The sequence below is a fragment of the Actinotignum urinale DSM 15805 genome, from assembly GCF_000420445.1.
Lineage (GTDB): Bacteria > Actinomycetota > Actinomycetes > Actinomycetales > Actinomycetaceae > Actinotignum > Actinotignum urinale.
Map to the genome: position 1 here is coordinate 57,672 of NZ_ATUY01000006.1, position 57,671 is coordinate 115,342.

The 57,671-nt window shown below is 51.4% G+C and carries 47 protein-coding genes and 5 tRNA genes (2 of these 52 cut by a window edge); 27 read left to right on the forward strand and 25 right to left on the reverse strand.

Annotated features, from left to right (window positions below; all coding sequences use genetic code 11):
* The 3 genes from pstS to G445_RS0105450 form a co-directional block, all read right to left on the reverse strand.
* Positions 1 to 444, reverse strand: the 5' portion of a protein-coding gene (gene pstS / locus G445_RS0105440) for a phosphate ABC transporter substrate-binding protein PstS (RefSeq protein WP_022866541.1). 651 nt of this gene lie to the left of the window's left edge; 444 of the gene's 1,095 nt are visible here — the first part of the coding sequence; its start codon is at positions 442 to 444; its stop codon lies off the left edge, out of view.
* A gap of 235 nt (positions 445 to 679) precedes the next feature.
* Positions 680 to 1,681 (reverse strand): GNAT family N-acetyltransferase, encoded by a 1,002-nt coding sequence (locus tag G445_RS10875; protein WP_026420975.1) that lies wholly within the window; start codon positions 1,679 to 1,681, stop codon positions 680 to 682.
* 10 nt (positions 1,682 to 1,691) lie between these two features.
* Positions 1,692 to 2,321, reverse strand: a complete 630-nt coding sequence (locus G445_RS0105450) for a hypothetical protein (RefSeq protein WP_022866543.1) — start codon at positions 2,319 to 2,321, stop codon at positions 1,692 to 1,694.
* Positions 2,322 to 2,402: 81 nt separating this feature from the next.
* On the opposite strand from G445_RS0105450, the gene G445_RS0105455 reads away from it, so the two are divergent.
* The 5 genes from G445_RS0105455 (at position 2,403) to G445_RS10880 (ending at position 9,015) form a co-directional block, all read left to right on the forward strand.
* Positions 2,403 to 2,474: transfer RNA gene (locus G445_RS0105455), tRNA-Lys, on the forward strand.
* A 128-nt stretch (positions 2,475 to 2,602) separates the two neighbouring features.
* Positions 2,603 to 4,339, forward strand: a complete 1,737-nt coding sequence (locus G445_RS0105460; RefSeq protein WP_022866544.1) for an ABC transporter ATP-binding protein — start codon at positions 2,603 to 2,605, stop codon at positions 4,337 to 4,339.
* Positions 4,330 to 6,234, forward strand: coding sequence for an ABC transporter ATP-binding protein (locus G445_RS09900; RefSeq protein WP_022866545.1), 1,905 nt, complete (start codon positions 4,330 to 4,332; stop codon positions 6,232 to 6,234). The genes G445_RS0105460 and G445_RS09900 overlap by 10 nt, the downstream gene beginning before the upstream one ends.
* 258 nt (positions 6,235 to 6,492) lie before the next feature.
* Entirely contained in the window at positions 6,493 to 7,317 is an 825-nt protein-coding gene (locus G445_RS09905) for an HNH endonuclease family protein (RefSeq protein ID WP_084676497.1), read from the forward strand.
* 162 nt (positions 7,318 to 7,479) lie between these two features.
* Positions 7,480 to 9,015 carry an AI-2E family transporter gene (locus G445_RS10880; RefSeq protein ID WP_306718315.1) on the forward strand — a complete coding sequence of 512 codons (1,536 nt, stop codon included), beginning with the start codon at positions 7,480 to 7,482 and terminating at the stop codon, positions 9,013 to 9,015.
* Between the two features lie 91 nt (positions 9,016 to 9,106).
* Here the strand turns inward: G445_RS10880 and G445_RS09915 are convergent, their stop codons facing one another.
* The 5 genes from G445_RS09915 to G445_RS10885 form a co-directional block, all read right to left on the reverse strand.
* Positions 9,107 to 10,021 carry an EamA family transporter gene (locus G445_RS09915; RefSeq protein ID WP_022866548.1) on the reverse strand — a complete coding sequence of 305 codons (915 nt, stop codon included), beginning with the start codon at positions 10,019 to 10,021 and terminating at the stop codon, positions 9,107 to 9,109.
* Between the two features lie 184 nt (positions 10,022 to 10,205).
* A complete protein-coding gene (locus G445_RS0105485) occupies positions 10,206 to 11,132 on the reverse strand; it encodes an AEC family transporter (RefSeq protein ID WP_022866549.1) in 927 nt (308 codons plus the stop codon).
* Positions 11,133 to 11,330: 198 nt separating this feature from the next.
* Positions 11,331 to 12,098, reverse strand: coding sequence for a hypothetical protein (locus G445_RS0105490; RefSeq protein ID WP_022866550.1), 768 nt, complete (start codon positions 12,096 to 12,098; stop codon positions 11,331 to 11,333).
* Between the two features lie 206 nt (positions 12,099 to 12,304).
* Positions 12,305 to 12,709 (reverse strand): peptide-methionine (R)-S-oxide reductase MsrB, encoded by a 405-nt coding sequence (gene msrB, locus G445_RS0105495; protein ID WP_022866551.1) that lies wholly within the window; start codon positions 12,707 to 12,709, stop codon positions 12,305 to 12,307.
* Between the two features lie 173 nt (positions 12,710 to 12,882).
* Positions 12,883 to 14,724 carry a mechanosensitive ion channel family protein gene (locus tag G445_RS10885; RefSeq protein ID WP_022866552.1) on the reverse strand — a complete coding sequence of 614 codons (1,842 nt, stop codon included), beginning with the start codon at positions 14,722 to 14,724 and terminating at the stop codon, positions 12,883 to 12,885.
* A gap of 250 nt (positions 14,725 to 14,974) precedes the next feature.
* Here G445_RS10885 and G445_RS0105505 point away from each other — a divergent pair.
* From G445_RS0105505 to G445_RS0105545, 9 genes are all read left to right on the forward strand, one after another.
* A tRNA-Glu gene (locus G445_RS0105505) sits at positions 14,975 to 15,047 on the forward strand.
* A gap of 48 nt (positions 15,048 to 15,095) precedes the next feature.
* Positions 15,096 to 15,169, forward strand: a tRNA-Asp gene (locus G445_RS0105510).
* A 35-nt stretch (positions 15,170 to 15,204) separates the two neighbouring features.
* Positions 15,205 to 15,277: transfer RNA gene (locus G445_RS0105515), tRNA-Phe, on the forward strand.
* 187 nt (positions 15,278 to 15,464) lie between these two features.
* Positions 15,465 to 16,436, forward strand: a complete 972-nt coding sequence (gene uriH / locus G445_RS09925; RefSeq protein WP_022866553.1) for a uridine-preferring nucleoside hydrolase UriH — start codon at positions 15,465 to 15,467, stop codon at positions 16,434 to 16,436.
* Between the two features lie 4 nt (positions 16,437 to 16,440).
* On the forward strand, positions 16,441 to 17,859 hold the full coding sequence (gene uriT / locus G445_RS0105525; RefSeq protein ID WP_022866554.1) for a uridine transporter UriT: 1,419 nt from the start codon (positions 16,441 to 16,443) through the stop codon (positions 17,857 to 17,859).
* A gap of 239 nt (positions 17,860 to 18,098) precedes the next feature.
* Positions 18,099 to 19,085 (forward strand): ribokinase, encoded by a 987-nt coding sequence (locus tag G445_RS09930; RefSeq protein ID WP_022866555.1) that lies wholly within the window; start codon positions 18,099 to 18,101, stop codon positions 19,083 to 19,085.
* Between the two features lie 90 nt (positions 19,086 to 19,175).
* Complete coding sequence (locus G445_RS0105535; protein ID WP_026420976.1) at positions 19,176 to 19,673, forward strand: phage holin family protein; 498 nt, start codon at positions 19,176 to 19,178, stop codon at positions 19,671 to 19,673.
* Positions 19,670 to 20,164, forward strand: coding sequence for a DUF3618 domain-containing protein (locus G445_RS0105540; protein ID WP_022866557.1), 495 nt, complete (start codon positions 19,670 to 19,672; stop codon positions 20,162 to 20,164). The genes G445_RS0105535 and G445_RS0105540 overlap by 4 nt, the downstream gene beginning before the upstream one ends.
* Before the next feature lie 150 nt (positions 20,165 to 20,314).
* Positions 20,315 to 20,554, forward strand: a complete 240-nt coding sequence (locus tag G445_RS0105545) for a DUF3073 domain-containing protein (RefSeq protein WP_022866558.1) — start codon at positions 20,315 to 20,317, stop codon at positions 20,552 to 20,554.
* A gap of 275 nt (positions 20,555 to 20,829) precedes the next feature.
* Here G445_RS0105545 and G445_RS0105550 read toward each other — a convergent pair whose 3' ends face one another.
* The 5 genes from G445_RS0105550 to G445_RS0105570 all read right to left on the reverse strand — a co-directional run bounded on the left by G445_RS0105550 (position 20,830) and on the right by G445_RS0105570 (position 25,631).
* Positions 20,830 to 21,225 (reverse strand): sterol carrier family protein, encoded by a 396-nt coding sequence (locus G445_RS0105550; protein ID WP_022866559.1) that lies wholly within the window; start codon positions 21,223 to 21,225, stop codon positions 20,830 to 20,832.
* A gap of 314 nt (positions 21,226 to 21,539) precedes the next feature.
* Positions 21,540 to 22,892: an NADP-specific glutamate dehydrogenase gene (gene gdhA / locus G445_RS0105555; RefSeq protein WP_022866560.1), complete on the reverse strand. Its 1,353-nt coding sequence runs from the start codon at positions 22,890 to 22,892 to the stop codon at positions 21,540 to 21,542.
* A gap of 124 nt (positions 22,893 to 23,016) precedes the next feature.
* A complete protein-coding gene (locus tag G445_RS0105560; RefSeq protein ID WP_022866561.1) occupies positions 23,017 to 23,973 on the reverse strand; it encodes a phosphoribosylaminoimidazolesuccinocarboxamide synthase in 957 nt (318 codons plus the stop codon).
* Between the two features lie 174 nt (positions 23,974 to 24,147).
* On the reverse strand, positions 24,148 to 24,279 hold the full coding sequence (locus G445_RS11920) for a hypothetical protein (protein ID WP_306718316.1): 132 nt from the start codon (positions 24,277 to 24,279) through the stop codon (positions 24,148 to 24,150).
* A 53-nt stretch (positions 24,280 to 24,332) separates the two neighbouring features.
* Positions 24,333 to 25,631: an adenylosuccinate synthase gene (locus tag G445_RS0105570; RefSeq protein WP_022866563.1), complete on the reverse strand. Its 1,299-nt coding sequence runs from the start codon at positions 25,629 to 25,631 to the stop codon at positions 24,333 to 24,335.
* A 523-nt stretch (positions 25,632 to 26,154) separates the two neighbouring features.
* On the opposite strand from G445_RS0105570, the gene G445_RS0105575 reads away from it, so the two are divergent.
* Together G445_RS0105575 and G445_RS0105580 are read left to right on the forward strand one after the other, a co-directional pair.
* On the forward strand, positions 26,155 to 28,521 hold the full coding sequence (locus G445_RS0105575) for a glycogen/starch/alpha-glucan phosphorylase (protein WP_022866564.1): 2,367 nt from the start codon (positions 26,155 to 26,157) through the stop codon (positions 28,519 to 28,521).
* A gap of 265 nt (positions 28,522 to 28,786) precedes the next feature.
* Entirely contained in the window at positions 28,787 to 29,194 is a 408-nt protein-coding gene (locus G445_RS0105580) for a cupin domain-containing protein (RefSeq protein ID WP_022866565.1), read from the forward strand.
* A 46-nt stretch (positions 29,195 to 29,240) separates the two neighbouring features.
* Here the strand turns inward: G445_RS0105580 and G445_RS0105585 are convergent, their stop codons facing one another.
* Positions 29,241 to 30,341 carry a TRAP transporter TatT component family protein gene (locus tag G445_RS0105585; protein ID WP_022866566.1) on the reverse strand — a complete coding sequence of 367 codons (1,101 nt, stop codon included), beginning with the start codon at positions 30,339 to 30,341 and terminating at the stop codon, positions 29,241 to 29,243.
* 299 nt (positions 30,342 to 30,640) lie between these two features.
* Entirely contained in the window at positions 30,641 to 31,084 is a 444-nt protein-coding gene (locus tag G445_RS0105590; RefSeq protein WP_022866567.1) for a tetratricopeptide repeat protein, read from the reverse strand.
* A gap of 535 nt (positions 31,085 to 31,619) precedes the next feature.
* On the opposite strand from G445_RS0105590, the gene G445_RS0105595 reads away from it, so the two are divergent.
* Complete coding sequence (locus G445_RS0105595) at positions 31,620 to 32,573, forward strand: nucleoside hydrolase (RefSeq protein ID WP_022866568.1); 954 nt, start codon at positions 31,620 to 31,622, stop codon at positions 32,571 to 32,573.
* Positions 32,574 to 32,587: 14 nt separating this feature from the next.
* Positions 32,588 to 34,021 carry an MFS transporter gene (locus tag G445_RS09935; protein WP_022866569.1) on the forward strand — a complete coding sequence of 478 codons (1,434 nt, stop codon included), beginning with the start codon at positions 32,588 to 32,590 and terminating at the stop codon, positions 34,019 to 34,021.
* A 367-nt stretch (positions 34,022 to 34,388) separates the two neighbouring features.
* On the opposite strand, the gene G445_RS0105605 is transcribed toward G445_RS09935, so the two are convergent.
* Entirely contained in the window at positions 34,389 to 35,576 is a 1,188-nt protein-coding gene (locus G445_RS0105605) for a hypothetical protein (RefSeq protein WP_022866570.1), read from the reverse strand.
* 30 nt (positions 35,577 to 35,606) lie between these two features.
* Between G445_RS0105605 and G445_RS0105610 the strand changes: the two genes are divergently transcribed.
* Entirely contained in the window at positions 35,607 to 36,500 is an 894-nt protein-coding gene (locus tag G445_RS0105610; RefSeq protein ID WP_022866571.1) for an NAD(P)-dependent oxidoreductase, read from the forward strand.
* Positions 36,501 to 36,955: 455 nt separating this feature from the next.
* Here G445_RS0105610 and fbaA read toward each other — a convergent pair whose 3' ends face one another.
* Positions 36,956 to 37,978 carry a class II fructose-bisphosphate aldolase gene (gene fbaA, locus G445_RS0105615; RefSeq protein ID WP_022866572.1) on the reverse strand — a complete coding sequence of 341 codons (1,023 nt, stop codon included), beginning with the start codon at positions 37,976 to 37,978 and terminating at the stop codon, positions 36,956 to 36,958.
* A 394-nt stretch (positions 37,979 to 38,372) separates the two neighbouring features.
* Here fbaA and G445_RS0105620 point away from each other — a divergent pair, with 394 nt between their 5' ends.
* The 4 genes from G445_RS0105620 to G445_RS09945 all read left to right on the forward strand — a co-directional run bounded on the left by G445_RS0105620 (position 38,373) and on the right by G445_RS09945 (position 43,676).
* Positions 38,373 to 39,215: an SIR2 family NAD-dependent protein deacylase gene (locus G445_RS0105620; RefSeq protein WP_022866573.1), complete on the forward strand. Its 843-nt coding sequence runs from the start codon at positions 38,373 to 38,375 to the stop codon at positions 39,213 to 39,215.
* Positions 39,216 to 39,361: 146 nt separating this feature from the next.
* On the forward strand, positions 39,362 to 41,830 hold the full coding sequence (locus G445_RS09940) for an HAD-IC family P-type ATPase (protein WP_022866574.1): 2,469 nt from the start codon (positions 39,362 to 39,364) through the stop codon (positions 41,828 to 41,830).
* 291 nt (positions 41,831 to 42,121) lie between these two features.
* Positions 42,122 to 42,454, forward strand: a complete 333-nt coding sequence (locus G445_RS0105630; protein WP_022866575.1) for a heavy metal-binding domain-containing protein — start codon at positions 42,122 to 42,124, stop codon at positions 42,452 to 42,454.
* 253 nt (positions 42,455 to 42,707) lie between these two features.
* Positions 42,708 to 43,676 carry a cation diffusion facilitator family transporter gene (locus G445_RS09945; protein ID WP_022866576.1) on the forward strand — a complete coding sequence of 323 codons (969 nt, stop codon included), beginning with the start codon at positions 42,708 to 42,710 and terminating at the stop codon, positions 43,674 to 43,676.
* A gap of 183 nt (positions 43,677 to 43,859) precedes the next feature.
* Here G445_RS09945 and G445_RS0105640 read toward each other — a convergent pair.
* Positions 43,860 to 43,948, reverse strand: a tRNA-Ser gene (locus G445_RS0105640).
* 10 nt (positions 43,949 to 43,958) lie between these two features.
* Positions 43,959 to 44,429: a tRNA adenosine(34) deaminase TadA gene (tadA, locus tag G445_RS0105645; RefSeq protein WP_022866577.1), complete on the reverse strand. Its 471-nt coding sequence runs from the start codon at positions 44,427 to 44,429 to the stop codon at positions 43,959 to 43,961.
* Between the two features lie 319 nt (positions 44,430 to 44,748).
* Between tadA and upp the strand changes: the two genes are divergently transcribed.
* From upp to G445_RS09950, 3 genes are all read left to right on the forward strand, one after another.
* On the forward strand, positions 44,749 to 45,387 hold the full coding sequence (gene upp / locus G445_RS0105650; protein WP_022866578.1) for a uracil phosphoribosyltransferase: 639 nt from the start codon (positions 44,749 to 44,751) through the stop codon (positions 45,385 to 45,387).
* A 545-nt stretch (positions 45,388 to 45,932) separates the two neighbouring features.
* Complete coding sequence (locus tag G445_RS0105660; RefSeq protein ID WP_022866580.1) at positions 45,933 to 46,676, forward strand: alpha/beta hydrolase; 744 nt, start codon at positions 45,933 to 45,935, stop codon at positions 46,674 to 46,676.
* 286 nt (positions 46,677 to 46,962) lie between these two features.
* Positions 46,963 to 48,270, forward strand: coding sequence for a variant leucine-rich repeat-containing protein (locus tag G445_RS09950; RefSeq protein ID WP_022866581.1), 1,308 nt, complete (start codon positions 46,963 to 46,965; stop codon positions 48,268 to 48,270).
* A 161-nt stretch (positions 48,271 to 48,431) separates the two neighbouring features.
* Here G445_RS09950 and G445_RS0105670 read toward each other — a convergent pair whose 3' ends face one another.
* Positions 48,432 to 49,268, reverse strand: coding sequence for an undecaprenyl-diphosphate phosphatase (locus tag G445_RS0105670; protein WP_026420979.1), 837 nt, complete (start codon positions 49,266 to 49,268; stop codon positions 48,432 to 48,434).
* 257 nt (positions 49,269 to 49,525) lie between these two features.
* On the opposite strand from G445_RS0105670, the gene putP reads away from it, so the two are divergent.
* Positions 49,526 to 51,091, forward strand: a complete 1,566-nt coding sequence (gene putP / locus G445_RS09955; RefSeq protein WP_022866583.1) for a sodium/proline symporter PutP — start codon at positions 49,526 to 49,528, stop codon at positions 51,089 to 51,091.
* An 83-nt stretch (positions 51,092 to 51,174) separates the two neighbouring features.
* Here putP and G445_RS0105680 read toward each other — a convergent pair whose 3' ends face one another.
* The 5 genes from G445_RS0105680 to G445_RS0105705 all read right to left on the reverse strand — a co-directional run.
* On the reverse strand, positions 51,175 to 52,128 hold the full coding sequence (locus G445_RS0105680) for a class C sortase (RefSeq protein ID WP_084676503.1): 954 nt from the start codon (positions 52,126 to 52,128) through the stop codon (positions 51,175 to 51,177).
* An 85-nt stretch (positions 52,129 to 52,213) separates the two neighbouring features.
* Complete coding sequence (locus G445_RS0105685; protein ID WP_026420981.1) at positions 52,214 to 53,740, reverse strand: SpaH/EbpB family LPXTG-anchored major pilin; 1,527 nt, start codon at positions 53,738 to 53,740, stop codon at positions 52,214 to 52,216.
* A 96-nt stretch (positions 53,741 to 53,836) separates the two neighbouring features.
* Positions 53,837 to 55,864, reverse strand: coding sequence for an LPXTG cell wall anchor domain-containing protein (locus G445_RS0105690; RefSeq protein ID WP_022866586.1), 2,028 nt, complete (start codon positions 55,862 to 55,864; stop codon positions 53,837 to 53,839).
* A gap of 1,154 nt (positions 55,865 to 57,018) precedes the next feature.
* Positions 57,019 to 57,648, reverse strand: a complete 630-nt coding sequence (locus tag G445_RS0105700) for an ABC-2 transporter permease (RefSeq protein WP_022866587.1) — start codon at positions 57,646 to 57,648, stop codon at positions 57,019 to 57,021.
* Positions 57,645 to 57,671 carry the final stretch of an ABC transporter ATP-binding protein gene (locus tag G445_RS0105705; RefSeq protein ID WP_022866588.1) on the reverse strand. The gene runs 819 nt beyond the window's last position, so the window shows 27 of its 846 coding nt (coding positions 820–846); the start codon falls outside the window, past its right edge; it ends in the stop codon at positions 57,645 to 57,647. The genes G445_RS0105700 and G445_RS0105705 overlap by 4 nt, the downstream gene beginning before the upstream one ends.

Genomic DNA, 57,671 nt, shown 5'->3' on the forward strand with positions numbered 1-57,671 from the left:
GGCGATGGTTTCGCCGGTGAGGTTAAGTTCCTTCACACCTTCAATATTCACCGCAATGGCAATAGGAGAAATGTAAACGGGAAGTTCTACTGCCTTTTCCGTCTTGCAAACATTGGCAACCTGCTTCAATTCTTCAGCCTTCATCGCGCTATCGCTTCCGGCGTACTGGCTCTTACCTGCCAGGAATTCTGCACGTCCGTTACCGGAACCGTTTGCGGTGTAGTTGATGGTAATATCCGGGTTGGCGCTCTTGAAGTTATCACGCCATGCCTGCTGAGCATTCTGCTGTGATGAAGCGCCTGAGCCGTCGATGCTTCCCTTTGCTTCACTCTTCGGGGCGGCCTTTGTACCACCCGCATCGCTTGCAGATCCACCACATGCGGAGACTACGAGGGAGATTGCTGCGAGGCCTGCTGCGAAAGCGCCAAATTTTTTGTTCGTCACGGTGCATTTCCTTTATATCTAGAGAACGCCACTTCCAGCGTTACCTGACGTCAAGGCTATGGGGGCGGGGTTACGTGACTTCCCCTAAAGGGTTAACAACAGGTTAATAGTGCTGTTCTTTATCTCACATGCGTGATTTTTCGTTATTTTCAAAGGATTTTTCAGGGTTTGTGGTGTGCGTTGTTGCGCATACTTCACGTTTTTCACTACATGCCTTGCGTATTGTGTTGACGTGTTAGCGCCGCGCGTACATCACGTGTTCTTCTACAACCTTATAGCTCGCCGTCCGGTACAGTCCTACTGCCGCCTCGTTGGATGCGTCCACGTAGAGTTTCGCAATTTTATATCGACGACGGACCATGGCATCTTGTGCATATTTCATCAATGTTTTCCCTACACCACGGCCTTGAGCGCGCGGATGAACACCAAGCACATATATTTCTATGGTGTCATTTTCGAGGGGTTTCATCCACAAATATGCGAGCATTTCCGCGCTGTCGTTTGTGGCGTTCACGTCTGTGGCAGTTTCGCCCGACTCGCCTTCGTCTATCGCGCTCTCGCCTTCTACACTCTCGCCAGCCTCGCTTTTGCGCATAACGTCGTTGTCGCACACCTTTTTTTCACGCGCCACAAACAGAAGGCTCGAATCAAACCAGGGTTCGGCCATGCGTTGCCGAAAATCTTCCACGCTCAAATTTCCTTGATCCGGTAAATCCGCAAATGCTTGGGCATTAAGCCTTACAAGATCTTCAAGGTCGCCCTCGTCAAACGCGCGGATAGCCACGCCCTCAACGCCAGGCGTTTCGCCCGAGTTAACATCCAAACTTTTTTCCATCACATAAAGACGGCGCCCTGGCTCTAACTCTAGATTTGTGGCTAATTTCTGGGCATACTCTAGGTTTCCATGCGCCCACACACCCTGCGGAACTTCAGGAAGAAGCGTTGTGAGAAGACGTTTCCCAAAGCCACGGTTTCGCGACCTTGGACGAACAGCGAGTTCCCCATAACCCCCACGTCCAGCAACTGCCACCCCTATCACCTTGCCTACCCCGCAGGCGTATTCCACCATAATCCAGAGCCGTGTTCCGGGAGTGTTATGGGAAAGATCAAGCAGGTTCTGTTCATCAAAAGGAGCGAAACCGTCATGTTTTGTGCAGGCTTCAGCCAAGGCAACTATATCGTCGTACATCTCAGAACTTACTGAGGTGAGGGGAAGGATGGAAACGTCGGGACTCATCCACATGGCGTTAATTCAATACTCCACGGGCGCTACGTTTCGATGCTTCGAGCAACTCGCGCGAGGTTTGGAGAAGGGCTTCATCTCGGCGAGTAACAGCCGTTGCTAGGGGGTGATCATCCTCCCCAATCCACTCGGGGCTGACCTGCCCAATAATATTCAAGATGTGTGCGCTATCGAGAAGAACCTTCGCTACGGGATGCTCGCCCCATTCCCCTGAAAAAATCGAGCCCCAACAGGTATGAAGGTCCTCAAGAGAATACGTGTCCGCAAGTTTCTCATCCACATTGACCCCGCGAGCCACCAACACTTCGCGTGCACGATTGAATCGCGCGAAGGCATCTTCAGGGAAACGACGCAACCACTCATAGAAAAGGAATCCCCTCCACAAAGTCCCCGCGAGGGATTCTTCAGGGGAACGCACCCAGCTTTCGGCAATAACATCAACGCCTTCCGTGTGAACAAGCTCCACAATGCGCTCGCGTTCCTGCGGGGAACCGGCGAACGGAGAAGGACCCGGGAGGAGTGCCCATGCGGAAAGATTGGCCAACTCCGCGTTGTAGGCAACATCCTGATCGCCAGGAATTGTTTCCATCAGGTCCTCGCTTAACTGCGCTGGACGTCGAAATTGCGGTGCCATCATTCCTCCTCAATTGTGTTCCTCACAACATATTACGCCATAGGCACCCTTTTTCAGAGATTTCGGGCTAAACTACTTTGCGGGCCTCTAGCTCAACGGCAGAGCATCGGACTTTTAATCCGCTGGTTGTGGGTTCGAATCCCACGGGGCCTACTGGTGAAAATCCGCGATTCTTAGCTATAATGCAAAGGACGCGGATTTTTTGTTACCCGCGTCATCTTTGAGTTGAGAGCTTGCACCGAACCGCTTTCTCGATATTATTCCACAAGCATTGGAAACAGATGTTATTCAGGCTCCTACGTTCAGTCACCCGCACCTTTTGGCCACTGGCGTTAGGCGTTGTCGTGTTCCAAATCGGGCAAACCCTTGCCCAGCTCTACATCCCCACTCTCAACGCACACATTATCGATAGAGGTGTCGCCACCGGAAACACCTCCTATATTTGGCGCACCGGCGCTCTCATGCTCGCCCTTTCCATCGCCCAGGCGGTACTCAATATTCTCGGGATGATATGCGCAGCTAGCCTCGCCATGCGTACGGGGCGGCACCTGCGCGCACGCCTCTTTGCCCGCGTCACCGACTTCAGTGAAAAAGAAATCTCCCACTTCACTCCCGGATCTCTCATTACTCGATGCACAAACGACGTCCAAAACGTCCAACTCATGTTCAGCATGGCGTCAACCGCCTTCATTTCCGCCCCCATTTTGTGCATTGGCGGAATTATTATGGCGCTCAACCAGCGTGCCGGAATCGGGTGGATTATGGCAGTATCCGTTCCCCTACTCCTTATTATTAGCGGCGGCATTATTTCGCGCATGGTTCCCCTCTTCCGCAGCTACCAGGATCGCCTCGACGCAGTTAACCGCATTTTCCACGAACAACTCACCGGCATCCGTGTCCTTCGCGCTTTTGTCCGAGAAGATACGGAACGCGCCCGCTTCAGTCAAGCAAATCGCGATATTACATCGGTTTCCTTCAAAGTTGGGCAACTCTTCGTCATGATTTTCCCGCTTGTTATCGTTGTCCTCAACATCACCGTCGTCGGCGTGTACTGGTTTGGCGCCTTCCAGATCGAGGCGGGCACAACAAATATAGGTACCCTCATTGCCTATATGACCTACCTCATGATGATTCTGTCCGGCATTATCCAAATGAGTTTCGTCTCCTTACTCCTCCCCCGCTCCTCAGTTTCTGCCGAGCGCATCGGAGAAGTTCTTGATACGACGACGAGTATCAGCGCCCCAACCTCCCCAAAAACTCAGCTTTTGCGGCGTGGCGAAGTGGAATTCAAGGACGTCATCTACTCGTACCCAGGGGCACAGTCCCCGGTGATTAGCGATTTTTCACTCCGCGTTGCTCCCGGCACGACCCTTGCGATTCTCGGGGCAACAGGTTCAGGAAAAAGCACACTCATTCATATGATTACGCGCTTGATTGACGCAACCGAAGGAAGCGTATCCGTTGGTGGTGTTGACGTGCGAGAACTTGACCCCGAAGTCCTTTCCGCCACCATCGGTTTTGTCCCCCAACAGTCCTATCTTTTCGCAGGAACCGTGCGAAGCAATCTTCTTTTTGGACGCAAGGACGCAAGCGACGAAGAGATGTGGGAGGCGCTACGAATCGCACAAGCCGAAGATTTTGTGCGCGAAATGGAAGGCGGGCTGGACGCGCCGATTTCTCAGGGCGGAACGAATGTTTCTGGCGGTCAACGCCAACGCCTATCGATTGCTCGCGCCATTATCCACCAGCCCGATATTTTCCTTTTCGACGATTCCTTCTCCGCCTTGGACACCGAAACTGAGGCGCGGTTACGTGAGGGTTTGGCCGGGCATGCGCCTGGAGCGTCGAAAATCGTCGTCGCATCTCGTGCTTCAACTGTTCGGGAGGCCGATCACATTATTGTTGTGGAATCCGGGCGTATTGTGGGCGAAGGTCGGCACGCGACGCTCATGGAGACCTGCCCGGAATACCGCGATATTGTTGATTCCCAGTTGGGGGTGGATGCATCATGTCGATGAGTTCCATGCGACTTCAAAAGCCCACCCATTTTTGGGAGTCGTTCCGGCGTATGCTCGGCATTTTTGTGCCGTGGAAATGGCGGATTGTGGTGGCAACGATTGGTGGCGGAATCTGGGCGGCCACAAATATTTCAGCGCCCCTCCTGTTGGGTGCGATAACGAACACGATTTTTGAAGGCGTTTTTTCGCGGAATATTCCTGCGGGGATGTCGAAGGCGCAAAGCGTTGCGCTACTGCGCGAAAGCGGGCACGAAAATATCGCCTCCATGGTTGACGCAATGGATATTGTGCCCGGGCAAGGTATTGATTTTCACCGGCTCGGCTGGCTTGCCGTGGCGCTTATCGTGCTGTATCTGTTCGGCAATTTCGTGAACTATGCGGTTGGTATAACGATGAATCGCGTGATTGCGCGAGGCATGTTCCATCTTCGCGAGCGCGCCGAAAAGAAAATCCACACTCTTCCGCTGTCCTCGATTGACGGCCAGAAGCGTGGCGACGTCATGTCCAGGGTCACGAACGACATCGACAATATGACAACCTCTCTACAGCAAACACTGTCCAGTTTGATCACGAATATTTTGTGGGGCCTGGGTTTGATGGTGATGATGCTGGCCGTGTCCTGGAAGTTGGCGCTGGTTGTCATGTTGATGTTACCGTGCAGTTTCCTCATGGTTGGCCTGATTGGGCCTCGCTCCCAAAAGGCGTATGTGAAGCAGTGGCAGGCAACAGGTACGCTCAACGGGCGCATTGAGGAAAGTTTTTCTGCCCACGCCCTGGTTCACGCTTACGGGCAGAAAGATTCCCAGATGGCTCATTTCCGTCAGGAAAATGAGGAGATGTATTCAGCGTCTTTGCGCGCTCAGATTCTGGGCGGTTTAATGATGCCGATTATGATGTTCACCGGTTTGCTCACGTTTGTGGGTGTTGCGGTTCTTGGCGGTGTGCAGGTGGCTTCCGGGCAGTTGCGCTTGGGCACGGTTCAGGCGTTCATCCAGTTTTCGCAGCAGTTTAATCAGCCGATGAACACGATTTCCATGTCGATTACGGTGTTGCAATCCGCGGTTGCGAGTGCGGAACGTGTTTTTGAGATTTTGTTATCCGACGACGAAACGCCTGATTCGCCTGACGCTCCAGAACTTGTTCCTGGGCCTGGGCGTATTGTGTTTGAGAATGTTGATTTTTCTTATCGAGAAAACCAGCCCCTCATTGAAGATTTGAATCTTGAGGCTAAGCCCGGGCAGACCGTTGCTATTGTTGGCCCGACGGGTGCCGGTAAAACAACTCTGGTGAACCTCATTATGCGTTTTTACGATATTGACGGTGGCAGGATTTTATTGGATGGGCAGGATATTGCCGAGTTGCGACGTAAAGACGTGCGTGGCCAGATTGGTATGGTGCTACAAGATCCGTGGCTGTTCCAGGGAACGATTCGGGAAAATATTCGTTACGGACGTGCTGATGCGATGGATGAGGATGTTGTGGCGGCCGCGAAGGCGACGTTTGTGGATCGTTTCGTTGCCAGCCTCCCGGATGGTTACGACACGGTTATAGAGGAGAATGCCGCGAATGTGAGTGCCGGGGAACGCCAGTTGATTACGATTGCGCGCGCGTTTATTTCAAAGCCGGCGATTCTCATTTTGGATGAAGCGACGAGCAATGTGGATACTCGTACTGAAGTGTTGGTGCAACGCGCCATGGCTGCGTTACGTGAAGGGCGCACGAGTTTCATTATTGCCCACAGGCTTTCCACGATTCGCGATGCGGACGTCATCCTTGTTATGGAAAAGGGTCGAATTGTGGAGCAGGGGAAGCACGAGGATTTGCTCGGCAAACAGGGCGCCTATTGGAAGCTCTACCAGGCGCAGTTCGCCGGGCTCACCGAAGAGGACTCATAACAACACTCGCGGAAGGCCACAACACAACCTTTATCCTGCATTCGCAATTTTTCCTATTTTGCACCGCGCACACTCCCTCCCTGCACAAATTCACGACCTTCGCCCATTATGCACGCACGAACCAAACTCCCTCCCTAGATTTCCAATATGCACACGACAATGTGGACAGAGTTATCCATAGGTTTTTGCGAATGGGCTTTGTCCACAATCGCATGTGGAAGCTCGGCATTTTTCGTCGTCGTAGAATAAACTCAAGATATGCGCAGGCACTCTTCAAGAAACTTTACGCGGTATGGCTCTGAAACCCGCTCCTACGGGTTGGAGAACCCTGAAGGGGACGGGACTAGTAAGTGGGGTCGTAGGGGGCATATTACCTACGTCATCTCGGCCATTCTCCTTCTCATAGGCGCTCCCCTTGTTTACCTGGCTTACCTAGATAACCCTCAGTTATTTCATTGGGGTTCGCATGCAATTGTGCAACCGGAAGACGCGCAACCAGGAACAGCTCTTTCTTTGCTTGCGGATATTCCGGTGAAGGGGCGCGCACCGAAAACCGGTTACGCACGCGAAAATTTCGGTACGCCATGGGCGGATGAGGATCGCAACGGGTGCGATACACGTAACGATATTTTGCGTCGCGACTTGAAAAATGTGACGACAAAGCCCGGAACACGAGATTGCGTTGTCACATCAGGTACACTCCAGAGCCCCTACACGAATGAAACCATTAATTTTAAGCGTGGCCCGAAAACCAGCACAAAGGTTCAAATCGATCATGTTGTTGCCTTGTCCGATGCCTGGCAAAAAGGTGCGCAACAGTTGGATCCGGTTCTTCGCCAAAAATTTGCTAATGACCCGATGAATCTTTTAGCTGTGGACGGACCATCCAATCAGCAGAAGGGCGACGGAGACGCGGCAACATGGCTTCCCAAAAATAAGGCTTTCCGATGCCAATATGTGGCGCGCCAAATCGGGGTGAAGCACAATTACCATCTGTGGGTAACAAAAGCCGAGCGCGAGGCAATGGTTAAAGTACTGAGTGCTTGCCCCACGCAAAAAGTTCCCGGAAGGAGCGCTATCTAACAACTGCACGGGCAAACTATATCCCGTCGTCCTTTCGCGGGCAGGCCACACCTCCGTCGTCCTTTCAGCACATTTTTCCTTAACCCTCACGAAAATAGGTAACCAAGCACACGTAGGGCAACAACGTGGCAGTTTATGCGCAAAACCATCACGCTCGTTAAAATGAAGTCTATGAAGGAAACTGTTGCCGACATGTCCATGTTTAAACGCATGAAGAAGCGTGCGCTCTCCATCGCGACTCAGCATAAAGAGGTCGAACGCAAAGCACGTGAAGCTACCTTGAAATTTGAAAAAGATGCGGAAAGAAAAGCACAAGCATACGGAGCAGATGACCAAGAAACACAAATACATTATGTAAAAACGGCACCTCGCGGAGTGCAACCTACACTCTATCGCTGGGGTGTCGCGGCATGGTCCATTATCGGTATTGCTGTAACAATCGGCGGTATTTTCTATGCTATTGACGTTCTGCGGTGGGTCTTTGTTGGGCTCTTCATCGCTTTCATTCTCACCTCGCTCCTTCAACCTGCCGTGAATTTTCTTAACCGAATAATGCCACGAGGATTAGCCACGGCAACCACTCTTATCGGTTTTATTTTCGGATTTTTTGCTCTTATTTTCTGGATTATTGGTTCTGTTGCGAGCCAATGGGGTATTCTCAGTAGCCAAATTTCGGAGGGTCTCGACGGCCTGTTCGACTGGATTGCTAACGGCCCACTCCCCGTCAATATTACGGTGGAAGAATTGCGTCACGGCGTGATGGATGGTTTGGAACGAGCAAGCAAATTTTTGCAAGACAATGCGGGCTGGGTTGCCTCCACAGCCCTCTCCCAAGCATCCTCAGTATTCCTGATAGGAACCATTTTGGTTCTCGCCCTTTTCTGCGCCATTTTTTTCCTTGCTTCGGGGAAGAAAATGTGGCTGTGGGCTCTTAATCTTCTGCCCGCCAAACACCGTAGGCGCGTTCACGCCGCGGCAACAGCCGGCTGGTATTCTTTCTCAGGTTATGCACGTGGAACGATTTTCGTCGCTGTTTCTGATGGTTTCCTCGCAGGCGTTCTGCTCTTTATTTGCCAGGTTCCACTCGCAGCACCTCTAGCCGTTCTCGTCACTATGGGCGCTTTTATCCCCATGTTTGGTGCCCCTATCACCATGATTATTGCCGCGCTTGTTGCCCTTGCAACAAAGGGGCCAACAACAGCATTGATTATTATGATCGGCGTTGCGCTTATTGCGCAGTTTGAGGGCAATGTTTTGCAACCCTTGGTTATGGGACACCAGGTCTCCCTCAACCCCGTTGTGATTGCTGTTGGCGTGACGGCCGGTACGTTCGCTGCGGGACTACTCGGAGCAGTTGTCGTTATTCCACTCCTCTCCATTTGCTGGGAAGTCTATAAAGTTTTGAGGCCGACCCCGGATCGCGCGCTCCTCGATTTGCCAACGCTGACATTGAAAGATTTAGCGGGCACAGCAGTCGCAAAGAATATGGTGGACGTTGATAATTCGGATTTGAACACCTCCGCTGAGAACGAACCTTCGGCAGTGTCCGCGCGTTCGGCATCTCATCCAGAAACGGGGGAAACACTCGACGCTGTCCCGACTGGGGACGATTCACCGTATATCGTCGTACCACCACCGACGAGACGTGCCGACCCGAAAAATCCTCGCCCGGAATTAGAAGATTCCATTAACGACTAGCGAGCCCTCACTTTACGTTACGCCCATTGCAACCCGCGCCCTTTGAGCATGAGGGCTCTAGGAAACCTTTTCGTCGCCCATCCGTAACGAATCAGGATTCTTGAGGGAATGCTTTTTCGTCGTCCTTTTCTTTATGCGGGAAAGACGTAATGGCCACAGCGTTACATACGAGCAACAATCCGAGGGCCTCACCAATTGTTGGAATATGTCCGAGCACAAAGAATCCGGCAATCATTGATGTTGCAGGAAGAAGTGAAGCATATAGGGCAAACAGCGGAGCCGTGAGCCCACGCATAATAATAAGCTGTAGCACAAACGGGAACACGGAACTCGATAGTGCGACGATAACGATACTTCCGATAATGTCCCATCCGGCAACCATATGGGGAATCGCGGGTGCTCCCAGCGGGGAATAACATACGGCGGCAATCATTAAACCAAGCGTCAAATGGTCAATCCCGTGTCCGGTAACCGCGACTTTCCGGCCCAAAACCATATACACAATCCACCACGTTCCGGCGAGTACAGCGAATCCCATTCCTGCCGGGACGCCCGCTTTTGCCATATCCACTCCGCCCCACGAAATAGAAAATACGCCGACGAGCGCTAGCAGAATCGCGACGCGAACTCGCCACCCTTTGCCTGCAATAACAGCCATAATCACGGGGCCTATATATTCGAGTGCGACGGCGCTTCCCATGGGGATTCTGGCGAGGGCTTCATAGAAGGAGATGTTCATTGCGCCTAAAGATAGCCCAAATGCGGCCGTGAGCCCCAGGAGTTTCCATGAATATTCTCGAAGCATAGCAACGATGTGGGGTGCCCGGAACGCGAAAAGTATGATGGCGGAAATGGTGAAACGCCCCCATGCTACACCAAGAACAGGCACCCGATCATACAGGGTGACACCCAATCCTGAACCGGAATATTCAACGATTCCGTCGAGGAGGAAAAGGAGTGGCGCCCAGTTGTGTTGCCATGTGCGGCGTGGTGCGTTTTCCATCATGTGCTTTCTTTATTGCGGGTAGTGTTTCCACGGTTAGGCATTTGTTTGCATCGTATATAGTCTTACGCTTTGCGTATATTTTTACATTGTGCGAACAGTCTTGCACTTTCGGAACATTTTTCGCGTCGCGAACGGTGCGCAAGCAATCTTTAGAATTTGGCGGGCGTCGCGGACGTTACATTATTTATGCTGTGTGGAATACCACAGCGATTCCTAGGATAACTGCGAGGCTGACGAAGGTCGTAATAATGACGGCGTCTCTGGCTAGCCCCACATTTGCGTGGTATCTGTGTGCGAAAACGAAAACGTTGTTGGCGGTGGGGAATGCGCCAACAATCATGAGGCTCATGAGTTCTTTGCCAGTCACCCCCATGGGCATTGCGGAAAGCCACACGAGTAGCGGACCTCCGATGCACCGCATCACTATTCCTAGGAGCAGTGTGGCTGCGTCGTGCCCCCATTTCGGGATATGTGATCCGCGCAGGGAGATTCCCATGGCGAGGAGAATAATGGGGACGTTTGCTTTACCCATCATGTCGAGGGGGCTTTCAATAACTGCGGGTATGGGTATTTTCACTATTGATACGACGAGTCCCGCGAGCACGGCGATAAGTAGCGGGTTCGTCATCATTCGCGCAAGCGCCTTCATTATCCCGCCAGAATTTCTTCCGGTTTGCCAGTCGAGGACGGCGAAGAAGAAGGGAAGAAGGACAACGATTTGGAACAGAAGAATGGGTGCCACCGCGGTGGCGTCTCCCGTAATGGCAACAAGGAATGCAATACCAAGGTTTCCGATATTCGTGTAGCAGGCGGTGAGCATCCCCACGGTGAGTTCCGTTCCCCGAATATTCAGCAGGTAACGTCCAATAAGGGCATAGAGTAGGGCGGCGCCCACGGCGGAGATAATATTTGTGGTGCCGACAGCGGAAAAGACTGCCGCGGGATCCCCGTGGCTCACCATAACAAAAATGAGCGCGGGAAGGGTGCTGGCGAAGGCAAGTTGTGTAAGGACGCGATCTGTTCCCTTGGGCACAACATTTGTTCGTGCAAGAATATAGCCGACCAGAATAATCGCTATAATGCCCCAGAAATTTAACAGTATCGTGCTCATAGCGTCTTTGTGCTTCGTAAAATTTAGCCTTTTTATTCAGTTCCGTTTCAATATTTTAGGCTTATTTTAAGGAAGTTTCGAGGTTGGCCACGTGCTGGCATCTCCCGCACGTGTTACGGTTTCTTTCTTTTTTCGGGTTTATTCAACGACGATATTCGCCCGTATCGCTCAGAAACGTTTCACCACAAACCCACAGACTTATTCAACGACGATATTCGCTCGTATCGCGCGGTGGTCGGAAATGGGCAGGAGTGTGTTTTCTGCGTGCGCTATCTTTGCGTTGTATGCAAGAATTTCGTTGTTTTGACTTTCGGGGTGAAGCGCAGGATACGTGAGGGCTTGTGCGCGTTGAGGGTAAGGAAGGTTTGCTTCTCCAAGAAAGACTCGGGGTGCGCCCTGTTGGCCTTGCCCTCTGGCAAATCTTTCGAAACTTTTGTGGAGGAAACGTTGTTGTACAGCGCGAACTTCGGGTGTTGGGGATAATTGCGCTGTTGCGACAAGAACAGTTTGGCCACCCACATTGACGTTAGCGAATATGGCGGTTCGGTGTGTTTCGCCGAGATTAAGGCGAGTTCGCAGTGTTCGTAGCCAGCTTTCTTCAGGGTGGTGGCTCGGTATGTCAATGACGGAACAATCCATTATGGGGTAGACGGACGCTAAGGCTATGCCTGTTCCGCGAGCAATGTTATGTGCGGTTGCTTTCTTTCTTAGACACCCGTGTTTGCTGGGCGCAAATATGCTTGATCTATAGTTTCCAGCCGCAATAATTCGCGAGTACAGTAGCCCTTCTTTCGCGTTATCGTTGATGTCTTGGAATGCGATAATGTGGGGTGAAATGCGGGAAATCTGCTGTGCGGTTTTCTCTATACAGTGTTTTTTCCACGTTAGAGCATCCATCCCTTCCCTCGGTGCTTCCCAGGGCTTTCCGCCACTTAGGTTTGCGCTCATGACGTGAAGGACTGCCATTATTTTCCCCTTTTTTCACTGTTGTGCAGATGTTCCATCATATCTGTTTGATTGTGTGGCGTCTGCATTTTCAGCGCAGAACTAACCCGGTTGTTCGCTCTCTTGACACAGCCTTTTCGGCTAACTTCTGTTCATCCTATCCTCTTCACGATTGCCACGCGAATAGAATAACGCCCTCTCCAATCCATGCCAGCATTTTCGACGGCCTAGCCTTTACGCGGACTAAAGCTGAGCGCTACCGAGTTCATACAATATCTTTGCCCTGTTGGGGTCTGCGGGGCGTCAGGAAAAACGTGCCCTAGGTGTGAATCGCAACGTTTGCATCGGACTTCAACTCGGGGATACCCGAGTTTGTAATCGACGTCTGTTATCACGGCGTCGCTGTTCATGGGGTCGTAAAAACTTGGCCATCCGCATCCGGCATCGAATTTCGTTTCCGACGCAAAAAGGATGTTTCCGCATGCTTTACATGAATAAACGCCCTGCCTATTTTCGTCAAGGAGTTCGCCCGTAAAGGGGCGTTCTGTTCCTGCTTGGCGTAGCACCGTAAATTCTGCTGGCGTGAGCACGCGAGCCCATTCTTCATCTGTTTGTGGAAGCATATTATCCATCATTTTCCCTCCGCTATCGATTATTCACTACCTCTATTTTTTTCATTTGCGCATTTGCGCATTTCCGCTTCTGCACATTTGCGACTTTCCGCTTCTGGTTTGCTGCCAGGTTTCGTAGGTGTTTATCCAACGATCCAGCCTCTTTCATGACAAACCGAACCGCTCGCCTTGCTCTAGTCTCGGCTTTCCTTCACGTCAATACTTTGTGTTTTCTTGTCGTTTTCTTCTTTTACCTGTTCTTCGCCTTCACGTTCGGGGCCTGCGAATTCGTGGCCAAGTTTCTCCGCTTCTTCGGATCCGGTAAAGATAGAAGATTCGTGCCCGGGTTTAACAGCGTTGGTTTCCGCAGTGTCCCTTAACTGTTCCTTAAACCTTTCTTCGATGCTGACTCGATGCGGTACATTCGCGTTGTCTTCTTTGGAAGCCGTTATAGGCGTGTTTTTCACCGCCCCAGTAATATGTTTTTCTTCTTTTATATCTTTAGACGTTTCTTTTCGTTTATTTTTTCCTCTTCGATTAAATAACGTAGAAGCAATATCTTTTTTCGACCATGCTTTCTTCTTTTTCCCGGTAGCCTTTTTTACTTGCTGCTTCTTTTTGGCAACATATTTCGCTACCGATTCAGCTCCCATAACTGATGTGGGTGTCAAATCAGCCGTCCGTGGCCCCCTATTTCCCCCTAATGCTTCGCGCGCTTCTTCTCTCTCCCGTTCTTCTTGCAATTCTTGAGCTTTTTTGTGCATAAGGTACACGTCACTAAAGGTATCATCCACGGTTGCCGGCCCACTACTTTCCGCAATTTGTCCATAGTTGCGCGTATGGATAAAGAATCCCACGGGCTGCTCTTGCATCCACGCAATCATTCTTTCGCGAACCATATTCCGCAAATCCATCAGCTCTCCGGGTGTTGCCGCGGAAACAACGGCATTTATTTTCAACCCGAAATGTTCCGAAGAATCTGCGACGACGAGGGTTCCCGTTCGCCCATCCCACAAGTCACTATCGGCAAGAATTCGTTCAAGCTCCTTACGCATTGCCGGGATATTTGCCCGCCAATCCACCCTGAATTCCACAGTTCCCATCAGTTCCGCAGTTTTTCGCGTCCAATTTTCGAAGGGTGTGGACACCATTTTGTGTGAGGGAACAATAAGCCTGCGCCCATCCCACACCTTCAACACAACATAGGAGAGGGTGATTTCTTCAACCGTAGACATTTGTTTATCCCACATCACAATATCCGCGAGCCGTATGGAATCTGAGGTTGCCAGCTGAAGCCCGGCAAAAATATTTCCCAACGAGTTTTGTGCCGCAATACCAACAACCAGGGAGACAATACCGGCTGAGGCAAAGAGCGAGGCGCCCGCAGCCCGCGCGGCCGGGAAAGTTATGAGCATGGCCGCAACACCGACCACACAAATGACAGCATTGACCACCCGTCGTAAAACCTGAATTTGGGTTTGGGCGCGTTTCTTACGCCCCTCCGCAACCTGAGAAATAATGGCGATATATCCCGACGCCACGCCGTTAATCGCGCCGCAAATCAACCACGTAATCCCGCCTATACAACAGATAAGCAGGAAGTGTTGCATCCCCGGCCCCCAGGTAGGCTGGTTTTCTTGCGAAAAACGGGCAAGGTACTGAACCAGCCCCATCCGCCCACAAAACGTGGCAAGCGTAAAATACAGGGGACGTTTAATCCCTTGAATGGCTCCAAGAATCGTCTGACTCTTCCTGAAAATCGCCTTACTTAAAGTAATAATAATGATGCCGACAATCCAACCGACCGCCGCACTCGCAACAGAAACAAGGAGGAGTTGCGCAATATCAACGGTGGCTGCAACCGCGTTCTCCGCAGCCTCCTTCACATCATCCAAGTTTTTGATACTCGGATCAGAGCTTGGATTCGCAGATGGCGCCCCAGAAGGCTTATCCATCACAAAACGAAAAGCGCGCGCAGAGAGCCCCCTGGCACCACCCGCATCGAGAGCATTGAAAGGCTGAACTAAAAACGTCATGCCTCAACTCTATCTGCTACCTCCCGCATTAAAAATCGCACGAACTCAATGTGCCCAGATTCTCCTCAGTTTTTAGGGACGACGACGGAAACGGCGTTCATTCTCCCCATATTTTCCCCTCTTTTTCCCTCATAATTCACGCCAAGGCTCAATGTGGTTCACCTCATAAGGATAAAATTTGCCAAGTCTTAAACTTTATGAGTAAGCTATAGGAGTTCTCTCGAGAGGGGGAACGGAGCAAAGTCTCCACGCCCCCATCGTCTAGTGGCCTAGGACGCCGGACTTTCACTCCGGTAACACGGGTTCGAATCCCGTTGGGGGTACGCTATACAGAACAAACCGTATAGTATAGGCTATTTGATAGCTCAAATGGCCCCGTAGCGCAGTTGGTTAGCGCGCCGCCCTGTCACGGCGGAGGTCGCGGGTTCAAGTCCCGTCGGGGTCGCGGATAATCACCCGGGAAACCGGGTGTTTTCATCTGGCTCTGTAGCTCAGTTGGTAGAGCGTTCGACTGAAAATCGAAAGGTCACCGGATCGACACCGGTCGGAGCCACAATAAACTCCTCGGAAACTCCCGAGGAGTTTTTGCATATCGCTTTTTTAATACAACTCATTTCTGGTGCAGTGAGTTACTAGTCTAATATAGTGAGATACCCGGGAAATTTTCCTACTGAATTCAATGAAGGATCTGACCCCGCGTATCTGAGTAGTCATTCCAACCAATGAAGTGAGGAAATAACATGAGCGCTCCACGTAAAATAATTCTTGATTGCGACCCCGGGCATGATGATGCCGTCGCAATGATTCTTGCCTACGGAAACCCGGATATTGACCTAGTCGCCGTAACAACAGTTTCAGGCAACCAGTCACTAACGAAAGTCACTCGCAACGCCCTTTCCGTCGGAACAATCTGCGGAATTAAGGGAATTCCCTTCGCTGCCGGTGCCGATCGCCCCATTGTTCGCCCCCTCGAATATGCCCCGGATATTCACGGCGATAGCGGCATGGATGGCCCCGAACAGCCCGAAAAATCAACTATTGAACTCGATCCACGCCACGCAGCACAGCTGATTATTGATGTTGTCATGGCTCACGAACCGGGCGAAATCACACTCGTCCCCACAGGCGCCCTCACAAATATCGCCTTGGCTGCCCGCATGGAACCAAAGATCGTTGAGCGCGTCCGTGAAGTCGTCCTCATGGGTGGCGGTTACCACGTCGGCAACTGGTCCCCCGTTGCCGAATTCAATATCAAGATTGATCCCGAAGCTGCCCACATCGTGTTTAACGAAAAGTGGCCCGTCGTCATGGTCGGTTTGGATCTTACCCATCAGGCGCTGTGCACGCCGGATGCCGTCGAAAAGATCGAAAAGGTGGGAACCGGCCCAGCGAAATTCGTCCGCGAACTCATGGACTTCTTTGCAGAAACCTACAAAGACGCGCAGGGCTTCGATTACCCGCCGGTTCACGATCCGTGCGCTGTCGCATACATTATTGATCCAACAATTGTGAAAACCCAGAAGGTTCCCGTCGATATTGAACTCACAGGAACCCTCACTCTTGGCATGACGGTCGCCGATTTCCGTGCACCTGCACCGGAAGACTGCCACACCTGGGTGGCCACAGAATTGGATCACGGACGTTTTTGGGATCTCATTGTGGATGCCCTTGAACGTATTGGCGAAGGCGGCATGACCGCAGAAATGAAGTAGCCCTATGAACACTAAATCTCAGCACGCCTCCTCAGGACATGTGGCATCACTCGTCACAGCGCTCCTTGTTGCGTGTATTGCCTTCCAACTCAACGCCTCCATGTTGAGCCCCGCCCTGGCAACCATGGCTAAAGAGCTCAACACAACAGACACAAATATTGGCATTAGCCAAACGTGGTATTTCACGACGGCAGCCATGTTCTCCCTCTTCTTGCCACGCCTCTCCGATATTATTGGGCGCCGCAAAACACTTGTGGGAATGATGGCTCTAACGGCCATCGGTTCTGTTGTGTCCGCCTTGGCCCCGAATATTACGTGGCTGTTTGTCGGCCGTATTATTCAAGGCGTTTCAGGCCCGACGGTTCCGATTTGCTTGCTGATGTTGCGCCACGCAATCACGGATAACAAGAAGTATGGAACACTCATGGGCCTTGTTCTTGCGGTCAATGGTGGTATCGCTGGTATTGACGCATTCCTTGGCGGTTGGCTTGTTCAGCATTACGGCTTCCGCTCCATTTTCTGGTTCATGGTTGCTATTGCCGCCTTCGCCACAGTTTTCGTTCTCTTCGCCGGTGCCGAATCCGCACCTCAAGCGGGAACGAAGATGGACTGGATTGGCGTTATCCTCATCGTCGCCGGTGTCGGAACGATATTGACGGCTTTGAACGACGCTCCAAGCCTCACAAAAGCCGAGTCCTACAATCAAGCAACGCTCATTAAGGTTCTTGTCCTTCTTGCCGTTGGCATTGTGTGCTTCATTCTCTTCTGGTTCCAGGAGAAGCGCGCGGGTAAGCCCATGGTTGAAGTGCACCACCTGAAGGAACGTGGAACATGGGCAACCCTGCTCACCACAGTGCTCACAATGACGGGTATTTTCGCCCTGATTAACGGCATTGTTCCGGCATTTGCGCAAGAAAAGTCCCCTGGTTTCGCTGTTTCGGCGACGATGGTCGCGGTGGCGATTCTCGCTCCGTATGCTCTGCTCGGCTGGGCTTTCGGCCCGATTTCGGGACGTCTTGCTCCGACGGTTGGTTACACAACGCTACTTCGCTGGGGCATGATTGGTTCAGCAATTTCCGTTGTGGTTATCGTATTCTTCGGTTTGACGTCCTTCCCGGTGATGATTGCGGGTGCCTGCCTGTTGGGTATCACCTACGCGGGTTGTGTGAACATTATGTTGAACGGCCTTGGCGTGGCGCTTTCCCCGAAGGACAACCCCGGTTTCCTCCCGGGCATGAATGCCGGCGCTTTCAATCTTGGCGCGGGCCTCAGCTTCCTTATCTTGCCGGCCGTTAAGGACGGTTTCGTAGCTCAGGGAACGATGGGCGCCTACAAGATTACCTTGGTTGTTGGCCTTGTCATTCTCCTGCTTGCTTTGGCAACGTCCTTCCTCATTCCTCGCCCTGTGGATCAGGAAGCATAGACTCATCTATCGTCGAAACTTTTTCGTCGTAGAAAATGTAGTCGTAGAAAAGTAACGGTATGCAGTGCGGGCGGCATTTCGTCCGCACTGCTACTTTTCTCTGAGGTTTTCTCCCTTAACCCTGAGAGCCTGCTCCTTTTTTCCTCTTTGAGTTCGCATATTTTTTTGAGAAAAGATACCCTTGTACTAAAGCTCCACACAGGCGTGGACGTTCTGTACGTACATACGAAAGGCTTCCCATGACAACTGCTCCCGCACCAAACCCCATTCTTGTGGTTGGCTCACTGAATGCCGACCTCGTTATCCGTACCGAACGCATTCCCGGGCCAGGTGAAACTGTTCACGGACACGATTTCACGACGATGCCTGGTGGCAAGTCAGCAAACCAGGCGGCAGCGGCGGGAAATTTGGGTGCTCGCGTCACCATGATAGGCGCTGTAGGAAACGATGCTCACGGAACAATGCTGTTGCGTTCGCTGACCGCCAAGGGCGTCGATATTAGTGGCATCCATAAGTTTGAGGATACCCCCACGGGCGTCGCTATCATTACTGTTGAAGAAAGCGGGCAGAACAATATTGTTATTGATGCCGGCACGAATGGCCTGATTTGGCCGAATACTATTGTTGAGAATCGTAAGCTTTTCGAGGGTGTTTCGGTGGTGTGCCTTTGCCTGGAAATCCCCGAGGTAGCTGTGAAAGCTGCTGCGGAAGAAGGTCAACGCCATGATGCCACTGTCATTTTAAATCTTTCCCCCTATGCTGAAGTTTCTCCAGAACTTATTGCCGCAACCGATATTATTCTCGTGAACGAACACGAATGTGCACAGTTCTTGGGTGGGACGGCGGTTCCTCCGCCCGACGCTCCCAACGAAGCCTGGCTGCCCGTATTGGATGCGTTTGTTGAGATTGGCATTCCCCAGGCTGTTATTACCCTTGGTTCCGACGGTTCCGTAGTTTTGGATAGCACCGCTGAGGAAAAGGTGCATCGTATTCCGGCGCGCAAGGTTGTTGCCGTTGATACGACGGGAACAGGGGACGCTTTCTTCGGCGCTTTCGCCTTCCGCATTGCCCAGGGAGATTTGATTCAAACCGCGGCGAAATACGCTTCAGTGACCGCATCCATTGCCGCAACACGTCACGGCGCTCAGCCGTCGTATCCTACGGCTAAGGAAGTTGCCACTATTATTGCTGAAGATGTTGCGTTACAGCCATCTGAGGATGCCTAATTTATTCCGTTTTCACTCTATCTGTTTCGCATTGAAGGAATGTGAGAGAGAATAGGGGGAGCACACCCGTGTAGCCGTGAAAGGGTCATAATGAGTTTACGTAAGGAATCATCTAGTTCTGGCCAATCGCGTCCCTCTACCAATGAGGGCTTCGTATCAATGGATAGTGGACAGGCGCGCGAAAACGTCGCAAAAGCCTCTGAGCAACGTAGCGTCGGTGAATTATTTGCGACGGTGACGTCTCAATTTTCCTCACTTGTCCACGACGAAATTGAATACACGAAAAAGAGTTACAAGCATAAAATTCTCAACCTGGGTAAGGGCGGGGTTCTTTTAGCTGTAGCCGGCGTGCTTTCCCTCTTCATGTTCGGTTTCATTCTTCACACGATTGCCGCGGCGTTTAAGGCGTTGTGGTGGGGGCACTGGTGGGCAGGCTATTTGTCCGTAGCTGTTATCCTTCTGGTCTTTATTCTCATTCTTGCGGGTGTCGGCATTGCCATGTTGAAGAAGTCGGGTACATACAAAACTGATTTTGCTGGCAACATGTCAGAGAATGTAGATGCGGTAAAGAAAGGTTTGGCAAAATGAGTTTTCATGATCGTAGCCCGGAAGAAATTCGCCGAGACATTGAACGTACTCGCGTTGAATTGACGAACACCGTTAATGAGTTGGTTAACCGCCTCGATCCACGTGTTGTGACAAAGAATGTCGCCAATTCAGCTAAAGAAAAAACGCTTTCCGTAGCTGAAACCGTGAAGGAAAAAGTGATTGACGCGAAGGATATTGCGCGTGCTAAGGCGCACGACATGGTTGATGCCGTACGCGATGTTGCCCAGGATGTGAAGTCCTCTGTCGCTTCTTTCTCCGATGAAGATACGACGAATGAGGGCGCTGTTTCGTCGGGCAAACATGCTTATGATACGTATCCGGAAGAACGTTCTGGTTTTTCCGGTTTTGTGTCGGGCGTGGTTAATGATGCTCGTGAGGGCGAGCCTAAGGCTCTGGGCATTATTGCCGGTGCCGGTATTGCGGTTCTTGGAGTGGCAGTTCTTACAATTTCTCGGTGGCGTAGGCGCTAAACATATGCCGAGTATGTGTGGTAAAGCTTTTCTAGTTCACACTTTTCAGGATATGTAGCATATGTTAAGGTTTTACCGCTAATATAGTGAAGAGAAAATACCAGGTTGGGAGTTTAGTACTCCTTTGCGAGAGAAAGAGGGGGTCGAGCCATGGCGCGCGGCCGTCAAAAGGCTAAGCAGCGTAGGGTAGCCAGAAACCTCAAGTACCATACACCGGATACCGATTACGCAGCTTTAGAACGTGAACTTGTTCGTGGACATCACTCAGATGATGAAGATGATCGCTATGTTGATCGCTACGCAGATTATGTCGATTTTGAAGACGACGATGAATATAACGAGGATAAACCGGCGTGGGATCCGCGCGATGTTCCGCCCGCAACGGAATAATCAATCTTTCGTAAAGTTCTAGTTCTTACATATTTCATCGCTGTGGCGGGGGCTTCCCAATGATAGCCCCCGCCACACGTTTGTTTACTCCACGCCCTATCTCTAATTTTGCGCCACACTCCCCTAAGCCAGGCGTCGCGAGCAACCCGAACAACTCAGGCCAACCCGCCCAAAAACTCGCCTTCCGCAGCACCAGGCGCCACAATCCCAGCCAGCAAGTACTACAAACCCAACCCCAGCCACAGCAGCCCAAACTATAGACACTTCAGGCCGCTTCACGCCTCGCCTTGCCCGGCAATCCTTTCCAATGTTGTACGCGAATACATCGGCAGGGTTCCGCTGAGGTTTGCTCTTTGCCCTGAGGCATCAATTTTTCCGTCGCGCATTGCCTCATCCCAGCTTGTTAACCCTGTTACGAGGTCAAGGAAGGTTTTTTGGTCCGTCTCAATAACATTGGGTGGCGTACCTCGACGATGGTTAGGCCCTTCAAACGCTTGGACTGCGCCAGCGTAGGGTACACGTATCTCCACGGCATGCCCTGGATGAAGTTCAGCAATATTCTGAAGGGCATAACGCACAGCTAACCGAGTGTTGCTTGCGTTAAGTTGCGAGCCTGTTGCATGTAAAGCAAGCACACGCATTCCTTCAACCGAATCAATTTTGCGCGCCATTTTATCTCTTTCCTCCCGTTACACGCTTAGCCACAGTAGCACATTAACCAGTATGGGTTTCGACCGCAGGACGACGAAAGCCGGAATCAAATCCTCCAATTTTGTCCAACCAACCTGTTGACCACCACCAACAGCTACCCCCCCCCCCAGAAAACGGTGACAACACAACAAAAATCCCGACGAAATCCTCCATTATTGTCCTATAGCCCAGAACGCTTACACTCGCCTCCACACACAAAGAAGGGCGAGGCCGGAGAACCAGCCTCGCCCTTCTCAATGAGATAAGCTCTGCCTAGTTAAATAGGATTCTGCCCTTAGATCAGGCCCTGCGCAATCATGGAATCTGCAACCATTTCAAACGCCGCGGCGTTAGCGCCCAAAACATAATCTCCGGGCTTGCCGTAGCGTTCAGCAGCAGAATGGGCGGTATCGTGGATGTCTTGCATAATAGCGTGGAGCTTGGCGTCAACATCCTCGAAACTCCAGGACTGTCCCGCAGCGTTTTGCTGCATTTCCAGTGCGGAAGTTGCCACACCGCCAGCGTTCGCGGCCTTACCTGGCGCGAAAGCAACACCGGACTCTTGGAAGAGATTTGTTGCTTCCAAAGTGGTCGGCATATTTGCACCTTCTGCAACGAGCTTGACGCCCGCGGCAATCAGCTTCTTGGCGTGTTCTTCATCGAGTTCGTTCTGGGTTGCGCAAGGAAGGGCAATATCGGCTGTGGCTGCCCATTCGTCGACATCCCAGGCCTTAGCACCTGCAACGAAACGTGCAGATTCACGGCGGGCAGCGTATTCGGAAATACGTGCGCGCTCAACTTCTTTGATTTGCTTGAGGAGTGCAACATCGATTCCTTCGGGATCGTACACCGCGCCTGAGGAATCGGAGGCGGTCACAACCGTCGCACCCAACTGCTGTGCTTTTTCAGTAGCATAAATCGCTACATTGCCGGAACCGGAAATAAGGACTGTCTTGCCCTTGAAGCTATCGCCCTTTGTTTCAAGAATGGCGTTGGCGAAGTACACGGCGCCGTAACCCGTCGCTTCGGTACGAACAAGCGATCCACCGAAACCAAGTCCCTTACCTGTTAATACACCCGCATCGAATGCGTTGCGCAAACGGCGATACTGCCCGAACATGTAGGCAACTTCGCGTCCGCCTACGCCAATATCTCCAGCAGGAACATCAACAGTCAACCCGATATGGCGGGAAAGTTCCGTCATGAAGGACTGGCAGAAACGCATAATTTCGGCATCGGACTTGCCCTTGGGATCGAAATTGGATCCACCTTTACCGCCACCGATGTGTTGGCGCGTCAGCGCATTCTTGAAAATCTGTTCAAAACCGAGGAATTTCAAAATTCCGAGGTATACGGTTGGATGGAAACGCAAACCGCCCTTATACGGGCCGAGCGCGGAGTTAAATTGAACGCGGTAACCTTTATTTACATGAATTTTACCTGCGTCATCTACCCAAGGCACGCGGAAGGAAATAATTCGTTCCGGTTCAACAATGCGTTCCAAAATTGCGTGCTCTTCATATTCAGGATGTGCATCCAGCACAGGTGCGATTGATTCAAAAACTTCATACACCGCTTGATGGAATTCTGGTTCACCCGGATTATCGGCAACCACCTTTTCATATACTTTTTGCGAATACGTATTCATTTTTCCCTTACTGTAGAGTTTCCTTGGGTCGTGTAGAAAAACTACTTTGGAATTATAAACCCATGTTGCTAATCCGTGCGCGCAATGAATATTTTTGGTTAGTTTTGTACGACGATAAACCGCACTAATCCCAGCGTTGTCCAGTGAGCATCTGGAACACACGCACGTAACGCGCTCGTGTTTGATCAACAATATGTTGCGGTAGTGGCGGGGCCAGCCCACCGAGACTCCTATCCCACGTGCATTCACTGCTTGTCAGCCACGATGCGACCATTTCCTTATCGTAGGAGCGAAGGGTGTGGGTTCCTTCCGGATCTGCCACTCCGTTTTCGATATATTCACGGTAATCTTTTGCCAACCAGTATCGTGCGGAATCAGGAGTGAAGGCTTCGTCCGCAAACACGAGTTTCGTGCTCCCGGCATCCTGATCCGTACCGAACTCAAATTTTGCGTCAGCCATAACTAAACCGCGGTTGGCGGCGATTTGGTGCCCACGGTTATAGAGGGCAATCGCTTTTTCTTTTACTGTGCTAGCAGAGATTTCTCCCACGCTGCACCGGAATTCTTCCCAAGAGATGGGTTTATCCGGGTTGCCCGGTGAGGCTTTACGCGCGGCAGTTATATACGGCTCTGGCAACATATCGCCCAAGCGATATTCTTTAATGTTCCTAATATCTTCGCCCAACTTTTCCAAAATATTTATTTCGCGCAGGGTTCGTTCCGTAATATATCCACGAACTACGATTTCATAGGGAAGCATGTGAAGTGCGCGAACAATTTCTCCGCGCTCTCGTACTTCTTCCGGCACCGGAATATCTGTATGGTGATTTTCTGCAACATCGGCGGTTTGCTCAAACCACCATGTTGATAGTGCCGTTGAAATTTTGCCTTTATCGGGGATGGGAGTAGGGATAACGTGATCAAAAACCGTCATGCGGTCTGATGCGACCACAAGATACACGTCCTGCCCCACAAGTGGATTTCTATCGACAGGACGGTAAAGATCACGAACCTTTCCCGCATAAACGCGAGACCACCCACGTAATATCGGCTTTATTCCACCTGTGAATGGAGTAGACACGCGATTCTCCTCTCTCTGTCACTGGATATGACAGAAGGATTTTGATTTTGTGGAACTTTTTTGTAAAAGTTTCCCACATTCATAACTCTACCTGGTTTCCAGATAAATATGGGGGCCTTTTGCCTTTTGTTTTCACCTTTTTATGCAAAATGTGTGACATATTTTTTGTGCGTTTCACTGACGGCCAAAAGAGGAAATCTTGCCGAGGTTTCCACGTGTCTTACCTGCCTGAATTGACCAGCCTTCTTCAACAAATCCCATCTTGAATCGCGGAAAGCCTGCGCTCAAACCGACTGTTTCACACACCTGATAACACGGACACAATGCGTGGCGCGCCTCAAGCCACCACATCACCTTTATTAGCGCGTCGGGGCATCCAACAAATCGTGAAGAACGATTGTTTGGTTCCTATCGGGCCCAACTCCAACAAGCGAGAACCGGCATCCGCTCATGCTCTCCAGCCAACGAACATATTTTTGAGCGTTCTCTGGCAATTCGTCAAAGGTTTTCGCTCCTGAAATATCTTCTGTCCAGCCCGGATGGTACTCGTAAATCGGCTTCGCATTGGAGAAATCCCACGTGTCGACGGGGAACTCGTCAACCCTCTCCCCGTCAATTTCGTAGGCAACACACACCGGAATCTGTTCCAACCCGGTAAGAATATCCAATTTCGTTAATACCAGATCCGTTAAACCGTTCACGCGCGAAGCGTAGCGGGTGACGGGCGCATCGTACCAGCCACAGCGACGCGGGCGTCCCGTCGTCACTCCGAATTCGGCACCGGCGTTACGCAACCAGTCACCTTCCTCGCCCTTTAATTCTGTGGGGAACGGACCTTCACCAACGCGGGTTGCGTAGGCTTTCACAATCCCGACCACGCGGTCGATACGGGTTGGCCCAACGCCACTTCCCGTAATCGCGCCACCGGCCGTCGCATTGGACGAGGTGACATACGGATAATTTCCGTGGTCAATATCGAGAAGCGTGGACTGCCCGCCTTCAAACACCACGGTTTTTCCTGCATCCAGGGCGTCGTTCAGGACCTTGGATGCGTCGATTATCATGGGGGCGATTCGCCGGCCATACGCAAGAAGCTCCTCGACCACACAATCGACGCTAATTATTTCGCGCCCAAGTGCCTCAAGTAGAAGATTCTTCTGCGCAAGCGCAATCTCAACACGCTGGCGCAATCTCTTTGGGTGGCACAAATCTTGGATACGTATGCCGATGCGACTCGCCTTATCCGCATACGTTGGGCCAATTCCGCGCCCTGTTGTGCCAATTTTGTGTCCTTCTCCCAAGGCTTCCTCATTAATTGCGTCAAACATTTTGGTGTAGCGTGTGATGACGTGTGCATTCGCACTAATCCGAAGATTATCGACGTTCACACCGCGTGATTCCAACATGTCAATTTCTTCAAAAAGTGCTTGAGGGTCGACGACGACACCGTTGCCGATAATCGACACGCAATTCGGGGCAAGAATTCCCGAGGGAAGAAGGTGGAGAGCGAACTTTTCGCCATCCACGGACACCGTGTGTCCGGCGTTATTTCCGCCATTGAACTTCACAACGTAATCTGCACGTTGCCCCAACTGATCTGTGGCTTTGCCTTTGCCTTCATCGCCCCATTGGACGCCAAGAATAATGACTGCGGGCATACCTAAACTCCTTGTTCGTTACATCATTGTAAAGAATTCGGGCTAACGCTTCAGAAACCAAACGAGCGCATGCCGTCCCGCTTTACCTCCCTATACTAGCGAAAAATTGTCGCATCTGGGCAGATTTATAGACTCCTTGGGAAGGTTGAGGCCAAATTACCCATCTGGCGAACACGCCCCACACAACACGCCCCACACAACACGTCCTACATAAACACCCCTACTTCAGGCGTGCTTCGCCCCGCACGTCCCATGTCTCTTCACCTCCGCGCATCCCGCCTCCCCTCTCCCCCGCACGTCCCGTGACAATTAATCGTCCCCAAACACGCACATGCGTCGTCTCGACTTTCCGTTAAAAGCTAAAAGCATGTTTCCGGTGCCAAAAACCCCGCAACTACATCGTCGTTCTTCAAAACTGGTTAAATATCACAGCTAAAATACTCACAATTAACGGAACATCACACATAACCTCGTCGCAATTCGATAACATGAGAACGCATTTTCGTGCTTTTTTAGGAGAAAAATGTCAACAGATTTAACACCGAGCCTCGGAAGTTTCACACGCGCCGTTTCGGGCAAGAACACCTCAGACTCGTCCGTCCACGATTATTGGGAAGGCCTCTCGGCCCTCACAATGTCGAAATTGGCCGATAACTGGGACAAGACAACAAAGAAGTATAAGGGCGTCAAGCGTGCTTCCTACCTTTCCGCAGAATTCCTGATGGGACGTGCACTGCTCAACAACCTCGCCAACTTGGGCATGGTTGATGAAGCTCGCGAAGCCCTCGAAGAATACGGCTTGAACCTTGCTGACGTGCTCGATGAAGAACCTGATGCATCACTGGGTAACGGTGGCCTTGGGCGCCTCGCCGCATGCTTCATGGATTCATGTGCAACACTTGACTTCCCCGTTACCGGTTACGGAATTCTTTACCGTTATGGCCTGTTTAAGCAGAGCTTCGAGAACGGATTCCAGAAGGAAAGCCCCGATCCATGGATGGAAACCGGTAGCCCCTTCGTTATTCGACGCGAAGCAGAAGCTAAGCATGTGAAGTTCGCGGACATGGATGTCAACGCAGTTCCTTACGATATGCCCATCACCGGCTACGGCACCGACAACGTCAACACCTTGCGTTTGTGGAAAGCTGAGCCGATGGAAGAATTCGACTACGATGCCTTCAATTCACAGCGCTTCACGGACGCCATTGTTGAACGCGAGCGCGTTATGGATCTTTGCCGCGTTCTCTACCCGAACGATACAACCTATGAGGGCAAGGTTCTTCGCGTACGCCAGCAGTACTTCTTCTGCTCCGCTTCCCTACAGTGCCTGATTGAAGAACACAAGGAAGCTCACGGCGATATTAAGACCTTTGGTCAGTTCAACTCCATCCAGCTTAACGATACCCACCCGGTTCTCGCTGTTCCGGAACTTATACGCCTCCTTCTTGACGAAGAAGGTATCGGTTGGGAAGAAGCGTGGAAGATCGTAACTGAAACCTTCGCCTACACGAACCACACCGTCTTGGCTGAGGCCCTCGAAACGTGGGAAGTGTCCATCTTTATGCAGCTCTTCCCCCGCATTTTCGAAATCGTTACCGAAATTGATCGCCGTTTCCGTTCCGAATTGGCCGAACGTGGTTTCGATCAGGGCAAGATTGACTATATGGCTCCGCTTTCTGGTGGCCGTGTCCACATGGCATGGATTGCCTGCTATGCGTCCTTCTCCATTAACGGCGTGGCAGCGATTCACACCGATATTTTGAAGCGCGACACCCTCCATGATTGGCATGATATTTGGCCCGAACGTTTCAACAATAAGACGAACGGCGTCACTCCGCGTCGTTGGCTGAATAACTGCAATCCTCGCCTTTCCGCACTTCTTACCGAAGTTATGGGCGACGATTCATGGGTGACGGATCTTGATAAGCTCGCCACCTTGGAAGAAAAGGGAAATCCGGATATTTATCGCCGTTTGATGGAGATCAAGAAGGCGAATAAGGAAGAGTTCGCCGCCTGGATTATGCGTCGCGACGGCATTGAGGTTCCCACCGACGCCGTATATGACACGATTATTAAGCGTTTGCATGAATACAAGCGTCAGCTCATGGATGCTCTCTATATTCTCGATTTGTACTTCCGCATGAAGGACAATCCGGATATGGATGTTGTTCCTCGCGTCTTTATTTTCGGTGCGAAGGCAGCTCCCGGATACAAGCGCGCCAAGGCAATCATTAAGCTCATCAACGAAATCGCGAATCTCGTCAATAACGACGAAGCCGTGAACAAGACCCTCAAAGTTGTTTTCGTTCAGAACTACAATGTTTCCCCGGCTGAATACATTATTCCTGCTACCGATGTGTCCGAACAGATTTCCATGGCCGGTAAGGAAGCCTCCGGTACTGGAAATATGAAGTTCATGATGAACGGCGCATTGACGCTGGGAACAATGGACGGCGCAACCGTCGAAATTGTTGACGCTGTTGGTGAAGAAAATGCCTACATTTTCGGTGCCCGCGAAGAAGAGCTGGAAACCATCATGACGTCCTACAATCCGCGTGAAAAGTATGAGACTGTTCCCGGTTTGAAGCGCGTACTCGACGCTCTTGTTGACGGAACCCTCAGCGACGGCGGCACAGGCGATTTCCATGATCTTCTTGCCAGCCTGCTCGACGGAACCTCCTGGGAACGTCCGGATGTGTACTATGTTCTCGGCGATTTCGACAACTACCGTGCAACACGTGATCGCATGGCTGAAGATTACCGCAACCAGGAAGAATGGGCGCGCAAGGTTTGGATTAACATCTGCCGTTCCGGCCGTTTCTCCTCCGACCGCACAATCGCCGATTATGGGCGCGATATTTGGAAGGTCGACGGTCAGCCGATTGCCTAGCAAGAACCGAACACCGAAGTTGCGAGGATTGCGGTACTGATACTCTCATTTCGACGGCTTCGGTTACGGTAAACGTTGGCTTATCTGGAATACAGCAGTAAGGCAACGGCGTGTTTCAAGGTGCGCGTTACTGAAAAGTAGCGCGCACCTTCGTCGTACATTACGCACCTTCGTCGTACATTTTCTCGCACCCCACCAACATAGTGACGAGTGCTACACGATACGTGTACTGTTGTACCGTAAGTGTTCTAAGAAAGAAGTTGCCATGCAGATTACACGACGCAAAGATCTTCCCTCCTTCTCCCCCGGAAAAGGAAACCCTATTATTACGCCTTTCGTCGGCGATGCGGATACGAACGTTGCCATGTTTGAACTGTATATTCCGCGCGGAGTCACGGCGCCTCCCCATACGCACGCCGGTTCAACACTAGCCCTCCACATCGTTTCTGGAACGATTACCGTGCTGGATGGAGATACTCGGCATAGGCTAGCTCCCGGGCACAGTGTTCTTGTGGCCGCAGATGAAAAGATTGGTTTGGAAAATAAGAACGACGAACCCGTGCGCATTATCGCAGCTGTTGGGCCGGGAACGTTCCTGGGTAATGTGCGTTCGCTTCCTGAAGTGGACAAAAAAGATCGTCCGAATATTTCTTACGGAAGCTGGATTGATTAACGCGCAACACGCAACTGAATTGCGAGCAACCTGGTGGCGCGCATGTCTACCCGCTGACGGCCTGGAGTTTCGCCCGGAATTCTTCGAGATCCTGGGCCGCGGCAGGTGGCAATCCGTAGCCTAACGCTTCGTCCTCGGCTTTCTCCAGCATCTCAATAGCGAGGGTGAAATTTTTGCGCGCCCCCATAATATCGCCACTTTCCGCACAAATATCGCCTACAAGGCCCCGGCAATGCGCCGCGCCAAAAACATCTTCCATGGCGTCATATGATGATGCGGCAATGTTCATTGCCGTGTAGGCATCATGGAGGCGCCCCAGCTGAGCATACCCCACCGCCAACTGGTGGTGGGCGCGAGCGCTCGTTTCCGCAGCATTGTAGCCAACCAACGCGGACTCGTCGGTGCCCATACGGAAATGAGTTTCGGCGATTTCCGCGGTGTTATTGGCGACGTCATACAGTTCTTTCACGCCTTCCTCATATCTTTCCTGCGCGACGAGTGCCCGTCCAACACCGAATCGTGCCTCCAAAATGAGTAACTCGTTACCCGGAACAGAGGAAAACTCGGAAACAGCGAACCGAAAACCTTCTTCAGCCTCTACCGACCTGCCCACACGCAACAACACATCTGAGCGACTGAGTTCAATGATGGCATGTCCAAGATCAAAACCAGGCAACACATCCGACACAGATTTCGCCAGGTCGAAGGCTGCCAGAGAACGTTCATAATCTTCACCGAGCTGGAAAGACACGCCGGCATTGTATGCCGCATTAGATTCATGAGAAGAATAGCCATAAAGGCGCGAATACATGCCTTGCGCCCGCATCATAGCTTCACCGGCACGCAAAGAATCGCCCGATGATTGAAGGAAATAACCGAGTGTTTCATACGCCCTTGCACCCCTGAGGCTCGGCACGTCGCGAGCCTCATAGGCGCGAACAGCTCGTTTCATAATGGGGAAAGGATCCTCTGCTAGCTGCCCGCAGGCCAAGCCCGCAAAATACAGGGCGTCCGGATCCGTCACGCCCGGAAATTCTCCGGAGCCGGCTGCTTCGCGCGCTTCAACGTAGAGGTTTCGTGCTTCTGCTTCACTTCCGCGCTCCAGGGCTGCCATCCCTGAAAGAAGAAGTTTCTCCGCATCTGCCATATGTCACCACCATATCTCTCTATGTTCGCTCGAGAAAACTATCCCCAACCCGAGAAAAGTTCACCAACCTGAGAAAACTATCGTCAACCCGAGAAAAGTTTCCCTCGTCGGGAGCTATTTCGATACCCCACTATATCGAATTGAGTGCACATATCCGCGCTACAAACCATTATGTTTGCATATCGAATCACATGCGTTGCCACTACCCGCACCCCGTTGTGATTAACCGACTTTTCCGAAATTATGCCGGCCTATATTCGCTAGAAACTGCCACGCCAAGTATCCGCTTCGGCATCGATCTACCCAATATCTCGAAGTTTCTGCAAGACTTCAACTTGGAAAGTTTGCCCTTTTGAAGAACTGCGATAGGCGGCATATGCCTGGTTGTAGGACACTTTCGCCGCGTCAAAATCCCCGGATTCTTCACTAATTTCGCCCAGGTGCCAGAAGCAATTCCCCAGCGAAAGCATGGCGTCCGCATTTTCCGGGTAATGCTGGAATAGCGTAACAGCACGACCTAAATAATCTGCCGCCGCATCCATGTTTCCCGATGCTTTTAACGCAATCCCCAGCTGCCCGCTCACGATTGCGCGTTCCATGTAGAGCGTCGGTTCCTGCCCAAAAATTTCTAAGGATTTATGATACTTCTTAACTGCCTGCTGAATATCGCCCGAGCTGTATGCACTCTGCCCCTGATCAAAATATACGAGACCTTCGTGGCGAACCGCGGCGTTTTCCGACATCTTTTCCCTTACTTTCAGTACCTGTGGAATGAAACCACATAGCAAGAATACCCTAAAATGTGTCCGAAACTACAATTTTACCACAATTTCGCGACACGCCGATCCTGACTGTCGCACATAAAGTCCTAAAAATCCCAATTTTCCCCGCTTTTCTCAATTTTTACGACGACGGGTAGCCGCGTCGCCACCCCAAACTTTTCCCACCGCAAAACAGCTTTTCTGAAACGCCAACGGCAGGCGGCGCCCCGCTTTTCTGCACAGCAAAACGCTGCTATATCAGCGAAAACTGTATGCGCGGTTCCGTCGTCGTCGAAAAAACTAAAAAGAGACGCTAAAAAATTCGATAGTAACGAAAAATGTTGAACAAAAAGTTAACGAAAAGCTGAATATGTCGCATTTTTCTATGAGGGGGGGGCTAGATTAGGATGTAATACACGGGTCAAAACATTCCACGCTGGAAGGGAAAAATTCGGATAGTTGAAACCCGCGTGACGTCAAAGTAGACGCAACACGATACGCATGAAAGAAGAAGTCCATGAAAAAAATCATTCTTGATCTCGACACAGGTGTTGATGATTCGCTCGCAATTGCCTACGCATTAGGTAGCCCGGAACTCGAACTTATTGCTATTACCGGCACATACGGAAACGTTGTTCTGCCACTGGGCATGAAGAATTCACTCCAAATAACCGAACTCCTTGGGCATCCGGAAGTCAAAGTTTTCCCCGGAGTTCCACATTCGGAAGCCACCGACGGCTTCGAAACGCTCGAAATTTCCAAATTTATTCACGGCCAGAACGGAATCGGCGATATCACACTTCCCGAACCCTCACGCGAGGCAGAATCCACCCCAGCCGTTGATTTCATTATTGAAGCAGCCCACGAATACGGCGAGGATCTTGTTTACGTTCCCACAGGGCCACTTACAAACCTTGCCGCCGCAATCCGCAAGCACCCCAAACTCGTGGATGAACTAACCAACGTTGTCCTCATGGGTGGAGCGCTCACAACATGCGGAAACGTCAACGGTTGGAGCGAAGCAAATATTTCTCAGGATCCCGAAGCGGCCGATTTTGTGTTCCGCTCCGGAATGCGCACCACCATGATTGGCTTGGATGTCACCCTTCAGACTCTCCTGACATACAAGGAAACCAAGCAGTGGCGCGACACCGGCACCGAAGCCGGAAAGTTCATGGCAGACATGACGGACTACTACATCAAAGCCTACGAAACCACGGCACCGGACCTTGGCGGATGCGGGCTTCACGATCCGCTAGCCGTCGCGGTTGCCATTGACCCAACACTTGTGACAACTTTCGATATTAACCTGAAAGTCGATACGGATGGTGCCACACGGGGACGCACCATCGGCGACACAACGCGCCTCAATGACCCCGTGAAAACAACCAAGGTCGCCATTGATGTCGACGTTCCACGATTCCTCAGCGAATTCATGGACCGCATTGGTCGCGCCATCGTCAACGCCTAAAACATGAGGTAACTATGAACTCAAAACACAAAACGCAGGATATTGCGCCCAGCGCAGCCCTTTCACAAGAAGAGGTTGAGGCAAATAACCGGATGGCCATCGGCGTTCTCATCCCGCTCCTCATCACCTTCATTCTTGGAACGCTGTGCCTTCAGGGATTTAATCTCGTTTTCCAGCAGATTGGTAAAGATGTGGGGGCGCCGCAGCAGGCACCGCTCATTACCTCCTTCCCGATTATTGTTCTCGGGATCGTCTGCTTCATTTACGGGTCCCTGGGCGATTTCGTTTCTCTGAAGAAACTCGTGTATTTCGGGCTCGGCATGCTGGTTGTAGGCTCCGTTCTCGGGTTCTTGCTTAACTATTACTTCACGCCCAATTTGTGGACGGTTATTGTTGCGCGCGTCCTCCAGACCGCTGGTGAGCAGGTTGCGGGTTCCGCGTATCTCGTTGTGACGACGAAGTATTTGAAGCCGTCGTTGCGTGCGCTCTTCTTCGGTATTTTCAGCGCCGGCTACCAGGTTTCAGCCGCAATCGGCGTGTTCGCCGCCGGTATTTTGAGCGCAATCAGCTGGCAGTTCCTCTTCCTGGTTCCCGCCGTCACGATTCTGCTCCTTCCCTTCCTTCGTAACCTTCCCGATCACAACGGCACAGGTTCGAAGGTGGACACAGTGGGCTTCCTTATCTTCGGTTTCGCAACGGCCTTCTTGACGCTTTTCTTCAGCTACAAGCTGTGGTGGTTGCTCCTCGTCGCCATTGGACTATTCCTCGTGTTCGGCATATACATTCACCAGGCAAAGAACCCCTTCATCACCCCGGCGTTCTTCAAGAACACCCGCTGGATCCTCGCGATTCTCCTTATCGCCGTGTTCTACTTCGTGAACTACTGCGCGGGCCCGTTGGTGAACGCTATCGCCCGCGACGTCTACCATCTCGAAACCCACGAGGTCTCGAATTACCTCGCGTGGTCCTTCATCCTCGCGGCCGTGACGGCAACATTGGCCGGAGCAATTGTCCGCAAGATTGGCAGAACCCCGGTGATTATCTTCTCCGCCTCACTTATGGCGTTGTCCTTCATCCTCCCCGCATTCTTCGTCGATAAGGGCATGGGTTGGGTGTACATTATGTCCTTCATGTTCTACGGCGGAACAGGCTTGATGTATGCGCCGGTTGTGAGCACGGTTATCGACACGCTCCCGACAAGCGAATCCGGCCGTGGCGTTGGTTTGAACGATCTTATTATGAACGTTACAGCGTCCATCGGTATCGCAACCTTCGGCGGTAGCCTCTTCGGTGGGGCGGGCGAGAGCACCAGCATCACTGGTCTGACCGGTGCTGCCGCAACCTTCTCGAATATCATGCTAATTTGTGGCGCGATTTTCGTTGCCGGCATCGTCTACTACCTTGTGGTTTACCGGTATATTGCGCGCACGCCTCGCGTTGCCAAGTAGCGTTTCCGCGTAAGACATAAGTTTTACGACGACGTTGTTCCGTCGCCGTATATACACGTAACGCGTGTGGTACGTCTGTTGTTATATCACTTCAGACGGGCCGCACGCGTTAGTGTTTATTGAGCATTTCGCGCACGTAAACCTCGCGATAAGCACGCATTCACTCAAGCGACTCACCACGCCGCTTCCCCGGTTTCGCGCACGGAGCCCTTGCCTACCATTGCCTACCATTGCCTACCACTGCCTACCACTGCCTACCATTGCCTACCATTGCCTACCATTTTGCCCGCTACGCGCCCCCTTACCTCGCGTATGGACAGGGTTCGTCGAACATAACTACGGGCGCAAGAGCGTTGAATACACCAGCCTAATTCACCGTGCAGTTCCACGTGTTCGGCTGAGATTGTGGGGCGGGAGTGCAGGTTGCCAGTTTTTCGTCGTCACCTATCCATCTGGGGTAACCGAAGGTTAGTTTTCCAGGTTGGGCATCCTGCACGTATTTTTTCTCTTCTGGCCAGTTGCTGGGGAAGTTAATGGTTTGTGCTGTCCAGTTAGATCCGCTATCTCGCGTCATATATATCCAGTTTGTTGTTGTGGGAAGAAACTGGAGGACGGCTGAACGTGATTCACCTGCGGGCATAAGTGCATAAAAGGTCGAATTTTCAACCTTTGCGGAACCTGTTTTTGTGTCGATGCCGTAAATTCCGGAGCTTCCTGCGAAATCCAAGGTATAAAGCGTAATCGAATCTGTTCCAAGCTGTAGCGAAACTTCAGGTTGAATCGATCTGCGCGCTTTAGGGCCTACAGAAAAATGAGTAACGGTATCCCTTTTCACCTGCTCTTTATTCGTGTCATTACCCTGGTTTGATTGCCCTCCAGGCTGTGCAGAATGGAGCCCTTGAGGATTATTTCTTCCCGCGCCCTCACCTTCAGTGGCGCTATGACGTTCATCCCGAAAGTAAGGATCAAGACCATAAGCTGATGGTGTATCTGTAATTTCTTGTAGGGTGTAGGATTTTTTACCCATCGCCAATGGGGGAAGGCAACGGTAAAACATTCGTGAATTTAGCGAGGACAAATCGGCAGAGACAAATTCACAAAATCTACCCTTTTCCGTTGCGATGCTTCCCTGATACTTCATTCCACTTTTTTCCGCAACGAGCCCACTGATAATAAATCCCACCAGAGTTATATACGCGAAAAAACACACGGCCACTACCGCTAACCCGGAGAAAATGGATGTAAAAGTTCGCCGTGCCCATACGCTACTCATTTTTTGATTAAAAAACACCACTATAACGAATGTTGATAAAACGATTGCTCCGAAGAAAAGAACCACCATAACGAAGTACACGAATGCTTTGGCGTAAGGGTGGAATTGCAGGTCGCATAGCTCGAAGAATGCTTGAGTGGCAAGGATTGAAAAGAAGAGGATCGAAAAAACGACGAGAACGCGAATAAAGCCTTTCGACGCCAGTATTTTCGGCACGGAACCCTTAGGCTTATTTTCGTCGCCTAGCAAACCGCGAGAGTCAATAGATAACCCTTGTTCCATCACTTCTCCTCAATCTTGCTACTCTTAAGTATGGACACGCTTAATGTTGCTCTTCACCCGTTTTGGGATTTTGACATCACTGCCCCTGGTGTCAATATTATTCGTTGGGATCTCGAAGGCGAAACTCCCGCCCCTCTAGACATTATTGTTACCGGCCATTGGACTCCTCGCAACGGTATTGATATTGCCAATAAAGCTGGCGCTCACCTCCTACAAATCGGCTCCATTGGTTTCGATATGCTTCCCGAACCACCCGCAGGAATTCAGGTTGCTAACGCAAAAACGGTTCACGAAACGGCAACCGCCGAGATGGCTCTCACCATGTTGCTCGCTGTTTTTCGTGAAATTCCGCGTATGGTTCGTGGTGCCGATGAGGGGCGTTGGGATTGTTTCTACTCCCAGGGCCTAGCAGACCAGAAGGTTATGCTTCTCGGTGTTGGTGGTGTTGGTGATGAAATTGCGCGTCGCCTAGAACCTTTCGAGGTTGAGCTAACCCGCGTTGCCTCTCGCGAGCGCGAGGATGCTCGCGGGCATGTGTATTCACTTGCTCAAGGTATGGAGTTGCTTGGGCAGCAGGATGCGGTTATTGTTGTGCTTCCCGCGAATGAACACACTGTTGGTGTTATTGACGACGGTTTCCTCTCCGCCATGAAGGATAATGCGGTTTTGTTGAATATTGGGCGTGGCAAACTTGCTGATCCTCAGGCTCTGGTGAAGCATTCGACCAGGCTTCGCCTTGCTTTAGATGTGACAGATCCGGAGCCGTTGGCCGTTGATGATCCGTTATGGAAAGGCGCCGAGCTTATTACGTCCCACAATGGTGGCAATACTCGCGCCCTTCATCAACGCATGAAGAATCTTGTGGAACGCCAGATTGTCCACGCCTTAGCCGGTGAGCCTTTCGAGAATATTGTTCTAGGTTAGGTGCTGTAGCCAGCCTGGCTAATTTGTCCGGCCGTCCAGGCGTGCAAACCGTTCACGATTAACGCGAACAGGTTGAACCTATTTTCGCCACGTAGGCTAGGTATTACAGATCTCATACAAACTCCCGGGGCGAAAACTTAGAAACCGCAGTTACACCTACTGTAAAGCAAAGGTTTACAGTACTTTAGAGTAGACGCAAAAAATAGCTTAAAACCAGGCAAAACTCTACTCTAAAAATTTTAGAGTAGTTTACAGTAGCTGTTACAAGTAGGACATGGAAGCGCGACGGATTATGTTCACGCGATAGCTTCACTGCGCGACAACCCTGAACCGCACACAACAAGAACAACCACTAATGGGAAAACTAGAGAATGCGAAATGGGGAGAGCGGGACATGCCCAACTCTCCCCATCGCGCTATGTTCGCTAAACTACCGAACAGCTACAAGTAGCGCCTTACTTCATGCGAGTTCCGGTAGAACCGAGGCGTTCGCATGCTTCAACCACGCGGGCTGCCATGCCGGCTTCTGCCGCACGGCCCCAAGCGCGTGGATCGTAGGTCTTCTTGTTGCCGACTTCGCCGTCGATCTTGAGAACGCCGTCGTAGTTCTTGTACATCCAGTCAGCAATCGGGCGGGTGAAGGCGTACTGGGTGTCGGTATCGACGTTCATCTTAATAACGCCGTTCTTCACAGCTGTTGCGATTTCTTCAGCTGTGGAACCGGAACCGCCGTGCATCACGAGATCGAACGGGGATTCCTTGCCGACCTTTTCGCCAACTTCCTTCTGGATGTCACCGAGGATTTCGGGGCGAAGCTTAACGTGACCCGGCTTGTAAACACCGTGAACGTTTCCGAAGGTGAGGGCGGTGATGTAACGTCCATTTTCGCCAAGGCCGAGAGCTTCGACCGTCTTCAAACCATCTTCTGCGGTGGTGTACAGCTTTTCGTTGATTTCGCCGACGACGCCATCTTCTTCGCCACCAACAACACCGATTTCGATTTCGAGAATAGTGTTGGACTTCTGGGAAAGGGCGAGAAGTTCCTTGGCGATTTCAAGATTTTCCTCAAGCGGAACAGCGGAACCATCCCACATGTGGGACTGGAAGTAGGTTTCCTTGCCTGCCTTGTGCTGCTCAGCTTCGAGCTCCATAATGGGGCGAATCCACGTATCAATGTTCTGCTTTGCGCAGTGATCGGTATGCAAAGCGATGGTGATGTTGTAGTTCTTGGCAACAACACGTGCATATTCTGCAAGAGCAATAGAACCTGCTACACGATCCTTAATTGTGGGACCCGCAAGATATTCTGCACCACCAACGGAAACCTGAATGATGCCGTCCGATTCAGCTTCTGCAAAACCGCGAATTGCGGCATTGAGCGTTTGGGAAGAGGTAACGTTAATTGCGGGATATGCGAACTTATTAGCCTTTGCACGATCCAACATTTCATCGTACTGTTCGCGAGTTGCTACAGCCACATTTTCTCCTTTGACTAGCTTATTAATATGAGCTCGACAAATTAAGCCCACTTACATCTATTATCGCATTTTTTCTCCCCTTTCGGGCAGGATCGAGAAAATAACATATTAAGAAAACTTCCACGCAACAACTACTCGCCACGCCTCGAACCAACCACCCCCACCCACCAAACGCCAAGCACCAACAGCCACACTCACCAAACGCAACATATCCCACGCTCTTCACTTCACAACAACTCTCGCCAAAGCAAACTTCCCCACTCCTCAAACGCCACAACTCCGCCCCAAACCATCTCCCTATATGCCACACCTTCCACAAAACCCGAATCGAAACGTACCCTATACATAAGTGAGTTTCGCATGGCGCCCATCGTCGTCGTAAAAAGGACTGAACATGGTGATAACGGACATTGAAGAAGCTGCTACGAATATCGCGGATATGATGCGCGGAAAAGTAACTGTAGCAATAACTGGTGCGGGTGTTAGCACACCCTCTGGAATCCCCGATTACCGCGGAAAAGGAAGCACTCAAGAGCCCACGGTTTTTTATGATATGTTTACCGACGACGAAATATGGCAACGTTGGGTCTGGCAACGCAACGAAGAAACGTGGCGCGCCCTCGACTCCGTGAAACCCAACCCCGGACATCTTGCTTTGGCGCGCCTCGAAAAAGCGGGGTTCATTAATGGGATTGCCACACAAAACGTGGATGATTTGCACCAAAAAGCGGGGTCGCGAAAGGTCGCGGAATTGCACGGATCGTTTTTGCGGGTGGACTGCGTGGATTGCGGGGCCACTTTCCCGCGCGCAGAGATTGGGGAGCTTCTTCGGGAGGCGAATCCCGACTGGCCCGAGGATCCCGACCCCAAAAATATCGCTATTTTGGCAGGAGCAAACCGCCGAGCTGCGGAAAACTCTTCTTTTACGACGATACCCTGCCCTCGGTGTGGCGGTTTAATCAAACCCTCCGTCGTGTTTTTCGGTGAGAGTTTGCCTGGCGCGGCGCTTACCCAAAGCATTGATTGGGCGCGCGAAGCCGATGTTGCCCTTGTTGTGGGAACGTCTCTCGTTGTTGGCACGGGAATGTGGGTGCTGACCTCGGCGCTTCAAAACGGGGCGGATTGCGTGATTATTAACAGGGGGCGCACGGAAGGTGACCGTTTTGCAAGCCTTCGTGTTGATTGCGATGCTGCAGAAGTTTTATCGCGGGTGGCTGAGATTCTTCTGGACGAGTAGTTGGCGGATTGTGCGGAGTTTAGAAGTTTTGAAGAATACAGAGAAAAAGAGAAAAACCGTATACGTGAAGAGCTCCCGGCAAAGATTCTTCTCGACAAGTAGTTCACCTCATTTTTAATGCGGGAGTTAAACGATAGTATCTTCTTATGACTCACACATCGAGCCTTAGCGAAACCCAGTCTAACTTAGCGCTCCCGCAAGCCGATCCGGCGCGGGGATTAACCCGTGCGCAGGTAGAGGAGATGCGTTCCCTCGGAAACGTTAATACTCAACCGGAACGTAGCGGGCGTAGCGCCCTTCATATTGTTCGAGATAACGTTTTTACCCGCATTAATTTCATGCTCGGCACATTATTTGTTTTGGTCATGACAACCGGCTCGTGGATCAATGGCGCCTTCGGCTTGCTGATTATCGCCAACTCCATTATTGGAATTATTCAGGAATTGCGCGCTAAGCATACGCTCGATTCCCTCGCTGTTGTTGGTGAGGCCAAGCCGGTTGTTCGTCGTGATGGGGAAAATAGGGAAATATCGCCGGAAGAGGTTGTTTTGGGCGATATTATCGTTGTCCGCGCAGGGGATCAAATTATTGTGGACGGTATCGTCACCGAAGAGGATTACCTTGAAGTTGACGAGTCTCTTCTCACGGGCGAGTCGGATGCTATCGATAAGTCCGTTGGGGATTCGATGATGTCCGGATCTTTTGTGGTGTCGGGTTCGGGAACCTATCAGGCATCTCGTGTGGGTAAAGATTCATATGCGGCGCAACTTACGGCCGAAGCCTCCAAGTTCTCCCTTGTGGATTCTCAACTACAACAGGGCATTGACCGCATTTTGCATGCCATCACCTGGGTTCTTGTTCCGGTCGGTATTTTGACGATTATCGGGCAGATTCGCGTGGGGAACGGCTCGTGGGTCGATATTATTTTGAGCGTGTGCGGGGCGCTCGTGCCCATGATTCCCGAAGGCCTTGTTCTCATTACCTCCACGGCGTTTGCACTTGGCGTTATTCGCCTCGGGAGAATGAACGTTCTTGTTAACGAACTACCCGCTATTGAAGGGCTCGCGCGCGTTGACACCGTAGCTGCAGATAAAACTGGAACACTCACGGAAAACAAGCTCACTTTTGGAGGTATTGAGCTGATTAATTCCTCGGGTTCCACGCCAGAAGATGTTCGTGAGGCCCTCGCGCAGCTAGGTAGCGCGGACACCTCTCCGAATTCTTCTATGGAGGCAATTATTGCCGAGGTCGGAATTCCGGAAAAGCCCTGGACTGTTGTGTCGCGCCAACCCTTTACATCCGCGAAAAAATGGTCCGGAGTCACTTTCCACAACGGCACCCACAACTGGGTACTTGGCGCACCCGATGTTCTGCTTCAGCTCGCACAAGCCCCTGAAGCAAGTGCGCGAGCCGAAGAAATCGCCAAAAGTGGCCAGCGCGTCCTCCTCCTCGCCCTGGCTTCCGAGAACGTAACGGCAACCCAAGCTCCCGGAACGATCACCCCCGTCGCCTTTATTCTTCTTGACCAAAAACTCCGAGAAGATGCTTCAGACACCCTGCGCTACTTTACCTCGCAAGGTGTTGATATTAAAGTCATCTCCGGTGATAACGCACAGGCTGTTGGCGCAGTTACCCGAAATCTCGGTGTAGATATTGGGGAGCCCGTAGACGCGCGCGCAATCCGGCAGGAAGAATTCGTTGACGTTATTAACAGCCACCAAGTTTTCGGGCGCGTCACCCCCGACCAAAAACGCGCCATGGTGAAAGCCATGCAAGAACGCGGGCACACCGTCGCAATGACGGGAGATGGCGTGAACGACGTCCTCGCCCTCAAAGACGCAGATTTAGGTATCGGAATGGGTTCGGGAACACCATCCACGCGTTCCGTCGCAAAAATTGTTCTTCTCGACGATAAATTCGCGTCGCTACCCTATGTTGTTGCCGAAGGCCGAAGGGTTGCGGGAAATATTGAACGTGTCGCGCGTCTTTTCCTAACGAAAACCGTATATTCCGCCGTACTTGCTATTTGCGTTCTCCTCTTCAGCACGTCATATCCATTTGTCCCCATCCACGTCACCATCACGGGATGGTTCACCATCGGAATTCCCGCTTTCATTCTTTCCCTACCCTCAAATAACCAAAAAGCCCGAGATGGCTTCGTGGGCAGAGTAATGCGTTTTGGTTTCCCCTCCGGCGTTATCGTTGGTATATCAACATTCTTTACGTACTATTACCTTTCGGAATACGCGACAGTTCTTATCACTCCAACCCAAATCTCGACTGCCACGCTCATCACCATGATTGTTGGTTCAACTTGGGTATTGGCAACGGTTGCACGCCCCTACACCTGGTGGAAAATCCTTCTCGTATGCCTCCCCGTCATTGGCTACACCGTTATCTTCAGCCTCCCCATTGCACAACACTACTTCCTGCTTGACTCAAGCAATATGTGGGCAATCTTTGTGGGTCTAGCGGTCGGCTGTATCGCCGCACTAGGAATCGAAAGCCTCTGGTGGGCGCTCGGAAAACGCCACAAAGAAGACAACCGCTTCTGGCAATCGCGCGAAGAAAAAGAACAACTACGCGAACAAGCACAACTCCGCGAGCGCCACTAGGTAGCCATAGCTCAACCAAACCAGCCCCTAACAAAACCGCCCCCAACCAATCTTCCGCACACTGCCAAGGCACCCCCACGGGCGCTATTGGTTCGGGCACTAACGCTTCAGGCACTAACGCCTCGGACGCTATTGGTTCAGGGGCTAACGATTCGGGGGCTAACGCTTCAAGCAAAACGGGGACATTCAAGATAGCGTTGATCCACCTCGCGCAATATAACGTCGGCTATAAGTAAGGTCGAAAACGGTCATTCCTTGCCCGTTGATTTACCTCTCCCATAAAATGGCCGTATGATACCAGTCACAACAACACAGTCCCTGGACGGTTACAAAATCACCAATTACCTGGGAATTTATTTCGGCGAAGTCATTTCCGGTGTCAACATGTTCAAGGACATTGGCGCTAGCTTCCGTAACGTTTTCGGTGGGCGTAGCCAAGGCTACGAAGAAGAATTAACCAAAGCACGCAATGAAGCCATTGCTGAATTACAACAGCGGGCAGCATCAATCGGGGCACATGCCGTCGTTGGTTGCAGCATTGATTACGAAACACTCGGACAAAACGGTTCCATGCTCATGGTCACCGCGTCCGGCACCGCGGTGCAAATCGCCCGCGCAAATTAATATCATCTACTCGGATACCCGCGACCAATACCGCGAGTATCTTTTTTGAGCCTAGACACCAGAACTAGCCGGACTATCTTTGCTTTTCTGCGTATAGTCAATAGAATGGTCACAAGACCCACGTCAGAACAACGAGACGCCCTCGTCGAACATTAACCAACACTGTTGGTACACACGTAACTCAACAACAAATCTTAGACATCATCTTTAACAACATACGCCAACAATCTATAACACCCCAAAAAGTGACACTATGAATACGCCCGCATCAAAGAATCCCTCTCGCAACCCTAACGAGCACGGACATAACCACGGAGAGCTTGGGCACAACCACGGCGCCCACGCCAACCGCAAACGCCTCCTTATTGCCCTGGGCACAACCGCTATTATCCTCGTCGCTGAAGTCATTGGGGCTGCATGGATTGGTTCGCTGGCACTCCTCGTGGACGCTGGCCACATGCTCACAGACACAGCCGGCCTCAGCATGGCTCTGTTCGCAGCCCACCTCGCCACCAAAGAAGCCACCTCACGTCACACCTGGGGATACGCACGATCCGAAGTTATCGCCGCAACCGGACAGGCCGCCGTCCTCCTTGGCGTCGGAATATATGTTCTGATTGAGGCCATTAGCCGTTTCGCCAACCCACCCGAAATCCCCTCCACGCCACTGCTTATTTTCGGCATAATCGGCCTAGTTGGAAACATTATTTCCATGCTGGTTCTTTTCACCGGCAAAGACGCAAACCTCAATATGCGCGCGGCTTTCCTTGAAGTTCTCAACGACGCCCTCGGCTCGGTTGCCGTCATTATCGCCGCCGTCAGCATCTCCCTCACGGGCTGGACTGGCGCGGATGCCGTCGCCGGCGTCATTATCGGAATCCTCATTATCCCGCGCTCGTTGCGTATTCTTAAAGCCGCCATCAACATTCTTATGGAGGCGGTTCCTGAGGGGCTCGATATTAACGAGGTGCGCACGCACCTTGAAGAGCTCGACCACGTTATCTCGGTTCACGACCTTCACGCCTCGGTTGTTGCAACCGGGTTGCCTGTTTTGAGCGCCCACGTCGTCGTAAAACCCGAGTGTTTTTACGACGGTCACGCGCCCGAAATCCTCAATCAGCTTCAAGAGTGCGCCGCGGAACACTTCCCGGTTCCGCTTCACCACGCGACGTTCCAGCTCGAACCCGAGGGGCACGACGAACACGAAATCCTGGACCACTAGTTACCGTTGCGCCCCGGGACTTCGCCCCACACGGAAAAAGCGGGCCAAGAATTGCGTGCGCAAGGCAACGCTGTCCGCAAAGCCAGTGTGGCCACACATTTTGGCACGTAACCCAAATACCTCGCAACGCCCCCGCGCCAGAATAAAAATATCCCGCAACACTTAACGATGTTGCGGGAAACTTGGCGGTGGCGAGGGGATTTGAACCCCTGGTGGCTATTAACCACACATCATTTCGAGTGATGCACCTTCGGCCGCTCGGACACGCCACCGCCGATAATACTATCGAAGAGCACGGCGCTCGTCAAAAAAATTCACTAATTGGCGTGCAACTTCTTCCTCACATATTCCGCCATACACCTCGACCTGGTGGTTCATTCGACTATCGCGCAGCACGTCCCTCACCGAACCGGCCGCCCCGGCCTTTTCATCCCACGCACCAAAAAATACCCGCCTAATTCGCGCCCCAAGAATCGCTCCGGCGCACATCGTGCAAGGCTCCAAAGTCACATACAGATCGGCATCATCCAAACGCCAGCGACCGAGCCGTTTCCCCGCCTCCCGCAACGCCATAACTTCTGCGTGCCCGACCGGGTCAACCTCCGCCTCTCGCGTATTGTATCCTTCCCCCACAATTTTTCCATTCAAGACGACGACTGCCCCGACGGGCACATCTCCCGCTTTTTCAGCATGCTGCGCCAACTCCATGGCGCGCCCAATGAATGCTTTTTCTTGCTCTTTTTTCCTATCCACAACGCTACTTCCCTCATATGTCAACGTTTCCAGTAATTCCTGTGGAATGTTTCGATACGTATTGTTAGATCACAATAATGCCGTACGGCTCAAAGGGGGATGGTTTTTCCGGCCAAAAATTGCGCATATTCGCCAGAGTTTCGTCGTCGAAAAAAAGACAACAACGCAACGGAAAACGAACTCGCCGTTTAGAGGAAATACCAGACAATATTTTACAGCTGAAACGCCGTGAAAAAATTTATTTACGCCAAGAAAGGACGTGATATTTCCACAGTGGCCATTAAGGGCGTGAGAGTGCTCGGACGGTTATCCTTGAAATATGGAAATCCTCGAAATTAACCACCCGCTGGTGGATCACAAACTGACAGTCCTTCGCGATCTTCACACTCCCTCCGCAACTTTCCGTCTCCTTGTTGAGGAGCTCGTTACTCTTCTTGCTTACGAAGCCACGCGCGACGTGCACGTTAAGAAGGTCGGGATTACCACTCCCGTCACCGCAACAACCGGCGTAAAAATTGCTGATCCGGCACCCATTGTGGTGCCAATTTTGCGTGCGGGTTTGGGAATGCTTGAAGGCATGACGAAACTTGTTCCCACCGCCGAAGTTGGCTTCCTCGGTTTGCAACGCGATGAGGAGACTCTCGAGGTGAGCACCTACGCGAACCGCCTCCCCGACGTTTTAACGGATCGCCAGTGCTTTGTGCTCGATCCGATGCTCGCCACGGGCCACACGATTGTTGATTCTGTTCATTATCTTTTATCACGCGGGGCACGCGACGTCACCGTGATTTGCATCCTCGCCACGCCTGAAGGTTTGAAAACTGTTGCCGAAAGCCTTCCCGACGACGCACATGTTCGTATTGTTGTTGCGTCCATTGACGAGGGGCTCAACGATCGCGGTTACATCGTTCCCGGTTTGGGCGACGCTGGCGATCGTCTCTACGGCGTTATTGACTAAGGAACGCCCAACAACGTTTTTTGACTAGAGCGTTATGCCCGACAACGTTATTCACTAGGGCGTAACGCTCTACGGCGTTATCGACTAGGCCGTAATCGACTAGGGCGTAACGCCCAACAACATTATCGATTAGGGCAACAAGCGCAACCGATAACGTTTCAAAAGCACCTGAGATATTCCGCGAACGTCATCATAACTACTGAGAATTTTTCGTGGCGTCCCACAGCGTGTTCTTACCGTCACAAAGTGCGTGAGCAGTTTTCAAGATTTTCACAGACAGAGGAACTAGTGTTAAACGTGCATTTTCATTGACGTTTCCGAATTACCCTGGGATAAAAGGAAAGACTTCGTGCCCTTCGCGCGGAGTTTTTCTTTCCACACGGGCTCTTCTCTCTTCTGAACAGGCTCTTCTTCGCGGACTCTTTTCATTTTTAACGACGAAAGTACTCAGTTCCGCTTTCATTGACATGTGAGAGGTAGAATAAACACGGATATTGCAGGTTATGCAATTGCTCCTATATCGTCGTCAATCTGTAAGGAAAAATATGGCTATCGCAAACCTTTCATTTATGTCCGACACTCTCGCACAGCAAGTGGATGCCACCGTCATTTTGCCGGATAACGTTGATAGCGCGAATCCTCCCGCGGTCTGGTATTTCCTTCCAGGATTGAAGTTTACAGCGCAATCTTTTGCCACAAACATTCCTTTCCAGCGGCACTTGGCCGGTTCGAACGTCGCCCTCGTTATCGCATCCCTCCCCTATTCCTGGTATTTCAATAACCAATTTGAACGCAATTTTTTTGATTTCACGGCACTTGAGCTCCCTCAAAAAATCGAATCCATGTTCCACGTGCGTTCAGACCGCGCGGGACGTTTCGTTGGCGGTTGTTCCATGGGCGGTTTCGGTTCCTTAAAAACCGCGTTGACCTTCCCGGAGCGTTTCGCCGGCGTCACTGCTTTTTCTCCCGCATGTGATTTCACGGATAGAGGTTTTGTCGACGGACACTGGGAGTTGCATACACATTTATCGCAGGGTTTGCTGCCCGAGGACGACGTTTACGATCTCGCCCGCAAGGTTTTCGGGGAAGATGCCTCACGCGAACAGGCTCCGGCCGTTTGGGTAACCTGTGGCACCGAGGATCCCTTCCTTGCACACACTCAACGTTTGGAAAAGGAGCTTCACAGCCTTGGCGTCCAACCCGAAGTTGTGTACGCACCCGGCCCTCATGCTCCTGCTTATTGGGATACTCATTTCCCCGAAGCGCTCGCGTGGGTGAATGCGCGCTAACGCACAAGTTGTGCGCCACATAGTTTTTTCGACAGAAAGTGCGTAGCCAACGCATATTTCCGCAATAACGTCATGGACGGTGACGCATAGCCAATAGCCAATAGCCAATAGCCAATAGCCAATAGCCAATAGCCAATAGCCAATAGCCAATAGCCAATAGCCAATAGCCAATTTATCCCATCTAATGGCCTTCATATTAACGTACAATATGTGAAGTGTCACTTCTCTAAATAATTATTTTTAGGGAGTTATTTATCCTGATATTTCGTCGTTAGAAAGGAACGGCATGGATCAAGAACTCTACAACCTCGCTAACGATCCCTCCACATCCCCCGAAGTACTGCGCGATCTTGCATGGAAACATCCAGAACTGCAGAGCGTTATCGCGGCGAACCCTACCGCATATGAAGGTTTACTTCATTGGCTTAACGAAAATGGCAATGAAGCCACTCGGAAAGTTATAGCGGAACGTTTCGGGCAAAGCTCGGAATCTTCCACACAAGACGAACACACGCCAGATACCGCAACGGAAACGGATCCTACGCACACGGCCGTCGCCCCAACGGAAACATATAGCTCACAGGATAATGCGCCACAATCCCCGCAAGGTGGGGCGCAAGCGTATGAAACAAACGCAACGCAAGAATACGTCGCCCAAAATGGAGCAACACCGTACCCACAAAACGACGCAACTCAAGCATATTACCCGCAGCAGAATCCGTATTACGGAACCTACCCACAACAAGATCAAACTGTTGCTGGTGGGTTAGCATACACTCAGGTCGTCCCACAATACGACCCCTCCTACACGCAAACGCCTCAACCCCAAGCTCCTTACCAACAGCAAGGCTCCTACGCTCCGGCTTACGGGCAACAGCCTATTTCGCAGTACTATGCAACACCTCAAGAAAACGAGCCTGAGGAACCCGAAGAAAAGAACAACTCCAAACGAACCCTTATTCGCATTATTATCGTTGCTGTTACCATCGCACTTATAGCAATAGCGGGCTTGCTGGCGTACAAGTATTTTTTCTCCTCGAATGATGCCACTCCGGATAAAACAACCATCACCCAAAAGGACGCCTCGAAGAAGAAGCCCTCCGAAGAGCCCACAAAAGAACCCACAAAAGAAGCTAGCCCAACAGAGGAGCCTGCCCCATCCCCCTCTATTTCCGCTCCTCCCACACCAACTGAAAGCATTCTTTACCCGGCACCAGCAGGCACAGCATCTGCTCCTAGCTTCACAACACCGACGGGGAACATTTCCTGCTCCTTGGCAAATAACGCGGTGTACTGCCGGGCAAACGAAACAAATACCCAAAAAATTGGACTCAGTTGCCCAGGCACATCCTCACTCGGACTTGGTGTTGTTGATGGACTCACTCAATACACATGCGATCAGGCAGTCGGCGGTGGGAGCGCTCTTCCTTACGGTGGCTCTGTGCAAAACGGCAATGTTGCGTGTACCTCTTACTACACCGGTGTAACCTGCTGGAGCCAAACGACTGGAGAATCTTTCGCCATCTCACGCAACGGCTCTATTTTTGGAACTGGCGGCGCTCTTTCGGAAGATTCGTTCCCCTGGAAGAGGTAGGAATAATTATTCAGGCTGAATTATTCACCCCGAATATTCAGCCTGAATAATTCAGCCTTTCCGTGCAAATCCTTACCGTTGGGGTCACAAATTTGCGTCATGCTAATAATATCCGACGCATTTTTTACATCATCAAGCACCCTGCGTTATAGCGCTTCGCTTTATACGGCAGAGAGAACCCCGCCAAGAAGGAGGCCCGCAACGGTAACGCCCAGCAAAATACGGTAAATCACGAAACCGGTGAAATTGTTGGAGGAAATAAACTTCAACAACCACGCAATCGAAAGATACGCGACGACGAAGGACACCAGCGTGCCAATTCCGGTAGCTGTCCAGCCCACACCGCCCGGCGCGCCGATTTTGCTGAATTCGCCAACGGCTTGCAGGCCACCGGCCGCAATAAGCGTTGGAATACCAAGGAAGAAACTCATGCGTGTAGCAGCGACCCTGTCAATTCCCAGGAACATTGCACCGGAAATCGTCGCCCCTGAACGGGAAACACCGGGAATTAGCGCGAGTGACTGGAAAAGGCCGAGGAGAATGCCGTCCCGCGCGTCGATAGTATCTTCGCCACGCGTTGCTGTTCGCCGATCCGCCAAGAACATCGCCACCGACCATAAAATCAAGCCACCCGCAACGAACCACATGGAACGCAGTGGCCCCTCAATATAATCCTTGAGCACCAAGCCGATAACCGCGGTGATTCCGAAACCGAAAATAACAGCCCAGCCCATTGCGTAATCCGCAGAACGCTTTTTCGGGTTAACCAGCCCACCGAACCACGCCAGCGCAATGCGCACAATATCCTTCCAGAAATACACGATGGAGGCGATCATGGCGCCCACCTGGATAATTGCCGTGTATGCGGTCACCGTTGGGTCATTGACGGAAAAGCCCATGAGGTTTTCGGTAATCGTCAGGTGCCCGGTGGAGCTCACCGGCAAAAATTCCGTAATACCTTCCACAATGCCCAAAATGACGGACTGCCACCACTCAATCACAACATTCTCCTCTATCACGTGTATTGGTGAGATTAGCGCGAAACGCACGACGCCGCCACCTTCTTGTGGCGCACCGGATACCAGTGTAGGGGAATATGCACTCTCTTGTTCATATTTTAGATAGTTATGCGTCACATTATGAACAATAGTTGTAAGGTTAAGACCAACGTCTCATTTGGCGTCTCGCGACATTTTTGCCTTCGCGTGCACGGATACACATACTCCGTGCACAACATTAGGCGGAAAGGAACACCATGTCACAGACAACTGGACAAGCAATCGCGATGATTATTTACTTCGTCGCCATGGTATTTATCGGCCTATGGGCTTATACTCGCACAAAAAATCTTGATGATTACATGCTCGGCGGGCGCGATCTCAACCCAACCGTCGCCGCGCTTTCCGCAGGCGCCGCGGACATGTCCGGCTGGCTCCTCATGGGCCTTCCCGGCGCACTCTACATGTCCGGACTCGTCGAAGGCTGGATTGCCGTCGGCCTTACGCTCGGGCAGTGGGTGAACTGGATGGTCACCGCACCCAGATTACGTTCCTACACACAGGTGGCGAGCAACTCGATCACTGTCCCGTCGTTCCTAGGAAACCGACTCCACGACACCACAAAATCCGTGCGCCTCATCGCGGGTCTGATTATTTTCGTATTCTTCACGTTCTACGTTTCTTCCGGAATGGTTGCCGGTGGCATTTTCTTCGAAACCGCGTTCGGAATGGATTACCACCTGGGCATGGTTCTTGTTGCCGGCGTTGTTGTTCTCTACACTCTCGTTGGTGGCTTCCTCGCCGTGTCCTGGACGGATATGGTTCAGGGAATCATGATGGTTTCCGCGCTAGTTGCGGTTCCTCTCTTCTCCGTTTTCGCCATTGGTGGTTTCGGGAAAGTTGCGGAAGGCGTTACTGCGGTGAACCCCGATTTTATCCACCCCTTCGGTGGGGCTACGTTCGTCGGGATTATTAGTTCGCTTGCGTGGGGACTTGGGTACTTCGGCCAGCCACATATTATTGTGCGTTTTATGGCCTTGCGCAGCCCCAAAGAGGCAAAAACCGCCCGGCGTATTGGCCTCGGTTGGATGGTATTTTCCTGCTTGGGTGCTTGCGGCACCGCAATTGTGGGTATTGCCGCGAACCACTTTGGGGTTGTGAAAATCCCCGAAGGGCAACACGAATCGGTGTTTATTTTGATGGGCCAGTCGTTGTTCCCCTCAATCGTTGCGGGATTCATGCTCGCCGCTATTTTGGCAGCAATTATGTCGACGGTTTCCTCCCAGTTGTTGGTGACCTCCTCCGCTGTGGTTGAGGATATTTACCACGGTTTTTCGAAGAGGAGTCTGTCCGCAGTTGGCGGGATTACGTTGGGGCGCATCGCGGTGTTGGCCGTGTCTATCCTAGCCGCCATTTTCGCGTGGTTCCGCACGGATTCCATTTTGAATCTCGTGAGCTTCGCGTGGGCAGGTTTCGGTGCAGCTTTCGGGCCGATTGTGTTGCTGGCCCTCTACTGGCGCAAGCTCACCGCGATGGGCGCGCTTACGGGCATGGTCACGGGCGCTGTTGTTGTTGGTTTCTGGGGAACATTCAAGTGGTTCGGGCTCTACGAAATCCTTCCCGGATTCTTGTTGGCCACCCTTGTCGCCTACATTGTTTCCCTCATGACCTACCGCCCCAACCCGGAAATCGACGCCGAATTCGATAGGGCCGTTCGCCTGGCGAAAGCCGGCTCGGATGAAATCAACGCCGATTTGGGTAAACCAACGATGTCCGGTGCGGTAATTGTTCTTCAAGACGTGGCACATTTGGACACAAAGTAACTCTTCCCTCAAGAGTTTGTTGTACGACGGCAGTGGGGTAGCGCCACACCCCACTGAAGAGCGTATTGGTTAGTGTCTACCCGTTAGCCTTGGGTTTGCGTTGGTTTGGTGGATGGATTTTGCCGACCGCTTCGCCAAATGTAGATTCCCGCGCCCGTAACGGTGACCAATAGGATCACTATCCACCATGGGAATCCGGGCAGGTCAGGCGCTTTTTTAGCATCGTCCAGTTCCGATTGTGGAGTGGGGATGACTCGCTCACCAGTTACGAGGATGCGTTGAGTGTTTATCCCAAGTGGCGTGCAGGTGATGAGCGTGACCAGATCTTTTTCTGGATCGGCAAATAGAACTTCTGTATCAGATGGTTCGATTGTGATTATATCTATAACCTGGTAGCTGAAAACCTGGTCAAGGACAGAAATAGTGAAAATGTCGCCTTTTTTAGCTTTATCTAAATGCGTGAAAAGGGTAGATTCAGGCAAGCCTCGATGTGCAGTTAAGACGGAGCGTTGCCCAGTCCCACCCACGGGCAGTGATGTTCCTTCTAGGTGTCCGACGCCTTTGAGAAGAGTTGCTTCCGAGGTTCCGTGGTATATGGGTAGGTCGATGTCTAATTTGGCGTAGTGCAGGCGCCCCATTACGCCTTCTTTATTGCCCGAGAGAATGTCTTGGTAGTTCAGGGTTTGATTACTGTTGTTGCCGTAACCTTTGGGAACATTGGCGTCCGCTTCTAGTTTCACGCCTGAGGCGAGGGCTTCATTGTATTTCCGAGCCTGCTCAAGCAACGCAACGTACGGGTTGGGCTTTTTCTTCTCGTTTTGCTCTGTGATTTCTTGTGTGAGGGCGATGACGCGAGATTGTTCTTTTTGAGAAAACCAGGAGGCCACGTGAGGGTAGAGGAATACGCAGACACCGGCAACAATGATGAGGCTAGAGACGAATGATAACCATGGAAACCGCCACACCACGGGCGCAGGTGGTAGGCCACGCCGTTTACCGGTGGGCGCGATTGTTTCGATGTTTGAGTCAGTTTCCATTGCTTCGCTAATGATGTATCCAAAGGGGCTCTGGAGGCAACTATTAACCACCAGAGCCCCTTATGTTCAACCGCTCTGTTTGGAGCTAGTTTTGATTCTTGCGACGTGACACCACGGCAATCGTGACGCCACCAGCGACTAGACCAACACCAATGATGCTAAGTAGCAGGACTCCGCCAGCACCGGTAAGAGGAAGGTCTGGCCCGTCCTTCTTGGGGTTAACGACGGTTTTTTCCACCTTGTTTTGGGTGCCCGGCTTGATCTCAACATCGATTCCATCGGCGCTGGCACTGTAACCAGCTGGAACCTTGGTCTCGTAAACGCAGTAGTGCTTAGAGGGGTTGGTGAGCGGCCCGTTTGCAGAGTTAGCGATCCAAAGTCCAAGCGGGTTGGTCGGATTCACGTTTGCCCACTGGACAACACCATTTGCGTCTGAGGTACCGGTTGCGACCTCGCCGGTGGCGGGCAGCGCGGGGCATGCACCGTTTTTGTAGTTATCAAATACTTTGAACTGGGCGCCTGCGAGTTTGTGTGCAGGTGTCGAGTTGTCTGTCTTGTTGATGACTAGCTGACCCCAGTAGGTGTGAGGCGTGGTATCTCCAGGGATCTTGTTGCCGTTGAACTCTGAACCGTAACCGGGATTATCCGGGTTATCCGAAGGAGGGTTTTCAATATCGCCGGAGTCGGTTACTTTCGTCACCTTGGTCTTGAACTTCACGGTGATTGTCTTGCCTGCTGCGAGTTTACCCAGGCCAGTGTCCGTTAGCTTCCAGGTGAGGTTCTGGCCAGCCTGGACAAGCTTGTAGTCAGTGTCTAGGGTAAGCGCAGTACCGTCGTAGGAGACTTCGGTGGTTTTATCGTATTCGAGGCTATCTGGCAGGTGGTCCCAGATTGACGCAGAAGTGTATGTTTCACCGTCATTCAAAGCGGGAACAACCTGTGTGATGGTCCATTCAACTACGCTGCCAACCGTAACCTTGCCAGACTGATCGGCGTCTGCATTGATTTCCTTCTTAGGAGCGTCGCCCTTCTGGTTCTTGGGGTAGGCGTGTACGTCGTAAATCCAGTTTTTCGTCTTGTGGGGCAGAGGGATGGATACGTAGAATGGCGCCGTCTTTGAAACAATGTTGGCAGGAGCATCGGTTTCCTGCACGTAGTAGAACCCAAGAGCTAGATTCGAGAACTTGGTTTCACCGTTGGTACCCGTTTTCTGCGCGGTCCCAGTCGCGTTCACGAGGCAGAAGGTATTCTGTACTTCTGCAATGGTCTTCGGAGCGCTCTTTGGTAGATTGTTCCACGCCTCGTAGGTACTTAGATTAAGTGCTTTACAGGTACCTCCATCCGTTTTGCCAAGCTGCCAAATAGTAAACTCGGCTCCTTCTAGAGGATCTTTACCTGTGATGGTCTGCTCTGTACCGTCACCGCGTTGGCCTTCAGCTCCAACGTATTTGTGGATGGTCAGCGAGCCCGATGTTGGGTGGCCGGGCTGATCAGGGCCGACGGCGGGCGCGGCTTGCGCGATCGTTGCGCCACCGAGGAGGCCTGCGAAAGCGAGAGCAACAGCCCCGACACTCGCAACAACCTTCCCGAGGACTGTTCTTTTCGTGTTCATTTTCCAGGGTTTCCTTTCGTGTGTTGACACTTTATAAATCTGTTGAAGTTTCTTATCTGATTGAAAATGCTTAGCGAGGTGGAAAGTATGCACCGCTCACACCTCCTGTTTACGTCTGCGAATGCGAAGCGCTGTTACTGCCGTTATCCCGGCGGCGGTGAGCACAAAACCCATAAGTGTGTAGAAGTCCCTACTTATGCCACCGGTCAGTGGCAGCGTGGGTGGTTGCTTCTTCTTATTCACAAACGGTGTCTGAAACTCGTGTTTCAAATGGCTTGCGTCGATTTTGAAACTATGATTCGCGCCATCTAGTTCGTACCCTGCTGGGGCTTTTGTTTCGGACAGCACGTAGTCTCCCCACGCAAGCTCAGCTATTTCGAATCGACCTGCCGCCGGATTCTTGTCAAGGCCTGTGCATTCCTGTTGTGTCTGCGCCACGCAGTCTGTCACTGTCTTTTCCCCGCCCGGTCCGTCCAGTTTCCATTGTGAACCGGCTAAATGCTGTGGATTAGGCTTAGATTCGTCAACCTTTGCCCATGTAACCTTGCCTTTTATCCGCGGGTTTACAAACGCTTTTCCGAATACGTAATCAGGTACTCCGGGGCCCACGGTGAATGTACGCGAGTTGCTGTCTCCAGGAATCTGATAGCCCTGTGGCGCCTTGGTTTCGGAGAGCTTATATTCCCCGAAGTTCAGATTCTCAACTTTGAATTTACCTGCTACTGGGTCTTTATCGGGACCGTTGCACTCCTGTGCACTATCTGCCACACAGTCTGTGACATCCAAGTTTGTTTTGAATGGTCCGGTGATTTTCCACTGGCTTCCAGAAACCGGTTGCGCGGGAGTCGAATCATCCACTTTTGACCAAGCTACGCTTGCTTTACGTGGCGTGTTAGTTAAAGTGCACTTAATATTTGCAACCACGTTTTCACGTTCTCCAGTGCCAGGCTTGGTCACGCTGACGCTTTCTGGAACAGTGATGAACCAGTCGTCTTTCGCTTCTTTGTTCGCTATATATTCTTTCCCGTTTTGGTCGGTGCAGCTGAGGCTGGAGTTAAACATGTCGAGGGAAACTTGCCCAGCGTCATTCGGTTTAGGTTGATGAACAATGCTTTCAGAAATCTTGTATGTGGCTTTACCTACAACAACGGTTGCTACTTGCCCTCCAACAACGTCTTGTTCACCAGTGGTGGTTACTGGAACCGTGTATTCGTCTAAGCTTCCGTTGGACTTTTTGTAATCCACTGAAAGTTTGAACTGCTCATCTGAAATTCGCGGACCTTTCAAAACCTTCTTCACACCTAGCGTGGGAGGTGTAACACAGGAACCAAGGTCAGTCTCACTATTTTGCTGCTGGAGCCTCTGGCCAAAAGGAGTCATCGTATTTGTTGTTGCGTTAAACGTGTAGTGTTGGAAAAAATGGGAAATCCACAGCAAACCATTTGCATTAAATGACGCACCAACAACGTTGGCAGTACCGTCAAACCGGTTCCGTACAACAGTATCGCTTCTAATTTCGCCCCCGTTAAGACTCTCCAACCGTTCTTTACTCACGGTCCACAAATCCGCTCCAAGCGGATGGCCACTTAGAATATGGAGGTTGCCGAGGATGTCAAAAGAGAGATCACCATTGAGTATAAATTTATTTATATACTCCAAGTTACCGCTACGTCGCAGTTCTGTTTGAGGATGTATCAATCCAACGTATTTGATGGTGCCGTTTTCAAGCTTGAAGAGCCTAAAAGCAATTGGGATCTCTCTCTGGCCCTGCCGTACTTCCACTGAGCTCTCGGTGAACTGACCAAAATAATAAGTTCCGGTTAGGGGATCCACCCCACCCGCAACCCAGGATTCCCCGTGTTTGGCCGGAAGAGTAGCAACATACTCCCACGGCGCAGTAGCGATAGGGGCTCGTTTTCGAATCTCGATCCAAATGTTCGATTCCGGGCCCCATGTCCAGTACCCATTGATCCATTGCTTGTTATTCCCGTATATAGCGAGTGCGTAGGCAGTACCATCGGGTGCGATTCCTAGAGCGTTAGCTTGAATCAACTGCCCCTGGTTATTGTTAGACTGAGCCGGGAATTTGGGAAAAGCTGGAAGAGGATCACCAGGAATGTTCACGTTCGGGTCGCTACGTGCCCGTACGGTACCTAACTCATCAATTGAGTAGTATCGGCCTGGCTGGCAGTAACTTGGGGAAGCGGTATTCTCCGCCGCCACCGGTTGGGGGGGGGGAGACAGATTCAGAACTTAGCTCATTAGTACCTAGCTTTTCCGATTCTTGAACCACTGTTTCAGATGCGCCATTTTGAGGTTGCGAAGAAAAACCTGATTGCTCTTCCGTTCCGGCTGCACCGGTCACAGCAAGTATCACTATTAAAAGCGAGGCGCTTACCCCTCTTAGAAGCCACCCTTGCCAATTTGAAGGTAAGATGAAGGCGAGCTTCGAGCTGTGTTTCATATTCGTGTCCAATACTGTCCGATGGGGGTCGGGGGTTTAGAACCCCCTGGTGATGATGGGTCAAACCGTATGAGGCTGAGCAGTGATCACCAAGATGTGTAGGACATAATGCCCATCTAAAAAATATAATAAGCGAACTAAGCATCTCCACGCAAGGTAGACCGGGAACCTGTGCTAATGCCCACTTTGTGTGTCTTTTAGTGTTTTGGCTGGTGGCGCCTTGTAATTTGGGGTTCGGTTAGCTTTTTAGGCTTATTTTGTGAGCATACCCACATTTGCTGGAAGTGTGTTGAGGAGCGGGTTTTGCTTGGTTTATGGCTCGTAAACCAAGCAAACAATGGGTAGGGCTAGTGCAAGCCTTCCATAACCAACGGGGAAAATGGTTAAACCATAAAACCTACAAAACCCAGGTACCCCCAAACCAAATACCCTTATGGCTTCGCCCTAACCAGCAATGGTGGTACACCCACCAAAAAGCCCGCGGAGCCTACAACCTACTCGCCAAACAAACCAGGAAAGCAACCCTGTTCACCTTCCTAGACCCGACCCTAAACAAACAAGCCACCATCACGCTACCGCCACCACCAACGAGCTAGAAGGCGCTATAAACGCCGCCAACACCACAACCCTGAATGATCTGGCAGGGGAACCGGTGAGCGAGTTTCACCCCGCACAATGGAGCGCACTCATCGACCACGCCATCGTAGACGAGGATACGATCCGGTTCATTTTCAGAACCGGGAAAGAAATAACGGTGGGGCTTTGAAAAGAACGCAGGGCGCTAACATTGGATGCAAAATCGGGCTCTACTAACTTAGAATTCTTTGCCTGCCATGATCTTTCGACTTATCCATAGGGATACTGCGGTAAGTACGATCGTCACGGTCAGTAGTATTCCTGCGTTTGTGAGTGGGGGTAGGGTTATGGCTTTTGCTACCCATTGGAAGATTGCTTGTTTGTTGGAACCAACAAAGGACGATCCGGCGAATACCACGATGAATACGGCGACCAGAAAAAGCTTGGCTTTTTCTGGACCGAATTTGTAAAACAGCGGTAGCTGAATAATGGTTAAAAGCAGGGTGACCGCAAAGGCGAAACTGGCCACCAAAACGGTATTTTTCCAAGGCATCTCAACCATTAAATAGGCAAGAACACCTGTAACCGCGAAAGCCACTATCCCAAGAGCGAGTGTAATCAGAAAATTTAAATTAACGAGCTCGTTTCTACTGATAGGTCCGGCAAGAATCGTTCGGTTCACCTTGGATTCAGCATCACGAGCAAAGGTGGCCGTAAAATAAAGCATCCCAATCATGCCAAAAATAAACGGAAAGATGATCAACTGGTTTGCATAAATCCCCACAGCGCTGATCGCAACGAGCACCAGAGCTAGAACAGCTATATATGTACGATTGGCAATAAGGTCTTTATAAAATGCAGCTCTCACTGATCTTCTCCTTTAATCGTGTA

What these genes read in the sequence shown, in the direction of transcription:
- G445_RS0105485 (WP_022866549.1), bottom strand. Translation starts at nt 11,132, where the DNA reads ATGAGCACGATACTGTTAAATTTCTGGGGCATTATAGCGATTATTCTG.
- G445_RS0105535 (WP_026420976.1), top strand. Translation starts at nt 19,176, where the DNA reads ATGAGTTTACGTAAGGAATCATCTAGTTCTGGCCAATCGCGTCCCTCT.
- G445_RS09945 (WP_022866576.1), top strand. Translation starts at nt 42,708, where the DNA reads ATGAATACGCCCGCATCAAAGAATCCCTCTCGCAACCCTAACGAGCAC.
- G445_RS09915 (WP_022866548.1), bottom strand. Translation starts at nt 10,021, where the DNA reads ATGATGGAAAACGCACCACGCCGCACATGGCAACACAACTGGGCGCCA.
- uriH (WP_022866553.1), top strand. Translation starts at nt 15,465, where the DNA reads ATGAGCGCTCCACGTAAAATAATTCTTGATTGCGACCCCGGGCATGAT.
- G445_RS0105490 (WP_022866550.1), bottom strand. Translation starts at nt 12,098, where the DNA reads ATGGCAGTCCTTCACGTCATGAGCGCAAACCTAAGTGGCGGAAAGCCC.
- G445_RS0105580 (WP_022866565.1), top strand. Translation starts at nt 28,787, where the DNA reads ATGCAGATTACACGACGCAAAGATCTTCCCTCCTTCTCCCCCGGAAAA.
- G445_RS0105685 (WP_026420981.1), bottom strand. Translation starts at nt 53,740, where the DNA reads ATGAACACGAAAAGAACAGTCCTCGGGAAGGTTGTTGCGAGTGTCGGG.
- putP (WP_022866583.1), top strand. Translation starts at nt 49,526, where the DNA reads ATGTCACAGACAACTGGACAAGCAATCGCGATGATTATTTACTTCGTC.
- G445_RS0105450 (WP_022866543.1), bottom strand. Translation starts at nt 2,321, where the DNA reads ATGGCACCGCAATTTCGACGTCCAGCGCAGTTAAGCGAGGACCTGATG.
- G445_RS0105680 (WP_084676503.1), bottom strand. Translation starts at nt 52,128, where the DNA reads ATGGAAACTGACTCAAACATCGAAACAATCGCGCCCACCGGTAAACGG.
- G445_RS0105630 (WP_022866575.1), top strand. Translation starts at nt 42,122, where the DNA reads ATGATACCAGTCACAACAACACAGTCCCTGGACGGTTACAAAATCACC.
- upp (WP_022866578.1), top strand. Translation starts at nt 44,749, where the DNA reads ATGGAAATCCTCGAAATTAACCACCCGCTGGTGGATCACAAACTGACA.
- G445_RS0105605 (WP_022866570.1), bottom strand. Translation starts at nt 35,576, where the DNA reads ATGGAACAAGGGTTATCTATTGACTCTCGCGGTTTGCTAGGCGACGAA.
- G445_RS10880 (WP_306718315.1), top strand. Translation starts at nt 7,480, where the DNA reads ATGAAGTCTATGAAGGAAACTGTTGCCGACATGTCCATGTTTAAACGC.
- G445_RS0105595 (WP_022866568.1), top strand. Translation starts at nt 31,620, where the DNA reads ATGAAAAAAATCATTCTTGATCTCGACACAGGTGTTGATGATTCGCTC.
- G445_RS0105570 (WP_022866563.1), bottom strand. Translation starts at nt 25,631, where the DNA reads ATGCCCGCAGTCATTATTCTTGGCGTCCAATGGGGCGATGAAGGCAAA.
- G445_RS0105620 (WP_022866573.1), top strand. Translation starts at nt 38,373, where the DNA reads ATGGTGATAACGGACATTGAAGAAGCTGCTACGAATATCGCGGATATG.
- G445_RS10875 (WP_026420975.1), bottom strand. Translation starts at nt 1,681, where the DNA reads ATGAGTCCCGACGTTTCCATCCTTCCCCTCACCTCAGTAAGTTCTGAG.
- G445_RS09930 (WP_022866555.1), top strand. Translation starts at nt 18,099, where the DNA reads ATGACAACTGCTCCCGCACCAAACCCCATTCTTGTGGTTGGCTCACTG.
- G445_RS0105550 (WP_022866559.1), bottom strand. Translation starts at nt 21,225, where the DNA reads ATGGCGCGCAAAATTGATTCGGTTGAAGGAATGCGTGTGCTTGCTTTA.
- G445_RS09905 (WP_084676497.1), top strand. Translation starts at nt 6,493, where the DNA reads ATGCGCAGGCACTCTTCAAGAAACTTTACGCGGTATGGCTCTGAAACC.
- G445_RS09940 (WP_022866574.1), top strand. Translation starts at nt 39,362, where the DNA reads ATGACTCACACATCGAGCCTTAGCGAAACCCAGTCTAACTTAGCGCTC.
- gdhA (WP_022866560.1), bottom strand. Translation starts at nt 22,892, where the DNA reads ATGAATACGTATTCGCAAAAAGTATATGAAAAGGTGGTTGCCGATAAT.
- G445_RS09935 (WP_022866569.1), top strand. Translation starts at nt 32,588, where the DNA reads ATGAACTCAAAACACAAAACGCAGGATATTGCGCCCAGCGCAGCCCTT.
- msrB (WP_022866551.1), bottom strand. Translation starts at nt 12,709, where the DNA reads ATGGATAATATGCTTCCACAAACAGATGAAGAATGGGCTCGCGTGCTC.
- G445_RS0105460 (WP_022866544.1), top strand. Translation starts at nt 2,603, where the DNA reads ATGTTATTCAGGCTCCTACGTTCAGTCACCCGCACCTTTTGGCCACTG.
- G445_RS10885 (WP_022866552.1), bottom strand. Translation starts at nt 14,724, where the DNA reads ATGACGTTTTTAGTTCAGCCTTTCAATGCTCTCGATGCGGGTGGTGCC.
- G445_RS0105585 (WP_022866566.1), bottom strand. Translation starts at nt 30,341, where the DNA reads ATGGCAGATGCGGAGAAACTTCTTCTTTCAGGGATGGCAGCCCTGGAG.
- G445_RS0105545 (WP_022866558.1), top strand. Translation starts at nt 20,315, where the DNA reads ATGGCGCGCGGCCGTCAAAAGGCTAAGCAGCGTAGGGTAGCCAGAAAC.
- G445_RS0105610 (WP_022866571.1), top strand. Translation starts at nt 35,607, where the DNA reads ATGGACACGCTTAATGTTGCTCTTCACCCGTTTTGGGATTTTGACATC.
- G445_RS0105590 (WP_022866567.1), bottom strand. Translation starts at nt 31,084, where the DNA reads ATGTCGGAAAACGCCGCGGTTCGCCACGAAGGTCTCGTATATTTTGAT.
- G445_RS0105660 (WP_022866580.1), top strand. Translation starts at nt 45,933, where the DNA reads ATGGCTATCGCAAACCTTTCATTTATGTCCGACACTCTCGCACAGCAA.
- uriT (WP_022866554.1), top strand. Translation starts at nt 16,441, where the DNA reads ATGAACACTAAATCTCAGCACGCCTCCTCAGGACATGTGGCATCACTC.
- G445_RS09950 (WP_022866581.1), top strand. Translation starts at nt 46,963, where the DNA reads ATGGATCAAGAACTCTACAACCTCGCTAACGATCCCTCCACATCCCCC.
- G445_RS0105575 (WP_022866564.1), top strand. Translation starts at nt 26,155, where the DNA reads ATGTCAACAGATTTAACACCGAGCCTCGGAAGTTTCACACGCGCCGTT.
- G445_RS0105540 (WP_022866557.1), top strand. Translation starts at nt 19,670, where the DNA reads ATGAGTTTTCATGATCGTAGCCCGGAAGAAATTCGCCGAGACATTGAA.
- G445_RS09900 (WP_022866545.1), top strand. Translation starts at nt 4,330, where the DNA reads ATGTCGATGAGTTCCATGCGACTTCAAAAGCCCACCCATTTTTGGGAG.